Annotated in this window: 53 protein-coding genes and 1 pseudogene (1 of these 54 only partly in view); 25 read left to right on the top strand and 29 right to left on the bottom strand. The window is 75.4% G+C overall.

Features of this window, described 5'->3' with window-relative positions; all coding sequences use genetic code 11:
- A protein-coding gene (locus AC2TEW_RS24400) for a DUF6777 domain-containing protein (protein ID WP_484625480.1) crosses the window boundary here: on the bottom strand, nt 1-1,047 show its 5' portion. The gene continues 252 nt to the left of window position 1, outside the view; the window shows 1,047 of its 1,299 coding nt (coding positions 1-1,047); the start codon lies at nt 1,045-1,047; its stop codon lies off the left edge, out of view.
- 183 nt (nt 1,048-1,230) lie between these two features.
- Here AC2TEW_RS24400 and AC2TEW_RS24395 point away from each other — a divergent pair, with 183 nt between their 5' ends.
- On the top strand, nt 1,231-2,499 hold the full coding sequence (locus AC2TEW_RS24395) for a streptophobe family protein (protein ID WP_484625479.1): 1,269 nt from the start codon (nt 1,231-1,233) through the stop codon (nt 2,497-2,499).
- On the opposite strand, the gene AC2TEW_RS24390 is transcribed toward AC2TEW_RS24395, so the two are convergent.
- The 3 genes from AC2TEW_RS24390 to AC2TEW_RS24380 are packed head-to-tail and all read right to left on the bottom strand — an operon-like array spanning nt 2,496 to nt 6,394.
- Nucleotides 2,496-3,512: a serine/threonine-protein kinase gene (locus tag AC2TEW_RS24390; protein WP_484625478.1), complete on the bottom strand. Its 1,017-nt coding sequence runs from the start codon at nt 3,510-3,512 to the stop codon at nt 2,496-2,498. The two genes, AC2TEW_RS24395 and AC2TEW_RS24390, sit on opposite strands and share 4 nt — an antisense overlap.
- Entirely contained in the window at nt 3,509-4,033 is a 525-nt protein-coding gene (locus AC2TEW_RS24385; protein WP_484625477.1) for a hypothetical protein, read from the bottom strand. The genes AC2TEW_RS24390 and AC2TEW_RS24385 overlap by 4 nt, the downstream gene beginning before the upstream one ends.
- Nucleotides 4,034-4,042: 9 nt before the next feature.
- The gene (locus tag AC2TEW_RS24380; RefSeq protein ID WP_484625476.1) at nt 4,043-6,394 is read right to left on the bottom strand and encodes an FHA domain-containing protein; all 2,352 of its coding nucleotides are present in this window, start codon (nt 6,392-6,394) and stop codon (nt 4,043-4,045) included.
- 145 nt (nt 6,395-6,539) lie between these two features.
- Here AC2TEW_RS24380 and AC2TEW_RS24375 point away from each other — a divergent pair, with 145 nt between their 5' ends.
- From AC2TEW_RS24375 to AC2TEW_RS24365, 3 genes are all read left to right on the top strand, one after another.
- Nucleotides 6,540-6,821, top strand: a complete 282-nt coding sequence (locus tag AC2TEW_RS24375) for a hypothetical protein (RefSeq protein WP_484625475.1) — start codon at nt 6,540-6,542, stop codon at nt 6,819-6,821.
- 372 nt (nt 6,822-7,193) lie between these two features.
- Complete coding sequence (gene dacB, locus AC2TEW_RS24370) at nt 7,194-8,867, top strand: D-alanyl-D-alanine carboxypeptidase/D-alanyl-D-alanine endopeptidase (protein WP_484625474.1); 1,674 nt, start codon at nt 7,194-7,196, stop codon at nt 8,865-8,867.
- Between the two features lie 116 nt (nt 8,868-8,983).
- On the top strand, nt 8,984-9,757 hold the full coding sequence (locus AC2TEW_RS24365) for a CHAP domain-containing protein (RefSeq protein ID WP_484625473.1): 774 nt from the start codon (nt 8,984-8,986) through the stop codon (nt 9,755-9,757).
- 94 nt (nt 9,758-9,851) lie between these two features.
- Here AC2TEW_RS24365 and AC2TEW_RS24360 read toward each other — a convergent pair whose 3' ends face one another.
- Nucleotides 9,852-10,379 (bottom strand): EF-hand domain-containing protein, encoded by a 528-nt coding sequence (locus AC2TEW_RS24360; protein WP_484625472.1) that lies wholly within the window; start codon nt 10,377-10,379, stop codon nt 9,852-9,854.
- A gap of 391 nt (nt 10,380-10,770) precedes the next feature.
- On the opposite strand from AC2TEW_RS24360, the gene AC2TEW_RS24355 reads away from it, so the two are divergent.
- Both AC2TEW_RS24355 and AC2TEW_RS24350 read left to right on the top strand, forming a co-directional pair.
- Nucleotides 10,771-11,049 carry a hypothetical protein gene (locus tag AC2TEW_RS24355; RefSeq protein ID WP_484625471.1) on the top strand — a complete coding sequence of 93 codons (279 nt, stop codon included), beginning with the start codon at nt 10,771-10,773 and terminating at the stop codon, nt 11,047-11,049.
- A gap of 91 nt (nt 11,050-11,140) precedes the next feature.
- On the top strand, nt 11,141-11,527 hold the full coding sequence (locus tag AC2TEW_RS24350) for a hypothetical protein (RefSeq protein WP_484625470.1): 387 nt from the start codon (nt 11,141-11,143) through the stop codon (nt 11,525-11,527).
- 88 nt (nt 11,528-11,615) lie between these two features.
- Here AC2TEW_RS24350 and AC2TEW_RS24345 read toward each other — a convergent pair whose 3' ends face one another.
- From AC2TEW_RS24345 to AC2TEW_RS24320, 6 genes are all read right to left on the bottom strand, one after another.
- Nucleotides 11,616-11,930 carry a hypothetical protein gene (locus AC2TEW_RS24345; protein ID WP_484625469.1) on the bottom strand — a complete coding sequence of 105 codons (315 nt, stop codon included), beginning with the start codon at nt 11,928-11,930 and terminating at the stop codon, nt 11,616-11,618.
- 370 nt (nt 11,931-12,300) lie between these two features.
- A complete protein-coding gene (locus AC2TEW_RS24340; RefSeq protein WP_484625468.1) occupies nt 12,301-13,737 on the bottom strand; it encodes a hypothetical protein in 1,437 nt (478 codons plus the stop codon).
- A gap of 13 nt (nt 13,738-13,750) precedes the next feature.
- Entirely contained in the window at nt 13,751-15,562 is a 1,812-nt protein-coding gene (locus AC2TEW_RS24335) for a serine/threonine-protein kinase (protein WP_484625467.1), read from the bottom strand.
- Nucleotides 15,563-15,735: 173 nt separating this feature from the next.
- The gene (locus AC2TEW_RS24330) at nt 15,736-16,056 is read right to left on the bottom strand and encodes a dsRBD fold-containing protein (protein WP_484625466.1); all 321 of its coding nucleotides are present in this window, start codon (nt 16,054-16,056) and stop codon (nt 15,736-15,738) included.
- Complete coding sequence (locus AC2TEW_RS24325) at nt 16,053-16,223, bottom strand: hypothetical protein (protein WP_158515678.1); 171 nt, start codon at nt 16,221-16,223, stop codon at nt 16,053-16,055. Before AC2TEW_RS24325 ends, AC2TEW_RS24330 begins: the two co-directional genes overlap by 4 nt.
- 152 nt (nt 16,224-16,375) lie before the next feature.
- On the bottom strand, nt 16,376-16,912 hold the full coding sequence (locus AC2TEW_RS24320) for an HD domain-containing protein (protein WP_484625465.1): 537 nt from the start codon (nt 16,910-16,912) through the stop codon (nt 16,376-16,378).
- A gap of 98 nt (nt 16,913-17,010) precedes the next feature.
- On the opposite strand from AC2TEW_RS24320, the gene AC2TEW_RS24315 reads away from it, so the two are divergent.
- Nucleotides 17,011-17,640: a nucleoside/nucleotide kinase family protein gene (locus AC2TEW_RS24315; protein WP_484625464.1), complete on the top strand. Its 630-nt coding sequence runs from the start codon at nt 17,011-17,013 to the stop codon at nt 17,638-17,640.
- A 36-nt stretch (nt 17,641-17,676) separates the two neighbouring features.
- Here the strand turns inward: AC2TEW_RS24315 and AC2TEW_RS24310 are convergent, their stop codons facing one another.
- From AC2TEW_RS24310 to AC2TEW_RS24300, 3 genes are all read right to left on the bottom strand, one after another.
- Nucleotides 17,677-18,462: a DNA-formamidopyrimidine glycosylase family protein gene (locus AC2TEW_RS24310; RefSeq protein WP_484625463.1), complete on the bottom strand. Its 786-nt coding sequence runs from the start codon at nt 18,460-18,462 to the stop codon at nt 17,677-17,679.
- A gap of 26 nt (nt 18,463-18,488) precedes the next feature.
- Nucleotides 18,489-20,033, bottom strand: a complete 1,545-nt coding sequence (locus AC2TEW_RS24305) for a bifunctional phosphatase PAP2/diacylglycerol kinase family protein (protein ID WP_484625462.1) — start codon at nt 20,031-20,033, stop codon at nt 18,489-18,491.
- A gap of 762 nt (nt 20,034-20,795) precedes the next feature.
- A complete protein-coding gene (locus AC2TEW_RS24300; protein ID WP_484625568.1) occupies nt 20,796-22,169 on the bottom strand; it encodes an MFS transporter in 1,374 nt (457 codons plus the stop codon).
- Nucleotides 22,170-22,500: 331 nt separating this feature from the next.
- Between AC2TEW_RS24300 and AC2TEW_RS24295 the strand changes: the two genes are divergently transcribed.
- Both AC2TEW_RS24295 and AC2TEW_RS24290 read left to right on the top strand, forming a co-directional pair.
- Nucleotides 22,501-23,577: an NAD-dependent epimerase/dehydratase family protein gene (locus AC2TEW_RS24295; RefSeq protein ID WP_484625461.1), complete on the top strand. Its 1,077-nt coding sequence runs from the start codon at nt 22,501-22,503 to the stop codon at nt 23,575-23,577.
- A gap of 141 nt (nt 23,578-23,718) precedes the next feature.
- Complete coding sequence (locus AC2TEW_RS24290; RefSeq protein ID WP_484625567.1) at nt 23,719-25,320, top strand: serine/threonine-protein kinase; 1,602 nt, start codon at nt 23,719-23,721, stop codon at nt 25,318-25,320.
- Nucleotides 25,321-25,380: 60 nt separating this feature from the next.
- Here AC2TEW_RS24290 and AC2TEW_RS24285 read toward each other — a convergent pair whose 3' ends face one another.
- From AC2TEW_RS24285 to AC2TEW_RS24275, 3 genes are read right to left on the bottom strand one after another with little or no spacing between them, the layout of a single operon-like run.
- A complete protein-coding gene (locus AC2TEW_RS24285) occupies nt 25,381-26,778 on the bottom strand; it encodes a HAMP domain-containing sensor histidine kinase (RefSeq protein WP_484625460.1) in 1,398 nt (465 codons plus the stop codon).
- Entirely contained in the window at nt 26,775-27,485 is a 711-nt protein-coding gene (locus AC2TEW_RS24280; RefSeq protein WP_484625459.1) for a response regulator transcription factor, read from the bottom strand. The genes AC2TEW_RS24285 and AC2TEW_RS24280 overlap by 4 nt, the downstream gene beginning before the upstream one ends.
- A 53-nt stretch (nt 27,486-27,538) precedes the next feature.
- Complete coding sequence (locus AC2TEW_RS24275) at nt 27,539-27,844, bottom strand: hypothetical protein (RefSeq protein WP_484625458.1); 306 nt, start codon at nt 27,842-27,844, stop codon at nt 27,539-27,541.
- Between AC2TEW_RS24275 and AC2TEW_RS24270 the strand changes: the two genes are divergently transcribed.
- The 7 genes from AC2TEW_RS24270 to AC2TEW_RS24240 all read left to right on the top strand — a co-directional run bounded on the left by AC2TEW_RS24270 (nt 27,831) and on the right by AC2TEW_RS24240 (nt 33,800).
- Nucleotides 27,831-28,121, top strand: a complete 291-nt coding sequence (locus AC2TEW_RS24270; RefSeq protein WP_484625457.1) for a hypothetical protein — start codon at nt 27,831-27,833, stop codon at nt 28,119-28,121. The two genes, AC2TEW_RS24275 and AC2TEW_RS24270, sit on opposite strands and share 14 nt — an antisense overlap.
- Before the next feature lie 353 nt (nt 28,122-28,474).
- Nucleotides 28,475-29,335, top strand: coding sequence for a CAP domain-containing protein (locus AC2TEW_RS24265; RefSeq protein WP_484625456.1), 861 nt, complete (start codon nt 28,475-28,477; stop codon nt 29,333-29,335).
- Nucleotides 29,336-29,392: 57 nt separating this feature from the next.
- Nucleotides 29,393-30,094 carry a thioredoxin family protein gene (locus tag AC2TEW_RS24260; RefSeq protein ID WP_484625455.1) on the top strand — a complete coding sequence of 234 codons (702 nt, stop codon included), beginning with the start codon at nt 29,393-29,395 and terminating at the stop codon, nt 30,092-30,094.
- Nucleotides 30,091-30,669, top strand: a complete 579-nt coding sequence (locus AC2TEW_RS24255; RefSeq protein ID WP_484625454.1) for a hypothetical protein — start codon at nt 30,091-30,093, stop codon at nt 30,667-30,669. Before AC2TEW_RS24260 ends, AC2TEW_RS24255 begins: the two co-directional genes overlap by 4 nt.
- A 76-nt stretch (nt 30,670-30,745) precedes the next feature.
- Nucleotides 30,746-31,318 (top strand): TlpA family protein disulfide reductase, encoded by a 573-nt coding sequence (locus AC2TEW_RS24250; protein ID WP_484625453.1) that lies wholly within the window; start codon nt 30,746-30,748, stop codon nt 31,316-31,318.
- A 35-nt stretch (nt 31,319-31,353) separates the two neighbouring features.
- Nucleotides 31,354-32,127, top strand: a complete 774-nt coding sequence (locus AC2TEW_RS24245; protein ID WP_484625566.1) for a cytochrome c biogenesis CcdA family protein — start codon at nt 31,354-31,356, stop codon at nt 32,125-32,127.
- A 107-nt stretch (nt 32,128-32,234) separates the two neighbouring features.
- Nucleotides 32,235-33,800: a S8 family peptidase gene (locus tag AC2TEW_RS24240; protein ID WP_484625452.1), complete on the top strand. Its 1,566-nt coding sequence runs from the start codon at nt 32,235-32,237 to the stop codon at nt 33,798-33,800.
- Between the two features lie 18 nt (nt 33,801-33,818).
- On the opposite strand, the gene AC2TEW_RS24235 is transcribed toward AC2TEW_RS24240, so the two are convergent.
- Nucleotides 33,819-34,991 (bottom strand): sensor histidine kinase, encoded by a 1,173-nt coding sequence (locus AC2TEW_RS24235; RefSeq protein WP_484625451.1) that lies wholly within the window; start codon nt 34,989-34,991, stop codon nt 33,819-33,821.
- A 6-nt stretch (nt 34,992-34,997) separates the two neighbouring features.
- On the bottom strand, nt 34,998-35,681 hold the full coding sequence (locus tag AC2TEW_RS24230) for a response regulator transcription factor (protein ID WP_484625565.1): 684 nt from the start codon (nt 35,679-35,681) through the stop codon (nt 34,998-35,000).
- Nucleotides 35,682-35,864: 183 nt separating this feature from the next.
- Between AC2TEW_RS24230 and AC2TEW_RS24225 the strand changes: the two are divergent.
- The 4 genes and pseudogenes from AC2TEW_RS24225 to AC2TEW_RS24210 all read left to right on the top strand — a co-directional run.
- Nucleotides 35,865-36,542 (top strand): annotated as a pseudogene (locus AC2TEW_RS24225) (glycosyltransferase family 2 protein); the annotation flags it as partial.
- The gene (locus tag AC2TEW_RS24220) at nt 36,516-37,286 is read left to right on the top strand and encodes a TIGR04282 family arsenosugar biosynthesis glycosyltransferase (protein WP_484625564.1); all 771 of its coding nucleotides are present in this window, start codon (nt 36,516-36,518) and stop codon (nt 37,284-37,286) included. The pseudogene AC2TEW_RS24225 and the gene AC2TEW_RS24220, both read left to right, overlap by 27 nt.
- Complete coding sequence (locus AC2TEW_RS24215) at nt 37,283-37,948, top strand: methyltransferase domain-containing protein (RefSeq protein ID WP_484625450.1); 666 nt, start codon at nt 37,283-37,285, stop codon at nt 37,946-37,948. Before AC2TEW_RS24220 ends, AC2TEW_RS24215 begins: the two co-directional genes overlap by 4 nt.
- A gap of 138 nt (nt 37,949-38,086) precedes the next feature.
- On the top strand, nt 38,087-38,926 hold the full coding sequence (locus AC2TEW_RS24210) for a GNAT family N-acetyltransferase (RefSeq protein ID WP_484625449.1): 840 nt from the start codon (nt 38,087-38,089) through the stop codon (nt 38,924-38,926).
- A 402-nt stretch (nt 38,927-39,328) separates the two neighbouring features.
- On the opposite strand, the gene ligD is transcribed toward AC2TEW_RS24210, so the two are convergent.
- Complete coding sequence (ligD, locus tag AC2TEW_RS24205) at nt 39,329-40,219, bottom strand: non-homologous end-joining DNA ligase (protein ID WP_484625448.1); 891 nt, start codon at nt 40,217-40,219, stop codon at nt 39,329-39,331.
- A 32-nt stretch (nt 40,220-40,251) separates the two neighbouring features.
- On the opposite strand from ligD, the gene ku reads away from it, so the two are divergent.
- Nucleotides 40,252-41,298, top strand: a complete 1,047-nt coding sequence (gene ku, locus AC2TEW_RS24200; protein WP_484625447.1) for a non-homologous end joining protein Ku — start codon at nt 40,252-40,254, stop codon at nt 41,296-41,298.
- Nucleotides 41,299-41,341: 43 nt separating this feature from the next.
- On the opposite strand, the gene AC2TEW_RS24195 is transcribed toward ku, so the two are convergent.
- Nucleotides 41,342-42,352 (bottom strand): SCO2583/SCO2584 N-terminal domain-containing protein, encoded by a 1,011-nt coding sequence (locus tag AC2TEW_RS24195; protein WP_484625446.1) that lies wholly within the window; start codon nt 42,350-42,352, stop codon nt 41,342-41,344.
- A 94-nt stretch (nt 42,353-42,446) separates the two neighbouring features.
- Nucleotides 42,447-43,076, bottom strand: coding sequence for a glyoxalase (locus AC2TEW_RS24190; RefSeq protein ID WP_484625445.1), 630 nt, complete (start codon nt 43,074-43,076; stop codon nt 42,447-42,449).
- A 139-nt stretch (nt 43,077-43,215) separates the two neighbouring features.
- On the opposite strand from AC2TEW_RS24190, the gene AC2TEW_RS24185 reads away from it, so the two are divergent.
- Nucleotides 43,216-44,802 (top strand): alpha/beta hydrolase, encoded by a 1,587-nt coding sequence (locus AC2TEW_RS24185; protein WP_484625444.1) that lies wholly within the window; start codon nt 43,216-43,218, stop codon nt 44,800-44,802.
- 44 nt (nt 44,803-44,846) lie between these two features.
- On the opposite strand, the gene AC2TEW_RS24180 is transcribed toward AC2TEW_RS24185, so the two are convergent.
- Nucleotides 44,847-45,494: an FMN-dependent NADH-azoreductase gene (locus AC2TEW_RS24180; RefSeq protein WP_484625443.1), complete on the bottom strand. Its 648-nt coding sequence runs from the start codon at nt 45,492-45,494 to the stop codon at nt 44,847-44,849.
- A 105-nt stretch (nt 45,495-45,599) separates the two neighbouring features.
- Here AC2TEW_RS24180 and AC2TEW_RS24175 point away from each other — a divergent pair, with 105 nt between their 5' ends.
- On the top strand, nt 45,600-45,962 hold the full coding sequence (locus tag AC2TEW_RS24175; RefSeq protein WP_484625442.1) for a winged helix-turn-helix transcriptional regulator: 363 nt from the start codon (nt 45,600-45,602) through the stop codon (nt 45,960-45,962).
- A 127-nt stretch (nt 45,963-46,089) separates the two neighbouring features.
- On the opposite strand, the gene AC2TEW_RS24170 is transcribed toward AC2TEW_RS24175, so the two are convergent.
- The 6 genes from AC2TEW_RS24170 to AC2TEW_RS24145 form a co-directional block, all read right to left on the bottom strand.
- On the bottom strand, nt 46,090-47,454 hold the full coding sequence (locus AC2TEW_RS24170) for a carotenoid oxygenase family protein (RefSeq protein WP_484625441.1): 1,365 nt from the start codon (nt 47,452-47,454) through the stop codon (nt 46,090-46,092).
- Nucleotides 47,455-47,517: 63 nt separating this feature from the next.
- Nucleotides 47,518-47,958 (bottom strand): SRPBCC family protein, encoded by a 441-nt coding sequence (locus tag AC2TEW_RS24165; RefSeq protein WP_484625440.1) that lies wholly within the window; start codon nt 47,956-47,958, stop codon nt 47,518-47,520.
- Between the two features lie 100 nt (nt 47,959-48,058).
- Nucleotides 48,059-49,567 (bottom strand): MFS transporter, encoded by a 1,509-nt coding sequence (locus AC2TEW_RS24160; protein ID WP_484625439.1) that lies wholly within the window; start codon nt 49,565-49,567, stop codon nt 48,059-48,061.
- Nucleotides 49,568-49,902: 335 nt separating this feature from the next.
- Nucleotides 49,903-51,603 (bottom strand): glycoside hydrolase family 64 protein, encoded by a 1,701-nt coding sequence (locus AC2TEW_RS24155; RefSeq protein WP_484625438.1) that lies wholly within the window; start codon nt 51,601-51,603, stop codon nt 49,903-49,905.
- Between the two features lie 541 nt (nt 51,604-52,144).
- Entirely contained in the window at nt 52,145-52,417 is a 273-nt protein-coding gene (locus AC2TEW_RS24150; RefSeq protein ID WP_484625437.1) for a hypothetical protein, read from the bottom strand.
- 135 nt (nt 52,418-52,552) lie between these two features.
- Nucleotides 52,553-53,485 carry an oxidoreductase gene (locus AC2TEW_RS24145; protein ID WP_484625436.1) on the bottom strand — a complete coding sequence of 311 codons (933 nt, stop codon included), beginning with the start codon at nt 53,483-53,485 and terminating at the stop codon, nt 52,553-52,555.
- A 102-nt stretch (nt 53,486-53,587) separates the two neighbouring features.
- Between AC2TEW_RS24145 and AC2TEW_RS24140 the strand changes: the two genes are divergently transcribed.
- Nucleotides 53,588-54,199 carry a TetR/AcrR family transcriptional regulator gene (locus AC2TEW_RS24140; RefSeq protein ID WP_484625435.1) on the top strand — a complete coding sequence of 204 codons (612 nt, stop codon included), beginning with the start codon at nt 53,588-53,590 and terminating at the stop codon, nt 54,197-54,199.
- 53 nt (nt 54,200-54,252) lie between these two features.
- A partial coding sequence (locus AC2TEW_RS24135) for an IS701 family transposase (RefSeq protein ID WP_484625434.1) occupies nt 54,253-54,807 on the top strand: 555 nt, incomplete at its 3' end.

The raw sequence follows: 54,807 nt of genomic DNA, 5'->3' as shown, positions 1-54,807 counted from the left end.
CGACCCGTGGCCGGAGGCCGGGGCGGAGGCCGAGCCGCTGCCGACCGGCTTGGTGACCGTTGCGCCGTTCGGGTCCACCACCGCCAGGCTGGGGACCGGCGAGGGCGCCGGGCTGACCACCACGACGGCGTCGCTGTGGAAGCTCGGCCAGGGGATGCCGCTGTACTTCACCGACGATCCCTGGTGCTTCGGCGGCAGCAGCGGGTTCCCGCAGGCGCACCGCACCCGGGGTACGCCCTGGGAGTCCACCAGCACGGCGGTACCGGCCTGCAGCACCGCCTGGTAGGGGGTGGCCTGGCCGTTGCTGAAACCGTGGTTGGTGACCCGGGTGTCCTCGCGCAGCACGACGGGGGTCAGCCCGTCCAGGTAGCCGGGGATGTCGGACGGCTGGATGCCCTCGACGGTGGCCCAGGCCGCGGCCTTGTCCGGGTTCTCGTCCAGGTACCGCTGCAGCTGCGGGACGTCGCAGCTGGCCACCGACCTGCTGCCGCCGTACAGGCCCGGGTCGGAGCCGCTGCGGGTGCCGCCGGCCGACGCCGAGGCAGCGGGCGCGGGTGACACCACGGCTGCGGCGGCGACCGAGCCGGTGAACGGGTCGGGGCCGGCGTCGGCGGCCGGGGTGAGGGCCACGTCGACGACGCTGGACGGCTTGTTGGTGAGGACCAGGACCAGCGCGACACAGGCCGCGACGAGCGCGCCCGCCAGCACCAGCACCCCGCGCCGGCCGCGCCACCAGGGGCGTTTCCCGTCGCCGCCGGAGCTCGGGGCCAGCGGCCGCGAGGGTGGGCCGGACGGCGGCACCGGCGGCACCGTCGAGTCGGGGATCTTGCCGATGGGCTCGGTCAGCGGGCCGGAGTCCGGGCCCGGCGGGCGCCCGCCCGGGGTCCGGTCGGATCCGGAGCCGGGCCCCTGGCCGGGCCCGGAGAGCGGGCCGGACGGCGGACCGGCCGGCGGGCCGGAGCCGGGGCCCGAGCCCGGCGAGGACGGGCCCGCACCAGGGTCTGACGGCTGCTCGGGCGGCGGGTCGGGCGGCGGCTGGGAACTCACCGGGTCTCCTCCGGATCACTGCGGGTCGAAGCTGCGGCCCCCCGCCGCCTCATTCTGGGTGCGGCCGCTGCACTCCGCGACTTCCCGGTCACCGGTTCGCCGTTACCCGCGGCAGGCCCGAAGCTGGAGAGGTCCGGCCGGTCCCGGCCGGGGCAGTGGGGGGCAGGCCTGCCAGGAGTCGGCATGCAACGGACTGACCACCGGAGCGCTCCTTCCGTCACCGCCGCCGGCGAGCTGCACCGCTGGCTGGCCGCGCTGGCGACGGTGGTCGCGGCCCTCGCCGTGATGGCCGTGGTGGCCGCACTGGGGCTGTGGCTGGCGGGCGCCAACGACCTGCCGGGCGGCGGCTTCGGGGCGGTGGTGGCCGCGACCGTGCTGATGGCGCTCGGTGTGCCCACCCAGTTGGAGGGCAGTGCGGTGTTCGTCGCCACCGCGCAGGGCGGGATCACGGCGCTGCCGCTGTCGGTCACCCTGGTCGGCGCGCTGACCGCCGGGGCGGTGTTCCTGCGTCCGCTGCGGCTGCACGCCGTGGTCGGCGGCCGGGACCTGGCCGGCCGGGTCCTGCGGACGGCGGCGCTCTGGGTGGTCGCCGTGGTGCTGGTGTCCCTGGGCGCGCAGCACAGCTTCACCGTCTCCACCGGCGAGGACCTGCTGGACGAGATCGGCGGGCTGATCGGCGGCGCACCCGAGGTCGGCTTCAAGGTCGAGCCGGGCGCCGCGGCCGGGCTCGGGCTGGTCTGGCTGCTGGTGGTGCTGGCGCTGGCGCTGGCGGTGTCCCGGCGGACCCCGCTGCCGGCCCGGCTGCTGCGCTTCCATTCGGCCGTGCGGCCCGCGGCGCACGCCGTGCTGACCCTGCTGCTGGCGTACGTGGTGCTGGCCCTGGTGATCGGGGTGCTGGCGGTCTTCGTGCACGGGAGCCCGCGCGAGACGCTGGCGGTGATCGCGCTGGCGCTGCCGAACCTGGCGTGGATCGCGCTCGGTGTCGGCCTCGGCGGCTCCTGGCACGGCCATGTGACGGACACCATCGGGCTGCCGATGCCCGAGCCGCTGGCCGCGGTGCTGCGCTCCAACCAGGACGTCACCCTCGACCTGGGTTCGCTGGCGGAGCAGGACGGCCATGCCTGGCTGCTGCTGCCGCTGGCGGTGGTGGCCGTGCTGCTGACCGGGGTCGGCACGGCGCTGCACACCCGGCCGGGGACGGCGCCGTGGCGGCACGCCCTGCACCTGGCGGTGGCGCTGGCGGTGGCGATGCTGGTGGTCGGGCTGGTCACCCGGATCTCGGCGGCGTTCGGCCTGGCGCTGCTGGGCATGGGCGGCCGGGGCGCCACCGAGCTGTGGCCGAACCTGCTGGTCCTGGTGGCGCTGGGGGTCGGCTGGGGCGCCGCGGGCGGATTCCTCGGCGGCCTGATCGCCCCCCGCCTCCGGCGGCGCCACCCCGTAGGGTCCGGCTAGCGCTCGGGGACGCCGAACACCGGCCAGGCCCAGAGCGGCGGCGCGGGCGCCGGCCGGTCCTGCCCGGCGGAGGGGACGGCCTCGGGCGGGATCAGCTGCGAGACCACGGCGGTGGGGGCCGGGGCCGGGACGGCCGGCTCCTCGGCCGGCCGGGGGGCGCGCGACACGTCGCGCAGGGCCGCGATGAAGGCCAGGCAGCCGTCGTAGCGTTCCTCGGGCGCCTTGGCGAGCGCCCGGCCGAGCACCTCGTCGAGCGCCTTCGGCAGGTCCGGGCGCCGCTCGCTGAGGTGCGGCGGCTCGTCGTGCAGGTGCGCCCAGAGCAGCGCGAGGTCGTCGTCCCGGGTGAACGGCGGCCCGCCGGAGAGCATCTCGTACACGACGCAGCCGAAGCCGTACACGTCGCAGCGGCCGTCCACCGGCTTGCCGGAGATCTGCTCGGGGGCGACGTAGTCGAGGGTGCCGACGAACTGGCCGACGCTGGTCAGGCCGGTCAGCGAGAGGGACTTCTTGGTGAGTCCGAAGTCGGTCAGGTAGGCGTGTTCGGGGTGGTCGTGGTCGGTGCCCTCGGCGACCAGGATGTTGCCGGGTTTGACGTCCCGGTGGACCAGGTCGTGGGCGTGGGCGGCGTCCAGCGCGGACGCGACCTGGCCGCCGATCCGGACGGTCTGCTCGACGTCGAGCGGGCCCTCGCGGTCCAGCAGGGCGCGCAGGTCCCGGCCGCGGACGTAGCGCATCGCGATGTAGAGCAGGCCGTCCGCCTCGCCGGCCTCGTAGACCGGGACGATGTGCGGGTGGTCGATGGCGGCGGCGACCTTGGACTCGTGGGCGAAGCGTTGGCGGAAGACGTCGTTGCGGGCGAGTTCGGGGGCGAGCAGCTTGACCGCGACGATCCGGCCGAGCCGCAGGTCCTCGGCCCGGTAGACGACGGCCATGCCGCCGCGGCCGATCAGTTTCTCCAGCCGGTAGCCGGCCAGCTGGTGGCCGGTGAGGTCGGCCGTGGCGGCGGTGGTCACGGGGTGTCCCCGGGCTCGGCCGGGCCGGTGGCGCCGCCCGGGTCGACGGTGGCGAGGGTCTGCAGCTGGGCGCTGTCGCAGTAGTACCAGCGGCTGTGGTCGAGGTCGAGCAGCCAGGCCTGGGTGCCGTCGAGGACGGCGCCGAGCCGCAGGCCGCGGCTGCGCGCGTGGTAGGTCTCCAGGTCGATCCGGCCGTCGGCGAACTCGTCGACCAGGTGCCGGTACTCGGCGAGGGCGTGTTCCAGGGCGGCCAGCAGCGGGCGCGGGTCCTCGGTGGTGCCGATCGGCTGCCCGGTGCCGGGCGGGCGGTGCGGCAGGGCGACCAGCATCCGGCCGTCCACCCAGGCGGACCAGCCGTTGGAGCAGATGATCCGGGCCCAGTTGCCCTCGGTCCCGGCGAGCCGGACGGGCAGCAGCGCATCGAGCCGGATGCTGGGCCGCGAGGGGTCGGGCGAGGCCCAGGTCTGCAGCCCCTCGGCGGGTGCGACGTGGGTGGGACGGAACTCGTAGGGGCTCCCCATCGCCGCCGCCTATCGCCGCATCACGGCGGGCTCGTGCCGGCGCAGCAGCCGGGCCACGATGACGCCGTAGACCACGGCCAGCGCGGCCAGCGCACCCATGTTGATCAGCCAGGTGGAGGCCTGGTGGGCGAAGAGCGGGTCGGCGGTGATGTCGCCGGGGACGATCGTGTGCAGGTCGACGGTGGAGGCCATCGCGGCCAGCGCCCAGCGCGAGGGGATCAGCCAGGACAGCTGCTGCAGGCCCGGGACGCCGTTCAGCTGGAGCAGCGCGCCGCAGAAGACCACCTGGACGATGGCGACCAGGACCAGCAGCGGCATGGTCACCTCTTCCTTCTTCACCAGCGCCGAGATGACCAGGCCGAGCATCATCGCGGTGAGCGAGAGCAGCGCGACGGCGAGGGTGATCTCCACCAGTGGCGGCATCAGCACGCCGCCTCCGCCGTCGGGTCTGAGCTTGACCCCGACCAGGGCGACCATGGTGAGCACCACGGCCTGCACCACGGTGATGGTGCCGAGCACGATGATCTTCGAGCAGAGGTACGCCGATCTGGACAGGCCGACGGCTCTCTCGCGCTGGTAGATGGTCCGTTCCTTGACCAGTTCGCGGACCGCGTTGGCGGCGCCGGTGAGCACGCCGCCGACGCACAGGATGAGCAGCGCGTTGAGCGCGGTGTCGACGGTGAGGGCGCTGCCGGCCAGGGCGCGGGCCATCGCGCCCATCACGAACGGCAGCGCGATCATCACGGCGAGGAAGGTCCGGTCGGCGGTCAGCGCGCTGGCGTAGCGGCGGACCAGGGTGCCGACCTGGCGGTGCCAGCGCTGGGGCGGTGGCGGCGCCGGGTGGACGGCGGGCGGGGCCTCGGGGCCGGGCTGCTCCTGGCCGCCGGGGCGCTGCATCGCGGAGGCGATGTAGCGGCGGTAGGGGGTGGAGGAGCGGTACTGGCCGGCCCAGTCCCGTTCGGTCTCGTTCTCGAACGCCTCGAAGGCCTCCGGCCACTGGGTGAAGCCGAAGTACTCCAGGCTCTCGCCGGGCGGGCCGTAGTACGCGATCCGGCCGCCGGGGGCGAGCAGCAGCAGCCGGTCGCACAGGTCGAGGCTGAGCACGCTGTGGGTGACCACGACGACCGTGCGGCCGTCGTCGGCGAGACCGCGCAGCATCTGCATCACCGAGCGGTCCATGCCCGGGTCGAGCCCGCTGGTGGGCTCGTCCAGGAAGAGCAGGGAGGGTTTGGTGAGCAGCTCGAGCGCGACGCTGACCCGCTTGCGCTGGCCGCCGGAGAGGCTGGAGATCACCTGGTCGGCGCGTTTGCCGAGGCCGAGTTCGCCGATCACCTCCTCGACCCGGGCCGCCCGTTCGGCGGGCTCGGTGTCGCCGGGGAAGCGCAGTTCGGCGGCGTAGCGCAGGGCCCGGCGGACCGGCAGTTGGGTGTGCAGGATGTCGTCCTGCGGGACCAGGCCGATGCGCCGGCGCAGCTCGGCGTAGTCGCGGTAGAGGTCACGGCCGTCGTAGCGGACGGTGCCGAGGTCGGCTGGGCGCAGCCCGGTGAGGGCGTTGAGCAGGGTGGACTTGCCGGCGCCGCTGGGTCCGGCGACGGCGAGCAGGGTCTTCTGGCCGACCGGGAAGCTGATGCCGTCGATCAGCTTGCGGCCCTCCCCGACGGTGACGGTCAGGCCCTCCACGTCGAGGTCGATGTCACCGGTGTCGACGAACTCCTGGAGTTCGTCGCCGACCAGGCAGAACACCGCGTGGCCGATGCCGATCAGGTCCTGCGCGCCGACGATCTGCTGCTGGACGGGCTGGCCGTTGAGGTACGTGCCGTTGTGGCTGCCGAGGTCGGCGATCTCGTAGCCGCCGTCCGGCCGGGCGCGCAGCTCGGCGTGGTAGCGGGAGACCGAGAGGTCGGCGACGGTCAGGTCGTTGTCGGGGGCGCGGCCGATCCTGATCACCTTGGCGGGCAGCGGCCGGACCGTGGTCGGGGGCCGGTAGGAGCCGGTGATCGAGGTCAGGGCGGACGGGCGGGGGCGGGCGGGGGCCGGCTGGGGCAGCGCCTGGAGGGTGCAGCGCGGGCCGTCGGCGGGGCTGCCGAAGCGCAGCTCGCTGCCGGGTCCGACGTCCAGGTGCTCCACCCGGTGGCCGCCGGTGTAGGTGCCGTTGGTCGATCCGACGTCGTCGAGCATCCAGTGGCCGTCCCCCACGTGCAGGACGGCGTGGTGCCAGGAGACCCGGGGATCACTGAGGACGATCTCGCTCGCTGGGTCGCGGCCGACGTGGTACGTGCGGCCCGGATTCATCACCCGGGTGTCGCCGTCGGCGTCGAGTACCAGCTGCGGCGCGGTGAGCGCGAACTGTCGCTCTGCCATAAGGACGATGCTAGTCCGGGCCCGGGCCACCCGCCCGAGGGGCGCGATGCGGCCGTCCGGGTGACAGGGGGCTCCCGTCGGCGCAGGGTGGGTACCTGTGGGGGCAGGGCGAGGCGGTGCGTCGGCACCGGATGGGAGTGGGCTGGTGAACACCTGGGCGACCTGGACGACGCAGGGGATTCTGGCGGGCCATGGCGGGGTGCGGACGGTCGAGATCGGAGTGATCAAGGGCGATCTCACCGTGCACACCATGTGGATCGAGGGCGAGGCGCGGCTCACCGTGCAGTACAGCGGGGCGCTGGACTGGTTCACCGTGGAGGGCAGTCCGGTCGCGGCGCCGGACGAGGCGACCGCGCGGGAGCTGCACCAGCGGCTGGTGGAGGCCGTGAAGGCGGACAGCGAGGCGGTGGCCCCGCAGGCGGTCTGAGCGGCCGGACGGCTGCGCCGCGGGCGGGGCGTGCGGGCGGGGGCGTGCGCGGGCGGACGGGGGTTCCGGCGGGTGCCGCGTGCAGCGGCGCCCGCCGGACGCCGATACCGGGGCGCTACGGGCGTGTCCGAGGATGGCGGCGCGGCCGTTGCGGCCGTTGCGGCTGTGACGGGCGGGCGTGCGACGTCTGCGCCGCCCGGCGCGTGGTAGCTGGTGAGCGGGTCGGCCGGCCGGGATTTTACTGATGGTTTGTCAGGATATGATCTGTCCGGCACACGCCAAACGGGGGGCAGCGGCCGACCCGTGCCCGGGTTCCCGGCGCACGGCGCGGAGTGTTGCGTTCCCCTCGCCACTCCGGAACCTGGAGCAGTCTTGCCCTCTCAGCTGAAGCGCCGTGCCCTGCCACTGGCCGCGGCCGCCATCGCTGCCTCCCTGCTGGTCGGCTCCGCCGCCGCCGACACCCCGGCCCCGGCCGACCCGACGCTGGTCGCCGACCTGGACGCGATCCTCGCCGACGCCCGCCTCGCGGGCGCCCAGGCGGGCGTGCAGGTCGTGGACACCACCACCGGCCAGGTGGTCTACCAGCACCAGGCGGACGCCCTGCTGACCCCGGCCTCCACCATGAAGACGGTCACCTCGGCCGCTGCGCTCGACCTGCTCGGCGCCGACCACCGGTTCACCACCGAGGTCCGCACCACCGGCAGCAAGCACGGCAGCACCCTGGTCGGGGACCTGGTCCTGCGCGGCGGCGGCGACCCGAGCCTGCTCCCGCAGGACCTGGACGACCTGGCCGCCCGGGTCTCGGCCGCCGGGATCACCACCGTCACCGGCCGGGTGCTGGCCGACGGCAGCCGGTACGACTCCACCCCGCTCGGCCCCGGCTGGGCCTGGGACGACGAGGCGTACTCCTACAGCCCGCAGATCTCGGGCCTGACGGTCGCCACCGACACCGAGTACACGATGGACACCGTCAAGGTCACCGTCACCCCGGGCGCGGCGGCCGGTGACGACGCCACCATCACGCTGTTCCCGGCCGAGGCGCCGGTCAAGCCGGTCGGGAAGATCACCACCGGCGCGGCCGGCAGCGGCAGCAGCGCGGACGTCGAGCGCCGCCGCGGTGTCAACGAGCTGGCCCTGTCCGGCAGCATCGCCGTCGGCTCGGCGCCCGCCTCGTTCCTGACCACCGTGGAGAACCCGGCCGACTACGCCGGGAAGGTGTTCGCGGGCGCGCTCGCCCGCCACGGGGTGCGGGTCGTGCGCCCGGTCGCCGCCGCCACCGGGAGCGAGGCCTCGCAGCCGCTGGCCAGCCACGACTCCAAGCCGATCGGCGAGCTGATCGTCCCGATGCTGAAGATCAGCAACAACGGCCTGGCCGAGCACCTCACCAAGGAGCTCGGCAAGGTCAAGGGCGGCCAGGGCACCTGGGCCGCCGGCATCGCCCAGGTCAAGGGCTTCCTCAAGGCCAACGGCCTGGAGAGCCCGGCCGGCCGCCAGGTCGACGGCTCCGGCCTGTCCCGCTACGACCTGATCACCCCGGCGAAGATGACCGGGCTGCTGAAGGTCGCCCAGGACAAGCCGTGGTTCAAGGCCTGGTACGACGCGATGCCGGTGGCGGGAAACCCGGAGCGGATGGTCGGCGGCACGCTGGCCAACCGGATGCGCGGCACCGCCGCCGCCGACAACGTGCACGCCAAGAGCGGTTCGATGAGCGGCGTGGACAACCTCAGCGGCTACGCCACCGCCCCGGACGGCCGCCGGCTGGCGTTCACCGTCATGCTGAACAACTTCGCCGGGACCAGCCCCCGCCCGGTGATCGACGCCATCGCCGTCCGGCTCGCCGGCGGCCACCCCGCCGCGGCCGGCAGCACGCCGACCGCGGCGCCCAGCAGCGCTCCCGCGAGCGCCCCGGCGAGCACCCCCGGCGTGAAGTCCTTCGGCGCGCCGGCCGCGCGCTCCGCTGCGACCCCCGCTGCGACCGAGGCCCCCGCGAGCGAGGTTCCGGGCGGTACCCGTTGGGAGGACTGCGAGTTGTTCGGCCGCTGCTGAGCAGCGCCGGGTGCGGGCCGGCCGTCCTCCGTCCGGAGTAACGGTCGTCCGCGCACCACTCCCGTGACCGGGCCCTGCCGACCGTCGTTGGCAGGGCCCGGCCGTTTGGAGGAATCATGCCCGGCGCACGCGCGATGATCGACAAGGCCAAGACCTGGATCGGCTACCGGGAAGGGCCCGGAAACCGGAACCGCTTCTCCCAGGAGATGGGGCGGCCCGCCGAGAGCTGGTGTGCGGACTTCGTGGCAGCCGTCGCCAAGGAGACCGGCAACGCCGCCTACTTCCCCAACACCGCTTCCTGCTCCGTCGGACGCGCCTGGTTCAAGAAGCGCGGACGGCTCTCCGTCTACCCCGCGATCGGCGCCCAGGTGTTCTTCGGCGCCCCCGGCAACCCCGACGGGCCCGGCGGCACCCACACCGGCCTGTGCATCGCCTACACCGACACCACCATCACCGTCGTCTCCGGCAACACCAACGACAACGGCTCGGCCAACGGCGACGGCGTCTACCGCCGCACCTACCAGCGCCACTCCGACTACGTCGAGTCCTACGGCTACCCCGCCTACCCCGAGGGCCTGGTCTGCGCCGACCCCGGCTGGCGCGGCCGGGCCGGGATCACCTACTTCGGCCACCAGGCCGACGAGTCCGACCTCCGCAGCTCCCTCCGTGGCGAGGGCGTCACCGGACTGCCCACGCCGCGGGCGGAGGACGAGCCCGCGACGGAAACGCCGGAGGGTGCCCCCGCCCCGGCCGGACCGGCCGCCCGGCCGTCGGCCGACACGGCGCCCGACACCGCGGCGGGCGCGGTCCAGGGTGAGCCGGAGCAGGTGGCCGAGCTGCCGCAGCAGTCCTCGCCGGAGTCCGCCCGGGAGACCCAGCAGGAGGCCTGAACGAACCCGTTCCGGAGCGTCCCCGGCCGGAAGCACTACTCCGCCGCCGGGGACGCTCCATGCAGAGCCCGGGACCGGGGAGCCCCGGGCGCGGCTAGAACCGCCCGAAGGCCCAGTTGCCGGGGGCGGACGGGTCGTCGCTGCGGTAGAACTCCTCGACGCCCTGGACGTATTCGGCCCGGCTGAGGTAACCGTCGCCGTCCTGGTCGAGGCGCTTGAACCCCTGTTCGCTGTCGCCGCGCAGCACCCCGAGCTTCTGGTCCATCCGGATCCACTCCTGGAGGCTGATCCGGCCGTCCCCGTCGGTGTCGGTGACGTCGAAGGCCGCCGCACCGAGCTTGATCGCCTCGGTCATCACCGCGTGCAGGTCGGCCGAGCTGACGAACTCGTCCCGGCTGATGCGCTGGTCGCCGTCGGTGTCCAAGGCCTGCTGCAGTTGCTGCCAGAGCCGCTCGGCGCCTTGGCGCATGGCCTCGCCCTGCGGGGTGCCCTCGGCGCCGGCGGCCTCGGTGATCCGCTCGACGAACTCCGCCACGTCCTTCTGCTCGATGAAGCCGTTGCCGTCCAGATCGAGCAGCTCGAACTGACGGTGGAGCTTGCGCTCCTGGATGCTGCCTGCCATCGGCGTGCGCCTTTCCGAGGGGAGTCGGGAGTCGGCACCCGGCGCGCGGGGGGTACGGGCGCCCGGAAGGAGGGGTGGGAGTGCGTCCGCAGGGCCGGACCTGCCCCTGGAGCGACTGTTGCTTCCCGCCCGGCGCCATCCTTTCGGCCACGAACAATGCGGTCAAGGAACGTCACCGACAGGGCGGAGTAGTCGGATCGGCGGGTGATCCGACCAATCGGATCGGGATACCCGCCCCCGACGAGCCCGACCGGAGCGACACCCTCGACAGGATGGTTCGTATTCGCTCGACCAGGCGTGCACTGGTGGCGCTGAGTAACGGAACCGCGCACGATGGCAACCGTGAGTGATGCCGGGTACCCCTGCCCGGCCACCAGGACCGAGGAGTGTCATGCCGCTCGACCGTCCCCGCCGTGCCCGCCGCCCCCACCGTTCCCGCCGCCCCCGAACTGTCGCCCTGTCAGCCCTGCTGATCGGCGGATTCGGGCTCGCCCTCGGGGTGCACCCCGCAGGTGCGGTCACCGTCGCCCCCGCCGAGGTGGCACAGTGCCGGGCCCTGACCCGGTCCGCCGTGCCCGCGCCGAACGCGGTTCCGGTCCGGCCCGGCCACACCGGCAGCGATCCGCAGCAGCCCGGCCGCCTCGTCTGCCAACTGTCCGGCAGCCACTGACCCCCCGATCCGCCCCCCCCTGTCCCGTCCCGCGTTACCCGTCCCGGCGTTCCCCGGCGGGCGGTTGTCGCACCGCATTAGGCTGCGGTGCGTGAGCGACACGTACGAGCTGACGCTGTCCGTCCGCCTGCCGGGTACCCTGCGCGACGCCGAACTGGCCGAGCTGCGTGACTGCTTGGGGCTCGGTGACGGCTCGGGGCTCGCCGGACCGCTCGAGGCGGACGGGGCGCCCGGTGGGCCACGGCCGTTGCTGGCGGACCGGGGCGCGCTGACGCCGACGGCCGACGGCTGGGCCATGACGGCTCACCGGGACGTGGACACCGGGGAGTTCGGCGCGCTGGGCAGCCTGCTGTGCCGGCTGGCCGAACTCACGGGCATCCCCGGCCCGGTGGTGGTCGGGCAGTTGCGGTCACTGCAGAGCACCCTCGCCGGACCGGTGGTGGTGCGGCGCGGCGCCGTCGAGTGGCCGGGGCCCTGACGGCTACGGCCGGGAGGCCGCGCGGCGCGGTACCGGACCGGGCCACGCGGTGTGGACCTCCTGCGTCTCCAGTGCTCTCCCGGGCCTGCTAGATCGAGAAGCTGCTCCACGGTTCGAACACCGTGATGGTGACGGCCACATCCGTCAGGTCGTCGACGTCGAGGATGAACTCGACACCGCCGGTGTCGGGCTCGGGTCCGTGCGGGACGACGTTCGTCACGCGGATCTCCGGGCCGTGCACGTTCAGCCTGACGTCCGGGTCGAAGAAGCCGTTGCCCAGACTGCACGGGGCGGCGGTGACCAGGATCGGGGATCTGCGGGTGATGTCGAATCCGCTCAGATTCACATTGATCGGGACTCTGCCCTTGAGTTGGCGGAAGAACTGCCGATGTGAGATCGCCATTGATTCCACACTCCTCCTGTGTCCGTAATCGTCCGAGGAGTTCATGGGCCCAACAACCCTGCTTCTCATGGTACATACGCCAGCGGCCGACCCGGGGGCAGGCGGGCGGAAAATTCCCGCGGGAATTGTTGCGCATTCACCGGCCGCGCCGGGTTTGCCACTTCCTGAAGGCCCGCGGAAAACGCGCCTCCAGGACTTTGAATCACCGGCGAAACCGCGTCCGGATCGAATCCGGGCACATTCCGTCACCTTCGGCGGTTCCCCCGATGACGGCGGATCACGCCGACCGCTCCACCACGCACGAACCACGGACCGCCCCGGCCACCCCGCGTGGCGCAGGGTGACAGCGGGGCGGTCCGGGTGCGGGCCGTCAGCGGCAGGTGTAGGTGAAGGAGGCGGCCGAGGTCTGCGATCCCGGTGACAGAACCTCAAGAGTCGCGGTCGCGTCCATGGTGCCCTGCCCGTGGAACGACCACCGCAGCACCACCTCGGTCGAGTGGTGGCCGCTCGGGACTTCCTGCGTGAGCTCGCCGGAGTCCGTGCCGTCGCTGCGCAGCCAGCGGTAGGTGACCTCGCCGCTCCCGCCGTCGGTCTCCAGGGTGCCGGTGATCGCCTGGGTGCCGTCGCAGGTCAGTCCGCTCGCGTCGGCCTGGACCGAGACGGCCTTCACCACCACCGGGTGGCCGTAGCGCTGCCAGGCCAGGTACGCCAGCAGGGCGAGGATCACCAGCAGCGGGAGCAGCAGCCACCGGCGGCGGCGCTTGCGCGGCGGCTCGGCGGCGGGCGGCCGGTTCTCGCCGTGCCAGACGGCGGCGGCCTGCGGCGGCACACCGGGGCCGAAGCGGCGCAGGCCGTCCGGCGGGGTGGCGCCGTCCTGGCCCGGGCCGGGTTCGGCCGGGTCGACGGGCTGCGGCGTGGTGCGCTCGGTGGCGGGGGTCGACCAGACCTCGGGGTCGAGGAAGGTGGCACTGCCCGCCGGGACCGGGGCCGACATCTGCGAGGACTGCGACGGAGTGTGCGGCTGCGGCTGCGACTGGGCCTTGAGCTGGACCGTCCGGTCGGGTGCGGGAGCCTGGGCTCCCGGGGGAGGCTGCGGCAGACGGACGGTGGAGGCGACGCCCTCCTCGTCGAGACGGACCGTCAGCTCCTCTGCGCCCGGCGCCGCCGACTTCGAGGCGAGCCGGACGGTCGACTCCGGATCCGCGACGAACGACTTCGGGGGGAGGCGGACGGTCGACTCCGGGTCCGCGACCAATGACTTCGGGGGAAGCCTGACGGTCGACTCCGGATCCGCCGCCGGGCCTGCGGTCGGCTCCGTGCGCAGCTGCACCGTGGCATCGGGACCGGCCGCCGGGTGACCGGTCGGGCCGGAGGGCGGCATCACCAGCTGGACCGTGGGCTCGGGCCCGCCGGTCGGAGCGGCCGCGGCGGCCGCCGCACCCGGGGCGGGCAGCGCGAGCTGCACCGTGTGCTCCGGCGCGTCGGCGGGGACCACCAGCCGCACGGTGTGGTCCGGGGCGCCGGCAGCCGCCTCCGGCGTCCGGGACGGCTCCGGTACGGCCGGGGCCGCCGGCTGCGCAGGCTCGGCCGACGCGGGCTCGACCGACGCAGGCTCGGCGGGCGCCACGGGCGCGGTCTCCACGGGCTCGGCGGACTCTGCGGGCGCGGGCGCGGCGGGCTCGGCCGGCTTGGTGCGGCGGACCGGGCCCAGGGTGAAGGCCGCCGGGGCGGGCTCGCCGGGGCGCTCGTCGCCCGGACGGCCGGGACGGGCGGTCGGGTCCGGCTCGGCCGGGGGGTGGGTGGTCATGCCGGTCCTGCTCTCAGCGGGGCGGGTTGCAAGTGAAGGAGTAGAGCGTGGCGGGCGCGGCACCCTTGCCCCGCGGGGCGGCCGGCGAGGTGGCGACCCTGGCGGTCAGGCTGGACGCGGTCCCGAAGGACTGGGTCGACGAGAAGGCCACGGTGGTCTTCCCGGCGGGCAGCGGCGTCGACTGGGTGCCGACCACCTTCCCGTTGGCGTCCGTCCAGGTCACGGTGACCGTTCCGGCGCCTGTGCCGTTGGTCGACACGGTGCCCTCGGCCTTCGCCGCGTACAGGCCGCTGCAGGAGGCCTTCATCGTGCTGGAGTACACCTGCAGCGGCGCGAGCGTCACGGTCGGCGTCGCGCTCGTGGGCGGCGGCGGGGTGACCGTGACCGGGGGCGCCGTGGTCGGCTTGGTGACCGACGGCGTCGGCGTGACCTTGGGCGTGGCCGGGCTTCCGGGCGACGGCGGCGCGGCGAGGGTGGCCGACGGGCTCGCCGAGGCCGAGGCGGACGCCGACGCGGAGGTGGACGCCGAGGGCGAGGCCGAGTCGGAGGGCGGGGCGGATGCCGGTGTCACCGGGCCCGGGTCGCCGGTCGGCGTGGCGACACCGAGGGTGGTGGTCGCCCGGGGGGCCGCCACGTCGGTGGTACCGGCCGCGCCCTGGGCGCCGGCCACGGCCACCCCGGCCATCGCGCCCGCGACCAGGACGACGCCGGTCGCGGCGCTGGCCAGCTTGGCGCGGCGCCCGAAGCGGGCGACCCCGGCCGCGTTCGGCCCTGCGGGGCCACCCGGTCCGGGCGGGGCGAGCGTGGTGGAGGCGAACGAGGTCCCGCCGCCCGCCTGCACGCCGCCGAACGGCAGCAGCAGCGGCAGCAGGGCGACCAGCGCGGCGAGCTGCCGGCGGCCGCGCTCCTCCCAGTCCTCGCCGTAGGCGGCGCCGGCCACCTCCTCCAGCTGCTCGACCAGCAGGGCGGCGCCGTCGGGCCGCTCCTGCGGGGTCTTGGCGAGTCCGGCGCGGATCAGCGGGCGCAGCGCCTCGGGTGCCTGCTCGGCGGGGATCTGGGCCTCGGTGTGCTGGACCGCGAGTTCCATCAGGGTGGTGCCCGCGTACGGCTTGGCGCCGGTGAGGCACTCGAAGAAGGTGGCGGTGGCGGCGTACACGTCGGTCGCCGGCGCGGCGGGCTCGCCCGCCCACTGCTCGGGGGCCATGTACGCGGGGGTGCCGGCGATGGCGCCGGTGGCGCCGCTGCGGACGGCGATGCCGAAGTCGACCAGCTTGGAGGAGCCGTCGGCGGCGACCAGCACGTTTGCGGGCTTGTAGTCGCGGTGGATGACGCCCGCGCCGTGCGCGGCGGCCAGGCCGAGCAGCGAGCCCTTGAGGACGGTGAGGGCGGCCTCGGGACCGGTCGCGCCCTCGGCGCGCAGCAGGTCGCGCAGCGAGATGCCGTCGACCAGTTCCATCACGATGGCGGCGCCCTGCGGGCTCTCCACGTACTCGTAGAGCTGGGCGATGTACGGGGAGCGCAGGCCGCCGAGCAGTTCGGCCTCGGCGCGGAAGCCCCGGTGGTCGGCGCTGCTGCCGGAGAGGTACTTGACGGCGACCGGCGTGCCGGTGGCCCGGTGGTGGGCGAGGACGACCCGGCCGGCGGCGCCCGCGCCGAGTTCGCGCAGGTGCTCGTAGTCCGGCAGTTCCCAGTGCTGGTCGGGCCCGGGCTGCGGCTCGGTGCCGTTGTGCGGCTCGGTTCCGCCCTTCGGGGTGGTTCCGTCGGGCCGCTGGGGCTCGTCGTGCTGCGCGTCGGCGGGGCCGGTCGCGCCTGTCGCTTCGTCCACCTGTCCACCCCCGGAGGTCTGGTCCGCATGGGCTTGCGGACACCGAGGGTGACGCAGCCGCGGGCCGGTGGGTTCCGGCCCGCGGGCGATGATAGGTCACGATTCCAGTGCTTCGCGTACTGTTTTTCGATTTGACTGCCCTGGTGCGCTACGGCGGCAAGGATGCTTCGTGGTCACTCTCCGTCGCGGCGGCGGGCCGATTCGGCGGCTTCCGCGGCGACCGAGCCGGCCTGCACCAGGCGGTGGCCGAGCTCGAGCAGGGCGCGCCCGGCGGCGAGTTCGTCGCCGATCACGGGTGCGGCGGGGTCGTGCGGGCTGCGGTGGGCCTCGGCCTCCGCCTCCAGCCGGGTGCTGCCGGACCCGCCTGGGCCGCCGGCGCCGCCGGTGTCCAGGACGGCGTGCGCCCGGGTGTGGTCGCCCGTCTCGGTCACCGTGAGCCGGACCTGCCAGTCGGTGGTGTGGGGCTCCGGGGCCGCGGCGGAGCCGGCCGTCACGACCTGCCGCCTTCCTGCGTCTCCTCCATCGGGTCGCCCTCGGCCGGGGCCATCTCCTGCGCGTGGGCGTTCTGGTAGGAGGTGATGCCTTCCTCCGGGTCGGCGGCGCGGACGTTCTCGGTGTCGCGCTCGGCCTTGTCGTTCATCCTGTCTTGCATGTCGGACATCGCAGGCTCCCTGGTCCGGGTGCGGGGCGCCCTGCGCGGCGGGGCCGCCGCCGTGGCGGTGCCCGCGACCGGCCGGGCGCGTTCCTGCCTCCAGCCTGCTCCTGCCCGTGCGGGCGGGCCAGTGCTGGCCTGGGTCGGACCGGGGGTGCCGGTCAGGCGCGCCCGTCCAGCTCCGCCAGCAGGTCGGGGTTGACGACCGAGACGATCGCGCGGACGTCCTCGGGGGCGGCGGCGGGCCACAGGACGCGGCGGGCGGCCCGGTAGCGTTCGGCGAGCCGTTCCCGGTCGGCGGCGGGCAGCCCGGCGGCGCGGTCGGCCCGGGAGTTGTGGGCGTTGTCGGAGATCTTGAGCAGGGTGGCCGAGTGGTCGGTGACGACCTGCTGGAGCATGGCGTGGTAGGCGACCCCGGCGGTCCGGCTGACCCGGCGCACGGTCTCCACCACGGCGGACGGCACGCCCGCGCGCAGCAGGTCCTCGGCGGTCAGCGGGGTGTCCTCCAGGACGTCGTGCAGCAGCGCGGCCATCTGCAGGCCGGTCCCGAACGCCGCCACCCCCGCGGCCACGGCCCGGACGTGCTCCACGTACGGCACGCCGATCTTGTCGGTCTGGCCGGCGTGCGCCTCGGCCGCCAGCCGTTCGACGCCGGCCAGGTCGAGCGCAGGTACGGGCGCGGGCACAGGTACGGACACGGGCACTCCCCCATCAGGTGAACGGCTGTCAGCCTGGCCGCAATATAACCGGAGCATCCGGATCGATGGCCGGATCCCCGATCGGGCAGGATGGCGGGGTGCAGGTGACACCGATCTCCCCCGAGCGGCTGGCCGGGCTGCTGACCGACCGCATCAACGCGCTGCCCGCCGACGGCCGGTGGGTCCGGGTGGCCGTCGACGGCGCACCGGCCGCGCGGCCCGGTGCGCTGGCGGACGCCTTGGTGGAACCGTTGCGGCTGCTCGGGCGGCCGGTGCTGCGGGTGTCGGCGGCGGACTTCCTGCGGCCCGCCTCGATCCGGCTGGAGTACGGCCACCACGACGCCGACGCCTTCCACGACCTGTGGCTGGACGACCGCGGGCTGCTGCGCGAGGTGCTCGACCCCTTGGAGCCGGGTGGCACCGGCCGGGTGCTGCCCTCGCTCTGGGACGCGGTCAACGACCGGGCCACCAGGGCCGGTTACGTGGAGCTGCCGCCGCGCGGGGTGCTGGTGCTGGACGGTGCGCTGCTGCTGGGGCGCTGGCTGCCGTTCGAGCTGACGGTGCATCTGGCAATGGGCGACGCGGCACTGGCCCGGCACACCCCGGAGTCGGAGCGCTGGACGCTGCCCGCCTTCGCCCGCTACCGCGAGGAGACCGGCCCGGCCGAACTGGCCGACCTCACCGTGCGGGTGGACGACCCGAGGCACCCGGCGCTGGTCGAGCGCTGACCCCGGTGCGCCCGGGCGGGCCCGACCCCGCCGCGGTCACCCCACCGGGCCGCGCTGGCAGTGCGGGCACCAGGTGGCGGGGCGGTCCTGGGCGTGGGTGGCGGTGCGCAGCGGGGTCCCGCAGCGGGAGCAGGGGCGGCGGGCGCGGCCGTACACCCAGTGCTGTCGTCCGGGCCTGGTCTCGCCGGTGGTGATGTGGCCGGGCCGGAGCTTGTTGGCGTCCAGGAGTTGGCGGGCGCGGGCGAGCAGCCGGTCGAGGGCGGGCAGCGAGCCGACCGGGGTCCAGGGGGTGACGCCCGCGAGGAAGCAGAGTTCGTTGGCGTAGACGTTGCCGATGCCGGCCAGGTTGTGCTGGTCCAGCAGGGCTTCGCCGAGCGGCCGTTCGGGCCGGGCGAGGAGGCGGCGGCGGGCCTCGGCGGCGTCCCAGTCGGGGCCGAGCAGGTCGGGGCCGAGGTGCCCGACCGCGCGCTGCTCGTCGGCGGTGCGCAGCAGTTCGACGACGGGCAGCCGGTAGCCGACCGCGGTGTGCCGCTCGGTGCCGAGGACGGCGCGGATCTGGAACGCCGGACCGCCGCTCCAGCGTTCGCCGGTCCGGTAGACCGCCCAGCGGCCGTCCATCCGCAGGTGGGTGTGGAGGGTGAGGCCGCCGTCGATCCGGGTGAGCAGGTGTTTGCCGCGCGGGACCACCTCCAGCACCCGGCGGCCGGTGAGGTCGGCGGTGGCGTGCGCGGGCACCCGCAGGTCGGCGCTGGTCAGCACCTGGCCCGCGAGGACGGCGTGCAGTTCTGCGCAGACGCGGTAGACGGTGTCTCCCTCGGGCATCGGCGCTCAGCTCCCGTGCGGGCTCGTCACGGCACCGCCGGGTGCTCGGGGCGGTAGACGGTCAGCGCCCGCGGCGACTTGTGCAGCAGCAGGCGGTCCGGGGCGGGGACCACCTCGCCGTCGACGGAGAAGTGGCCGACCCCGCGGAGGTCCGTCAGGTCGAGGGCCTTCAGGCGTACTTCGCGGTAGACCCGGGAGGTGCCCAGGGTGCCGAGCAGGAAGGCGCCGACCAGCCGGGTACGGGCGAACGGCGTGCTGCCGTCGACGGCGCGGATGTCGAGCCGGCCGTCCTGGAGGCTGCTGCGGTGGGTGGGGGCGAAGCCGCGCGGCTGGTACGGGCCGTTGCCCGCGAACAGCAGCCACAGCTGCCGGGGCACCCCGGAGACACTGAGGTGCATCGGTTCGGCGGTGCGCAGCACCCGGACCAAGGCGAGACCGAGCGCGGGCCACTTGCCGAGCCGCTTCTCGTGGGCTTCGCGGACGCGGACCAGGTCCGGGTAGACGCCGATGCTGAAGGTGTTGAGGAAGGACCGGTCGGTGTCGTGGTCCCCGTGGTCCCTGTGGTCCCCGTGGTCCCTGTGGTCCCGGTGGTCCCGGTGGTCCCCATGGCCGGCGGTGACCCGGCCGAGGTCGACGCCGGCCGCGCTGCCGGCCTCGACGGCCTCGGCGGTGGAGCGCAGGTCGGGGGTGCCGAGGTCGGCGGCGAAGTGGTTGAGGGTGCCGCCGGGGAAGACCGCGAGCGGCAGCTCCGCGCGGGCGGCGACGGTGGCGGCGAGGTTGACGGTGCCGTCGCCGCCGCAGACCCCGAGGGCGCCGCCGGCGCGGGCGGCGTCGGCGGCGGCGCGGTCCATCAGCGCGGCGAGGTCGTCGTCGGGTCCGGCCACCCGCAGGTCGGCCTCGGGCAGCAGGGCGCGCAGCTGTTCGACGGCGCCGTCCGGGCCGTCGGCGCCCGCGCCGGGGTTGACCACCACGGTCAGACCGTGGCCTCCGGGCAGGGCCGGCGCCTCGACAGCCGGTGGCGCGGCGGCGGCCGGCTCGGTGCCGCGCAGCGGCCACCAGCGCAGGGTGAGGGCGGCGAGACCGGCACCGAGGGCGGCGCCGGCCAGCACGTCACCCGGGTAGTGCACACCGACGTAGACCCGGGAGGCGATCACACCGGCCGCGACGGGCGCCACCAGGAGGCCGAGCAGCGGCGCTTCGAGGGCCACCGCGGTGGCGAAGGCCGCGGCGGAGGCGGAGTGACCGGAGGGGAAGGAGGTGGTGGCGGGCTGGACCAGCAGCCGCCGGGCCGCGGGGACCTGGTCGATGATCGGGCGCGGGCGCCGGGTCAGGCCCTTGGCGACGATGTTGGCGGACGCCGAGGCGAGGGCGAGCGCGCCGACGCCGCGCAGCGCGGCGCGGCGGGCCGTGCGGTCACCGGTGGCGGCGAGGGCGGCGGCGGTGCCCAGCCAGAGCACCCCGTGGTTGGCGGCCCTGGTGAGTCTGGGCAGTACGGGGTGCGCGCCGCGCAGGCGGCTCACTGCTACCCGGTCGAAGAGCCTGCGGTCGAGGTCGCTGATGATCGCTCGCATGGGGCGAGCCTACGGCGCGCGGGCCGCGGCGTCACCGACGCCCCGGCGGCGGGCGGTGTCTGATGCCGGCTCGGGGCGGCGGCGGGGGCAGGCTCGGGTGGTGACTTGGCGGGTCGGCCGCCGGTCGGCGGGACGGCCGGACGGCGGGACGGCGGGGTCGCGTACGGCTGTCGGGTCCGGCCTGCGGCGGGCTTCGGGCCAGGCCGGGCCGGACCCTGGTCGGATCCCGCGCCGACCGTCGGGTCGGTTGCCACACCGGTCGTCAGGCCGGATCCCGGACCACTCGTCGGATCAGCCACCGGACCGCTCGCCGGGCCACCTGTCGGGTCGGTCGTCAGGGCGGATCCGCGCCGGTGCTCGGGCGGGCTTCGGGCAGGTCCTCGGGCCGGGCCCCCGGCTGTCCGCCGACCCGGATCCCGGGTCACTCGTCGGATCAGCCGCAGGACTGCTCGCCGGGCCAGCTCTCGGGTCGGTCGTCAGGCCGGATCCGCGCCGGTGCTCGGGTCGGGCTCCGGGCAGGTCCTCGGGCCGGGCCCCCGGCCGTCCGCCGACCCGGATCCCGGGTCACTCGTCGGGCCAGCCACCGGACCGCTCGCCGGGCCACCTTGCGGGTCGGCCGTCACGCCGGATCCGCGCCGGTGCTCGGGTCGGGCTCCGGGTCGGGCCCCGGGCCGGGCCCCCGGCCGTCCGCCGACCCGGATCCCGGGCCGCTCGTCGGATCAGCCACCGGACCGCTCGCCGGGCCACCTCTCGGGTCGGCCGTCAGGCCGGATCCGCGCCGGTGCTCGGGACCGGACCCCGGCCGGACCCCGGGCCGGGCCCCCGGCCGGCTGTCGGGCCGGGTCCCGGGCGGGGGATGCACAGGTACGCGAGGGTGGCCGCCAGCAGGTAGGCGGTGGCGCCGACGGCCATGCTGGTGCGCAGTCCGGTGGTGAAGTCGGCGGCGGAGGCGAGGAGCGATCCGCCGAGGGCTACGCCGGCGGCGCTGCCGACCTGGCGGGCTGTGTTGAACAGGGCGGAGACCGTACCGGCGTAGCCGGGCGGGGCGGCTGCCATCACGGTGGTGGTGGAGCCGGTGAGGGCGAAGGAGGTGCCGAAGCCGGCCGCCGTCATGGGCGCCACCAGCAGCGGGTAGGCCGGGTCGGGTCCGGCGGCGGCCCAGCCCGCCAGTCCGGCCGCCGCGACCGCCATGCCGGTGATCACCAGCGGGCGGTCGCCGGTGCGGTGGGCGAGCCGCCCGGACAGCGCCGAGGCGAACATGGTGACGGCCACCGCCGGGAAGAGCGCGAGTCCGGTGCGCAGTGCGCTGTAGCCGCGCTGGTGCTGGAAGTACAGGCTGGCGGTGAAGAGCATCCCGTAGTAGGCGAAGTTGAAGAGCAGGCCGATGACCGTCCCGCCGCTCAGCGCGCGTGAGCGCAGCAGTGGCAGCGGGAGCACGGGGGTGGCGGCCAGGTGTTCGCGCAGCACGAAGCAGCCGGCGGCGGCCAGGCACAGGGCGGCGCCGGTCAGTACCAGCGGGTCCGACCAGCCCAGCCGGCCGGCCTCGTTGAGGACCGCGACGAGCAGGGCGACCGCCGCGACGACGGCGGCCTGGGCCGGGGTGTCGAGGCGGCGGTCCGGGTGGCGCGGGGAGGGGGCCACGGCGTGCCGGACCAGGGCGAGGCAGGCCAGGCCGACGGGCAGGTTGATGAAGAACACCCAGCGCCAGCCGAGGGTGGTGACCAGCAGTCCGCCCAGGAGGGGTCCGGCGGAGGCGGCGACCCCGGCGACCGAGCCCCACAGGCCGAAGGCGCGGGAGCGTTCGGCGGCCGAGGGGTAGGCCTGCTGGAGCAGGGCGAGGGAGCCGGGCACGATGAGTGCGGCGCCGAGCCCTTCGAGGAGCCGGGCGGCGACCAGGACGCCGGTGGTCGGTGCCAGTCCGCAGCCGGCCGAGGCGGCGGTGAAGACCGCCACCCCGGTGCAGAAGACGCGGCGGTTGCCCACTCGGTCGCCGAGGGCCCCGCCGGTGAGCAGCAGGCCGGCGAAGACCAGGGTGTAGCCGTCGGTGATCCACTGGATGCCGGTGAGCGAGGCGGACAGCTCGCGGCCGACCGCGGGCACGGCGACGTTGACGATGGTCACGTCCAGGATGACCATGAAGTAGCCCGCGCAGATCGCCAGCAGCGGGACCGACGCCCGGAGCGCGTCTCTGCGGTGCCGGGCGGGCCGGGCCGCCGGGCTCGGACGGGCGTCGGGCACTCGGCTCCTCCCGGCAGGCAGCAGGTATCGGGCATTCCCTCCCGTACCGCACCATACCGCCGCCCTGCGGGCGGCCCGGCTCCACCGCTCCGGCCGGCCCGCCGGACTCCGGGATGCCGTAAGGTGCCGCGGGATGCCGCGGGATGCCGCAGGGCGCCGCGTCTTACGGACATCTGACGGTGTGCCGTGGTGGCCGCCCGGCGGTGGGCGGTCCGGTTAGCGTCGGGGCATGGAGATTCTGCTCACCGGCGGTGCCGGCTTCATCGGGTCCCGGATCGCGGCGCGGCTGACGGCGGCCGGCCACGGTGTCCGGGTGCTGGACGCGCTGCTGCCCGCCGTCCACCCCGGCGGCCGGCCGGCGCTGCCGGACGGTGCGGCCTTCTGGCACGGGGACGTCCGGGACCCCGCGGTGGTCGACAACGCGCTGCGCGGCGTCGACGCCGTCTGCCACCAAGCGGCGATGGTGGGCCTCGGGCTCGACCTGGACGACGCGCCCGAGTACGTGGGCTGCAACGACCTGGGGACGGCGGTGCTGCTGTCGGCGATGGCCCGGGCCGGGGTGCGGGACCTGGTGCTGGCCGGGTCGATGGTGGTGTACGGCGAGGGCGCCTACCGCTGCGCGGTGCACGGGCCGGTGGCGCCGGGGCCGCGCCGGGAGGCGGACCTGGACGGGGGCCGGTTCGAGCCGCCCTGCCCGCGGTGCGGTGCGCCGCTGTCGCCCGGGCTGGTCGGCGAGGACGCCGTGCTGGACCCGCGGAACGTGTACGCGGCCTCGAAGGTCGCCCAGGAACTGCTCGCCTCGGCCTGGGCCCGGGCCTGCGGCGGCCGGGTTCTGACGCTGCGCTACCACAACGTGTACGGCCCGGGGATGCCGCGCGACACCCCGTACGCGGGGGTGGCCTCGCTGTTCCGCTCGGCGCTGGCCCGCGGCGAGGCGCCGCAGGTGTACGAGGACGGCGGGCAGCGGCGGGACTTCGTGCACGTCGACGATGTCGCCGCGGCCAACCTGGCGGCGCTGGCCGCGGTCGCCGGACGTCCGGCGGGCACCGCACGGGCCTACAACGTGGGCAGCGGCTCGGTGCACACGGTGGGCGAGATGGCGGCCGCGCTGGCCGCGGCGTACGGCGGTCCGCCGCCGCGGGTGACCGGCCGCTACCGGCTGGGCGACGTGCGGCACGTGACGGCGGACTCCGGGCGGCTGCGGGCCGAGCTCGGGTGGCGGCCGGCGGTGGAATTCGCGGCGGGGATGGCCGAGTTCGCGAAGGCGCCGCTGCGCGGCGAGCCCGAGCGGGTGCCGGTGCGCTGATGCGGGGACCGGTTCCGGGGGAGGCCGACGCGGAGTCGGTTCTTCCCCGCTCGGCCGTCCGCGCCGACCGGTACGGTCGTCCCTGACCGGGCCGGATCCGGGCCGGCAGGAGGGGCTGGGTTGGGTGGGGTTGGGATGGGCATGGAGGCGCTGGAACCGGAGGATCCGCGGCAGCTCGGCGAGTACCGGCTGCTGCGGCGGCTCGGCGCGGGCGGCATGGGCCGGGTGTACCTCGGCCGGTCGGCGGGCGGGCGGACGGTGGCGGTCAAGGCGGTGCACGGCGAGCTGGCGGCGGACGCCGAGTTCCGCACCCGGTTCCGCCAGGAGGTCGAGGCGGCGCGCCGGGTCGGCGGCCACTGGACGGCCCCGGTGCTGGACGCCGACACCGACGGCCCCCGGCCCTGGGTCGCCACCGGCTACGTGGCGGGGCCGGCGCTGGGCGCGGCGGTCCGCGAGTTCGGGCCGCTGCCGGTCCCCGCGGTCCGCGCCCTCGGTTCGGGGCTGGCCGACGCGCTGGCCGCGGTGCACGGCCTCGGTCTGGTGCACCGGGACGTCAAACCGTCCAACGTGCTGCTGGCGCTGGACGGTCCGCGTCTGATCGACTTCGGCATCGCCCGGGCACTGGACGCGGCGACCGCGCTGACCAGGTCGGGTTTCGTGATCGGCTCACCCGGGTTCATGTCCCCCGAGCAGGCCCAGGGGCAGACCGCGGGGCCGGCCGGTGACGTGTTCTCGCTCGGCGCGGTGCTCGCGTACGCGGCCACCGGGACCGCGCCGTTCGGTGAGGGGATCAGCGCGGCGGTGCTGCTGTACCGGGTGCTGCACGAGGCGCCGGACCTGACCGGGCTCGACGCGGCCCTGCGCGAGGTGGTCGGCGCCTGCCTGGCGAAGGAGCCGGCCGACCGGCCGACGCCGGAGCAGCTGCGGGACCGGCTCGCGGACGGTGCCGTGCCCGGCGCGCGGGCGGGGTGGCTGCCGCCCGCCGTCTCGGAGTCGGTGGCACGGCTGGCGGTCGAGCTGCTCGCGCTGGAGTCCGCGGGCGACCGACCGGCGGCCGAACGCTCCGGGCCCGTCACCGAGCTGGACACCCCCGCGCCGCCGGCGAACCGGTCACCGGCGGACCGGCCGGCGACCGGCCCGGTCGGCCCGGTCGGCCCTGACGGGCCCGGCCGGGGGCGGCTGAGGGTACCGGCGCTGATCGCGGGCGGGGTGCTGATCGCGGCCGCCGCGGCCGGGGCGGCGCTCCGGTACGCGGGGGACGGCGATCCGGGCGGCCGGTCCTCGGCGGACGGGTCGGCGGCGGGAGGGTCTGCCGCGACGTCGCCGTCGCCGTCCGGTTCGCCCTCGCCCTCCCCCTCACCGTCGCCGTCGCCGTCGCCGAGCCCGTCGCACCCGGCCGGGGTGGTGCCGGCCGTGTTCCTGGGGACCTGGCAGGGCGTGGTGACCACCACCGGCGGGCAGAAGGTCACCGCCACCTACCGGATCCAGCTGGTCCAGGGCCAGATCGGTGACACCGTGGGGCGGGCCGCCACCACGACGGCCGGGGGTGTCAGCTGCGGGGCGGCCTCGATCCTGGTGACGGCCTCGGAGCAGAGCCTGGTGGTCGCCGAGTCGCTGACCACCAGCGGTTCGGGGTGCGGCGCGGAGGTGGCCGAGCAGGTGACGTTCGACCTGGAGGCCGACGGGCGGCTGCTGGTGAAGCAGGAGGGGTTCGCCGACAGCCACCTCAGCAGACAGCCGTGACCGCCCGGGCCGTAGCCGCCCGGACGGCGCCGGCCGGGATCGGCCCGGGCGGCGGCGCCGTCAGGACCGGGCGGCGCGTGGGCCCCGGCGGGCCGCGCGGCGGGGGCGGCGGGTGCCGGGGGTGGCCAGGCCCAGGGTGAGGGTGATCCGGGCGCCGCCCAGCGGGCCGCGGTCGATCCGCAGGTCGCCGCCGGTGGCGGCGGCGGCCCGGCGGGCGATGTCCAGGCCGAGCCCGGTGGAACCGGCGCTGGTGCCGCGGGCGAGGGCGCCGTCGGGGTCGAGGATGCCGGGCCCGGCGTCCTCCACGGTGAGCAGCACGCTCTGCGCGGTGCGCGCCACCCGCAGCGCGAACGGCGTGCCGGCGGCGGTGTGCCGGAAGACGTTGCCGACCAGCGAGTCGATCACGGCCGTCAGGTCGTCCTCGGGCAGGTCGACGGGGGTGGGCTCGCAGGTGACCTCGAGTTCGCAGGGCCGGTCCTGGGCCTCGGCCAGGGTGGCCCAGAACCCGGCCCGGCGGCGGAACGCGTCGGCCGCCTGGACCACCGCGGCGGGCGCGGCGGAGGCGGGGCGGGGCGGGCGGCCGGGTCCCGGCGGCGGGTCGAAGGCGCGGCCCATCGGGCCGGTGGCCAGCGGGGTGCGGGCGGCGGCGATGATCGAGTTGAGCTCGTCCTCCAGCTGGGCGACGGCGCTCGCCACGCTCGCGGTGCCCGGGCCCGGTGCCATCCGTTCGGTGGCCAGGTGCAGGGCGGTCAGCGGGGTGCGCAGCCGGTGCGAGAGGTCGGCGACCAGTTCGCGTTCGGTGGCCAGCAGGCCGACCATGCGGTCGGCCATCGCGTTGAAGGCCCGGCCGGCGTCGCGCAGTTCGGGTGGGCCCAGCGGTTCGATGCGGGTCTCGAGGTCGCCGGCGCCCAGGGCGTGCGAGGCCCGGGACAGCGTGCGGGAGGAGCGGACCACCTGGGCGCCGAGCCGGTCGGCGACCAGCACCGAACCGGCGATCAGTCCGACGGCCAGCAGCGACATCACGCCCCAGGAGGCCGCGACGCCGCGGCTGAGGTCGGCGTCGGGGACGAACTCCTCGACCACGGCGGTGCGGTTCTGGGCGAGCACGACCGGCTGGAGGTACAGCCAGCCGCCGGGGACGTCCTGGGCGATGGACTCGCCGTCGCGCGTCGCGCGGCCCAGCAGTTCGGCGGGGGCGTGCGCGGCGCCGATGGTGCTGCCGTCGGGGAGGTGGACGCCGAGGCCGTCACCGGGGTCGAGCCCGGAGACGGCCTGGGTGAGGTCGGCGGCGTCGGTGGTGAGGGCGAGGACGGGGGCCAGCGCGGCGGCCCGCTGCTGGGCGGTGGTGGTGCTCTGTTTGCGGGCCTGGGCGGAGACCAGGACGCCGAGCGGCAGCAGGAAGGAGAGCGCGACCATCGAGGTGACCGCAAGGGCCACCCCGGCGAGCGAGCGTCTCATCGGGGGGTCACCAGTTTGATGCCGACGCCGCGGACGGTCTGCAGGTAGCGGGGGCTGGCCCCGCGTTCGCCGAGCTTGCGGCGCAGCGCCGACAGGTGGACGTCGATGGTCTGGTCGTCGACGTACGGTTCGCGCCAGACCTCGGCCAGGATCTGGCGCTTGGGGACCACCTGGTCGGCGTGCCGGGCCAGGTACGCGAGCAGGTCGAACTCGCGTCTGGTCAGGTGGAGTTCGCCGCCGTCCAGGTGGGCGGAGCGGCCGCGCGGGTCGATCCGCAGGCCGCCGACGGCGACCGGTGCGTCGGCGTCGGCCCAGGGCGCGCCGGGGTGGCCCGCCGGCCGGGCGGCGGTGGAGCGGCGCAGGACCGCGCCGAGCCGGGCGGCGAGCTGGCCGCCGGAGAACGGTTTGACCAGGTAGTCGTCGGCGCCCGCGTCGAGCAGCCGGATGATCTCGGCCTCGTCGTCGCGGGCGGTGGCGACCAGGACCGGGACCTGGGAGATGCCGCGGATCATGCGCAGCGCGTCGGCGCCGTCGAGGTCGGGCAGGCCGAGGTCGAGCACCACCGCGTCCAGGTGGGCCTGGGTGACCTCGCGGAGCGCGCCGAAGCCGTCGGCGGCGCTGCGGACGAGGTGGCCGTGGGAGGCGAGCACCTCGATCAGCGAGGCGCGTATACCGGGTTCGTCTTCCACGACAAGGACGCTGGCCATGGGGGACACCGTAGCGGATCAGGGATGATGGGCCACGTGCCCCGTCTCGTCCGTTATCTCGCGCTCTGGCTGCTCTGCACGGCGTTCACCGTGACCGCGGTCTTCCTGTCCATCGGCTTCGTGATGGACTCCACCGCGAACGTGCCGCCGACGGTGCGCACCGGCTCGGGCGCGATCAGTTCGGCGGCGGCCGGTTCGGGCGGCGGTGCGGCCGAGGCCGCGGCGTCGTCGGCGCCTCCCTCGCCGTCGGCTTCGCCGTCGCCGTCCGGGTCGGCGGGGGCCGGTGCCGGGGCCGGCCGGCCGTCCGCGTCCGCGCCGGTGTCGGCCGCGCGCTCGAAGGCGGCCGTGCCGCCGAGCACGGCGCCGACCGGCCAGGACGGCGGCAAGCAGTCCGACTGCCCCGGCGGGCCCGGGGTGTACACGGTGAAGTCGACCGGCGGGCAGGTGTCGGTGCGGTACGGCGAGAGCGCGGTCTGCCTGATCGCGGCGGTGCCGGCGCCGGGCTTCACCACGCAGACCTCGCAGAGCGACCCGCACACCCTGGTGACCGTGTTCACCAGCGCGGGGCACCGTTCGCAGATCACCTCGACAGTGGTGCCGCGGGCCCAGTCCTCGGTCCGCGAGACCGAGCTCTGACGCGGGCCGGGGGCGGGCCCGGACGGGCGTCCGCGGGCGGGTTCCGGGGGCTTTCCGAAGCGGAGGATGCGGGCTTCCTTAGCCGTTCCTAAAGATCGGTCACAACGGTGTGACAGGGCCCGTGACCTGCCTAAGCTCGCTGTCGCAGGCAAGTTCCGGACCGTCCGTCAGGGCCGTTCCCCGGGGCCGACCGCGTGCTCCGGCCATCCGGCGGGCGCCGGGGCCTGCCCTCCGCAGGCCGTCCCCTCCCGTCACCGGGCCGGCCGCACCGGAGGTTCACCCCCTGCCGCGGCGCGCGTGACGGCGCCGTCCCGCGGCCGGGGACCGCTCTCCGACCCCGAAGGCACTCCCCCATGAGCTCTCCTCAGCACGGCCTGCGCCGCTCCGGCCGCCGCGTCCGGCCCCACCGGGCCCCCCGACCCGCCGGGCGGCTGCCGCGGACCCTCGCGGCAGGTGTTCTGGTGCTGGCCGCGGGCGGTGCGGCGGCGGCCTTCGCCGACCGGTCGGCGCCCGCGCCGGCCGGGGCGGGCGCCGCGGCGGCCGGGGCGCTCGCCACCGCGTTGTCCTCGCCCACCGGCGGGACGGGTCAGGGCGCCGACCCGGCCGCGCTGTCCACCGGGGCCGCCGGGACCGCGAGCGCCTCCGCCGCCGCTCCGGCCGCGGCCGCCCCCTCGCCGTCGGCCGTCCCGGCGTCCCCGGGCTCGCCGGCGCCCGCGGCCCCGGCGGCTGCGGCTGCGGCTCCGGCGGCCGACCGGCCCGGCAAGGGCGCCGATCCGGCGCCCGCGGGCGGCGGTGACGAGGTGCAGCAGGTCCTGGACCTGGTCAACCGGGCGCGCGCCGCCCAGGGCCTGCCCGCGTACACCGTGACGGCCGGGCTGACCGCGAGCGCGGCCGCGCACAACACGGCGATGGCCGGCGGCTGCGGGCTGTCCCACCAGTGCCCGGGCGAGCCCGCGGTCGGCGCCCGGGAGAGTGCCCAGGGCGTCCGCTGGGGCGCCGCCGGCGAGAACATCGGCCAGGGCGGCCCGGTGGACACCTCGACCGCCGCGATCGGCGCGATGGCCACCCGGCTGACCCAGGACATGCTCGACGAGCGGCCGCCGAACGACGGCCACCGCCGCAATCTGCTGAGCCAGAAGTTCACCCACATCGGGATCGCGGTGTACCGCGACGGCTCCGGCACGGTCTGGCTGACCCAGGACTTCTCCGACTGACCCTCCCCTGCTCCTCCCTCCCTCCCTCCCTCCCTCCCTCCCAACGAAGGAACTCCCTTGCGTCGCTCCCCGCTCCTCCTCGCCCTCGCCATCGGTGCGACCGCCGGTCTGACGGCCTGCGGCCCGGCCGACCCCGACCCGGCCGGCTCCGACGCGCCCGCCATCGCGGCGGCCGCCGCGGCGGCGCCCCTGCCGGAGCCCGTCAACATCGTCACCGCGCCGCCGGAGTCCGAGCAGCCCTCGCCGTCCGCCTCCCCGTCGGCGCCGCCGTCGGCGTCCCCCTCGCCGACCGCCGCGGCCAAGTCCGCCAAGCCGAGCGCGGCGCCCGCCGCCAAGAGCGCCCCGGCCGCCGCCGCGGGAGCGGGCAACCCGACCACGTTCGGGTACTCGGCCGACGCCGACTCGCCCGCCGCGGTCGCCGCCGCGCTCAAGCAGGCGAAGGCGGACGGCCGCAACGTCCTGCTCGACTTCGGCGCCACCTGGTGCGGCAACTGCAAGGCGCTCGACAAGGTGCTCGGGGACTCCTCGGTGCAGAGCGCCCTCAACGCCTCGTACCACTTGGTGCAGGTGGACATCGGCGACCACAGCACGGCCAACTTCAACCTGCTCAAGAAGTACGACTCGCAGGGCAGTTACAAGATGCCGGTGCTGATCGTGGTGACCCCGGACGGCCAGGTCCGCACCGACACCAACACCGGCAGCCTGCCGCCGCTGACCGCGGCCGGGTTCACCGGTTTCCTGCGCCAGTGGGCGAAGTGAGGCGCCCTGGGGCGGGCCCGGCCGCCGCAGTCGCGCTGCTCGGCGCGCTGACCGCCACCGGCTGCGGCCCGGGTACGGCGGCCCCGCGGACGACCACGCAGCAGGCGGCGGCTCCGCAGACTGCGGCGCCGACCGCCCGGTTCGACGACAGCGGGGTGACGGTCACCGTCACCGCGCGGGACTGGAACGCCCAGGGCGGCACCCTGGACCTGCTGTTCACCCCCGACGAGAGCGGCTTCCACCTCTACAGCACCGAGTTGCCGTCCGACGGCATCGACGGTGTCGGGCGGCCGACCGCGGTCCGGGTGTCGGGCGTCCTCGGCGCCGTCTCCCCGCTCACGGTGCACGCCGAGCCGCACGCCCTGACCATCGAGGGCGCCGGCCGGCCGGTGCCGGTCTACCCCGACGGCCCGGTCCGGGCCTCGCTGCCGCTGCGCACCACCGGCAGCGGACCGGCGACCGTGTACGTCAGCTATGCGGCGTGCAGCGTGACCGAGGGCTGTCTGATGCCCGTCCTGGACCACCCCGTCGTGCTGGACGTCGGGCCCTCGGGCGTCCGCTCCACCTCCGCCTGACGGACCCGCTGCCCCCATCCCACGACGCGCGGGCCGGCGCCCGACCCGGCGCCGGCCCGCGAGGAAGAACCCCGCCATGCCCAGACCCGCGCTCCGGCTGCGCTCCCTCGCGCTCGCCGCGGCCGTACCCGCCCTCTTCGCCTGCTCCCCCGCCGCCCCCGCCCCCGGGGCGGCCGGGCCCGCCGCCACCACCGTCTACCCGGTGGCGCGGCGGCTGCCCGCGCCCGACCTGGACGGAACCGGCCTGGACGGTGGCCCGCTGCACCTCGCCGACCTGCGCGGTTCGGCCGTGGTGCTGAACATCTGGGGTTCCTGGTGCGGCCCGTGCCGCGCGGAGGCCGACGGCCTGGAGCGGGTCCACCGGGAGACGGCCCCGCAGGGGGTGCGTTTCCTCGGTATCGACACCCGGGACCTGCGCCCCGATCCGGCCCGGGCGTTCGTGCGCGAGCACGGCCTGAGCTACCCCAGTCTGTACGACCCCGACGGCGCGCTGGTCCGCTCCTTCCCGGCCGGGGTGCTCAACTCCCAGTCGCTGCCCGCCACCGTGGTGGTGGACCGGCGGGGCCGGATCGCGGCGCGGGCGCTGGCCCCGCTGACCCCCGCCGAGCTGCACACCCTGCTCGACCCGATCGCGGCGGAGGCCCCGTGAACCCCCTGATCCCCCAGGCCCTGACCGCCTCGGCCCTGGCCCCCTCAACCCGGCTCGCCTTCGACGGCGGCGCCGCGCTGACCGGCGGTTCGCTGCTGCTGGCGCTGCCGGTGGCGCTCGCCGGCGGCCTGGTCTCCTTCTTCTCCCCCTGCGTGCTGCCGCTGGTCCCCGGCTACCTGAGTTACGTGACCGGCTTCTCGGCCGCCGACCTGGCCGATGCCACCGACCGGCGGCGCGGCCGGATGCTGGCCGGGTCGCTGCTGTTCGTCCTCGGGTTCACGGCCGTGTTCGTGTCGGGCGGGGCGCTGTTCGGCTACGTCGGGACCACCCTCCAGGACCACCGCGGGGTGATCGACACCGTGCTCGGCTCGATGACGGTGCTGCTGGGGCTGGCCTTCATGGGTCTGCTGCCCGGGCTGTCGCAGCGGGAGTTCCGTACCCACCGGCGGCCCGCCGTCGGGCTGGCGGGGGCGCCGCTGCTGGGTTTCGTGTTCGGGGTCGGCTGGACGCCGTGCATCGGCCCGACGCTGGCCGCCGTCCAGGCGCTGGCGTGGAACCAGGCCAGTGCCGGGCGCGGGGCGCTGCTGATGGCGGTGTACTGCCTGGGGCTCGGACTGCCGTTCGTGGTGGCCGCGTTGGCGTTCCGCCGGGCGCTGGGCGCGTTCGGGTGGGTGAAACGGCACTACGCCTGGGTGATGCGGCTCGGCGGCGGCCTGCTGGTGGCGGTCGGGCTGCTGCTGGTCACCGGCGTGTGGGACCAGTTGGTCTACCTGCTCCAGCAGTGGGCGGCGGGGTCGGAGTCGTCCTGACCCCGGGCGGCCCGGCGGGGCCTTGCGGCGAATCTGATGATACGTCAGTCTATGGATGGCAAAGCCCTGTTCATCTCGGCTTACATCATCACGAGAGGGCCGCCGCCATGGCACTGCCCCTGCGCCACTCCGCCCACCGTGTGCTCGCCGCCCTGGCCGTCACGGCCGCGCTGGCCCTGGGCGCCGCCCAGCCCGCCACCGCCGCCGCCCCGCCCGAGGGCGTCGTCGCGGGCGCGGACACCCCGAGCGCCGTCCCCGGAAGCTTCCTGGTCATCCTGCGGCCCGCCCCGGCGAAGGCCACGGCGTCCGCGGGTGCGGCGCTCGCCCGCCGCTACGGCGGCACGCTGCGCCGGACCTTCGGCGCCGCACTGAACGGCTACTCGGTGCAGCTGTCCGACCGCCAGGCCCGCCGGCTGGCCGCCGACCCGGCGGTGGCCGAGGTGGTGCAGAACCACCGGGTCACCGCCGACACCACCCGTACCGGGCTGCCCTCCTGGGGCCTGGACCGGATCGACCAGAAGCGCCTGCCGCTCGACGACCGCCTGACCACCGTGGACACGGGCGGCCAGGGCGTCACCGCGTACGTCATCGACACCGGGGTGCTGGTCACCCACGACGAGTTCGGCGGCCGGGCCACCTCCGGCTACGACGCCGTCGACCTGGACGGCGACGCCGACGACGGCAACGGCCACGGCACCCACGTGGCCGCCACCATCGCCGGAAGCAGCTTCGGCGTCGCCCCGAAGGCCGCCGTCGTCGCCGTCCGGGTGCTCGACGACGACGGCTCCGGCACCACCGAGCAGGTGGTCGACGGGATCGACTGGGTCACCAGGAACGCCCACAGGCCGGCCGTCGCCAACCTCAGCCTGGGCAGCGACCCGGACGACGCGCTGGACGCGGCGGTCCGCAACTCCATCGCCTCCGGCATCACCTACGCCGTCGCGGCCGGCAACCAGGGCGTCGACGCCTCCGAGCACTCGCCCGCCCGGGTGCAGACCGCGATCACCGTCGGGGCCACCGACCGGGACGACCAGCGCGCCTGGTACTCCAACTACGGCCCCCTGGTCGACCTGTTCGCCCCCGGCAGCGACATCACCTCGGCCTGGATCGGCTGGGACGAGTCCGAGAACACCATCTCCGGCACCTCGATGGCCACCCCGCACGTGACCGGCGCCGCCGCCCTCCACCTGGCCGGCCACCGCACCGCCACCCCCGCCCAGGTCGCCGCGGCGCTGACCGGCGCGGCCTCGCCCGGCTCGGTGCAGCAGGAGCCCGGCGACGGCACCACGGACCGGCTGCTGTACGTCGGAACCACGCCGATCCCGCCGCTCGGCAAGCGGTTCGACAACACCACCCCGGTCACCGTCGACGACAACACCGTCGAGTCGCCGATCACCGTCACCGGCGTCCCCGGCCGGGCCCCGGCCATGCTGGACGTGCACGTCTCCGTCACCCACTACTGGCCCGCCGACCTGACGGTCGACCTGATCGCCCCCGACGGCCGCAGCTACCGGGTCCTGACGGCCTCCGACGACATCCTCCCGTCGCCGTACCACCTCCTGATCGGCGTCGACGCCTCCGCCTCGCCCGCCAACGGCCTCTGGCGGCTGCGGGTGTACGACCCGGCCGAGTCGTTCGGCGGCCGCCTCGACGGCTGGGCGCTGCAGTTCTGACCCTGCTGCCGGCGCCGGTCAGCCGACCGCGGCCGCCGCCGACGGCAGGGCGATCTCGAAGCAGCAGCCGCCCGAGACGTTGCGGACACTGGCCCGGCCGGCGTGCGCCTCCACGATGCCGCGGACGATCGCCAGGCCGAGGCCGGCGCCGGTGTCGCCCTGGTGCGGTCCGGCGCCCTGGCCCCCGGCCTGCTCCTGCGCGGTCCGGGGGGTACGGGCGCTGCCGCCGCGCCAGCCGGTCTCGAAGACCCTCGGCAGGTCGTGCTCGGGGATACCGCCGCAGCCGTCGGTCACCGACACCAGCACCTCGTCGGCCTCGCGGCGGGCGGCGACCGCCACCACGCCGTCGGCCGGGGTCGAGCGGATCGCGTTGACCAGCAGATTGGCCAGCACCCGGGTGATCTCCCGGCCGTCGACCTCGACCGGCTCGGCGGCCACCAGGGCACCGTCCAGCCGGACCCCGCGCTCGCGGGCCAGCGGGTGGGCGCCCGCGATGGCATCGCCGACCAGGTCGTAGACCGACACCCGGGAGGGCGTGAGGGTGAGCACCCCGGCCTGGATCCGGGACAGCTCGAACAGGTCGTCGACCATCCCGGTGAGCCGCTCCACCTCGGTGCGGATCCGCATCAGGTAGCGGGCCGGGTCCTCGGCGACACCGTCCTCCAGCGCCTCGGCCATCGCCCGCAGGCCCGCCAGCGGGGTGCGCAGGTCGTGCGAGATCCAGGCGATCAGCTCCCGGCGGGAGTGCTCCAGCATCTGCTCGCGCTGCCTGGACGCGGCCAGCCCAGCACTGGTGGCGGCCAGTTCGGCGCTGAGCGCGGCCAGTTCCGAGCCGAGCGGCTCACTGGGTGCGCTGAACCCGGCGTCACTGCCGACCGTGCGGGCCGCCACCGTGAGCGCCCGGCTGCCCGCGACCACCTGCCGGCCCAGGACGGCGGCGGTGACCAGCGAGACGGCCGCCGCCATCAGGGTCACCGTGATCACCACCCCGAGGTCGTGGTGCGAGAGGAACATCGCCTGCGCCACGGCGAGCGTGCCGGCCGTCATGGCGAGGACCGTGACCAGCGCCACGATGAACAGCGAGAGCGCGACCGAGCGGCGGCGCAGCAGGCGCACCACGGGCCAGCCCAGCAGGCCGGCGGAGGCGGCGCCGAGCGCGGCGAACAGGGCGATCAGCAGCAGGTCGTTCACGGTGGTTCAGCCCTTCGCCGGGTCGAAGCGGTAGCCGACGCCCCAGACGGTGCTGATCAGCACCGGGGCGGCGGGGTCGTCCTCGATCTTCTCGCGCAGCCGGCGGACGTGGACGGTGACGGTGGACTGGTCGCCGAACTCCCAGCCCCAGACGCGCTGCATCAGCTCCTCCCGGCCGAACGCCGTGCCGGGGTGCCGGATCAGGAACGCCAGCAGGTCGAACTCGCGCAGGGTGAGGGAGAGTTCGCGGCCGGCCCGGTGGGCGCGGCGAGCCTGCTGGTCGAGTGTGAGGTCGCCCGCGGTCAGCGGCCCCCCGGGCGGGGCGGTGAGTCCGGCGCGGCGCAGCACGGACTGGATCCGCAGGACCAGCTCGCGGGGGCTGAAGGGCTTGGTGACGTAGTCGTCGGCGCCGAGTTCCAGGCCGAGGATGCGGTCGGCCTCGTCGCCCTTGGCGGTGAGCATCACCACCGGCAGGTCGGCGCCGGTCTCGGTGGCGCGCAGCCGGCGGCAGACCTCCAGGCCGTCCAGGCCGGGCAGCATGAGGTCGAGGACGACCAGGTCGGGCCGGTGTTCGGCGGCGGCGGCGAGCGCCTGGTGGCCGTCGGCGGCCCGGTCGACCCGGTAGCCCGCGCGGTGCAGGTAGCCGGTGACGACCTCGGCGACGGTGGGGTCGTCGTCGACCACGAGGATGCGGCCGGTGGAGGGTGTCTGGATCACGTCTCCGAGGATAGGGAGGCGGGGCGGGCGGCCCCGACCGGCGGGGTGCCCCGTACGACTTCCGTAAGGTACCGATGCGGCAATTGTCCCGATTCCCCGGGGTAACTTCGGCGCGTGACGAGTCTCTCCCTGTCCCGGTCCCCCGTTCCCCGTCCCATCGATGCGGCGCCCGTCGATGCGGCGCCCGTCGACGTGGTGCTGCCCTGCCTGGACGAGGCGGCGGCGCTCCCCTGGGTGCTCGACCGGATCCCGTCCGGCTGGCGCGCGATCGTGGTGGACAACGGCTCCTCGGACGGCTCCGCCGAACTGGCCCGCTCGCTCGGTGCCACCGTGGTGGCCGAGCCGCGCCGGGGTTTCGGCGCGGCCTGCCACGCCGGGCTGCTGGCCGCCACCGCCGAGCTGGTCTGCTTCATGGACTGCGACGGCTCCCTCGATCCGCGCCAACTCCCCCTGGTGACCGGCCCGGTGCTGGACGGCAGCGCCGACCTGGTGCTCGGCCGGCGCCGCCCGACCGCCCGCGGCGCGTGGCCGCTGCACGCCCGGATCGCCAACGCCGAACTGGCCAGGCGCCTGCGGGCCCGGACCGGCGCCGCCCTGCACGACCTGGGGCCGATGCGGGCCGCGCGCCGGGAACGGCTGCTGGCGCTCGGCCTCGGCGACCGTCGTTCCGGCTACCCGCTGGAGATGGTGCTGGCCGCCTCCGCGGCCGGGATGCGGATCGCCGAGCGGCCGGTGGACTACCGGCCCCGGGCCGGCCGCTCGAAGGTCACCGGGACGGTGCGCGGCACCCGGCAGGCCGTCCACGACATGCGGGCGGTGCTGGCCGCCCCGCCGCCGACCCTGCTGGTGATCGCCAAGGAGCCGGTCCCCGGCCGGGTGAAGACCCGGCTGACGCCCGCCTGTTCGCCGGTCCAGGCCGCCGCCCTCGCCGAGGCCGCGCTCGTGGACACCCTGACGACGCTCTCGGCGGTACCGGCCGGCCGGCGGCTGCTGGTCCTGGACGGTACTCCGGGCCGCTGGCTGCCGCCCGGCTGGGAGGTGGTCCCGCAGGTGCCGGGCGGGCTGGACGTCCGGCTCGCCGCGGCCTTCGCCGAGGCCGACCCGGGCGCACCCGCCCTGCTGGTCGGCATGGACACCCCGCAGCTCACCGCCGCCGCCCTGGCCGAACCGCTCTCCCCCGCGCAGCGCGCCGGGACCGACGCCTGGTACGGCCCGGCCACGGACGGCGGGTTCTGGGCGCTGGGCCTGGCCCGTCCGGACGCGGCGCTGGCCCGCCGGCTGCTGGTCGGGGTCGAGATGTCGACCGGACGCACCGGCGCCGAGCTGCTGGCCCGGCTGGCGGCGGAGGGGCTGGTGGTGCGCGGCCTCGGCGAGCTGACGGACGTGGACACGGTCGAGGACGCCCGGCGCGTGGCCGGGCTGGCACCCGGCGGCCGGTTCGCAGCCCGCTGGGCCCAGGTCACCGCATCGCAGGCCGCCGGGGCGCAGGCCGCTACGGCGGAGATCACCGCGGCGCAGGTCACAACGGCGAAGGTCACCGCCGGGCAGAGCGGCCCGGCGACGGCGGTCCGCCGATGACCACGGCCACCCTGCCCTGGACCGACGACCCGTTCGCCGAGGCGATGCGCACCGGCCGGGGGCCGCTGTGGCTGCGGCGCTCCGACGGCACCCGCCAGGTGCTGGAGGTGGACCGCTGGATCGGGCCCGCGGCCGGCGCCGACCACGGTCTGCTGCTGCGCTGCCTGGACTCCGGCCGGCCGGTCCTGGACATCGGCTGCGGGCCCGGCCGGCTGGTCGCGGAGCTGCTGGCACTCGGCGTCCCGGCGCTCGGGGTGGACGTCACCCGCGACGCGGTCTCCCGCACCCTCGGCATCGGCGGGCTCGCGCTGTGCCGCTCGGTGTTCGAGCGGCTGCCCGGGGAGGGCCGTTGGGGCACCGCCCTGCTGGCCGACGGCAACCTCGGCATCGGCGGCGACCCCGACGCGCTGCTGCGGCGGGCCGCCCTGCTGCTCGCGCCCGGCGGCCACCTGCTGGTGGAGGTCGAGCCGGGTCCGCTCGACGAGCGGCTGACCGTCCGGGTCGAGGGCCCGGGCGGACGGCTCGGCCCGCCGTTCGCCTGGGCCCGGCTGGGCGCCGACGCCACCGCGCGCCGGGCGGCGCCCGCCGGGCTGACCGAGATCGAGCGCTGGTCCTCGCACGGCCGGGCCTTCCTCGCCCTGCGCCGTGACGGGGTTCGGTGAGGGGCCGCGCTGACGGGCCGCGGTGACGGGCCCTTGGCGGGGGGCCGCCGTCCGACCGCCGTCCGACCGCCCGTGACCGGTCGTGATCATGCGGCCGAAACCGGTGGCGCGCACGGCGTCCGGTTGCTTTGATGCGCTGTGCACTTCTCGGATACCGACACCAGGTCCCTGCTCGACCGGATCGAGCGCTACTACGACGCCGTGCCCCGTTCCTCCGCCCGGGCGGAGGACTTCGGGCCGCTGACCCTCTTCGTCCCGACCGCGGGCAGCTGGCCGTTCTACGGGCGGCCGGCGCTGGGCCGGCCGGGCCCGGCGGCGACCGCCGACGATGTCCGGCGGGTACGGGAACGGCAGCGCGAACTGGGCCTGCCGGAGACCTTCGAGTGGGTCGACGAGAACGCGCCGGGGCTCCGCGCCGCGGTGGAGGACGCCGGGCTGACCGTGCACGCCCACCCGCTGATGGCCCTCGACCCCGACGCGCCCACCCCGCCGTCGGACCCGTCGGTCCGGCTGCTCACCGCCGACGCCCCCGAGCTGGCGTCCGCGCTGGCCGTGCCGAGGGTGGCGTTCGCCGAGCCGGGCACCGCGGTCGGCACCGCGGGCGCGGCCGAACTGGCGGCGCTCACCGCGGTGGTGGAACGCGACGGCACCGTGGACCGGGTGGCGGCCCGGATCCGGGCCGGGCTGACGGTGACCGCCGCCGCGCTGGCGGCCGACGGCTCCGCGCGCTGCTCGGGCATGCACCAGCCGGTGGACGGCGTCACCGAGGTGGTCGGCGTCGGCACCCTGCCGGACGCCCGCCGCCAAGGCCTCGCCCTCGCGGTCACGGCCTGTCTGGTGGCAGACGCCCGGGCCCGCGGGGCCGGCACGGTGTTCCTTTCCGCAGGTGACGAGGACGTGGCCCGGGTCTACGCCCGGGCAGGCTTCCGCCGGATCGCCACCGCACTGATCGCCGAGCCGGCCGAGCAGCCCGGCTGACCGACAACCCGGCAGCTCGACCGACTGAACGCGCCATCGTGGCAGGGGCGGCTCGACCACGGCCACGGTGGCGGTTTCGCGTTCCGGGACGGCTCCGCCGAGGTGCTCCACGGGTGGTGCCCGGCTCCGGCGGGGTGCCGACGGCGCGGTACCGGCTCTCGCACCCGGATGCAGCTGCTGCGGTCGAACAGCGCGGTGTGCCCGTACCCGGCTGTCGGTGAGCAGCCGGGCCTTGTCCGGTGCCTCGGCCATCGCCTGCGCATCCCGGTCCGCGGAGCGGATCGCCGGGCCGTAGTGGATGCCGGTCACCAGGACGGTGCTCGCCGTGGGGTTGTTCCACGGCCCGGGGGTACCGGCGCGCGGCGGCCGGACGGCGCGCGGTACCGCCGCCCGGGCCGTCGGTCAGGTGGGCAGCGGGCCCGCGTCGGTCAGCAGCGGCGCCAGCAGGTCGCCGTCGGCGGCGTGGCGTTCCAGCACCTGGTCGGGGCTGAACGACAGCTCCTCGGCCCGGGTGCACGCCTCGATCTCCGCCCAGCTCACGGGCGCGGAGACACCCGGGACGGCGGTGGCCCGCAGGGTGTACGGCGCGGCGGTGGTCTTGGCCGTCGCGTTCTGCGACCAGTCGACGAAGACCTTCCCGCGGCGCAGCGCCTTGGTCATCCGGGACACCACCAGGCCGGGGTGGTCGGCGGCGAGCCGTTCGGCCAAGGCCTTGGCGTAGCCGCTGACCGCCTTGGCCGGCGCCGGGGTCAGGGCCGCGTACAGGTGCAGTCCCTTGCTGCCGGAGGTCTTGGGGTGGGCGTGCAGGCCGTCGGCGGCGAGGTGGTCGCGGATCAGCAGGGCGACCCGGCAGCAGTGGGTCAGGTCGGCGCCGGGGCCGGGGTCGAGGTCGATCACCAGCCGGTCGTGGTGGGTGGGGCCGGTGTCGGCGGTCCACTGGGGGACGTGCAGTTCCAGGGCGTAGCCGTTGGCGACGGTCATCAGGGTGGCCAGGTCGTCGACGGCGACCCGGTCCTTGGGGCCCTCGTGGGTGGGGACGGTGAGGGTGTGCACCCATCCGGGCAGGCCGGGCGGCGGGTTCTTGGCGAAGAAGCCCTCCTCGCCGATGCCGGCCGGGAAGCGCAGGAAGGTCGCGGGGCGGCGCAGCAGGTGCGGCAGCATCGCGGGGGCGATCTGGGCGTAGTAGTAGAGCGCCTCGCCCTTGGTCCACCCGGTGGCCGGCCACAGCACCTTGTCGAGGTGGGACAGGACCAGGCGGCGGCCCTCGACTTCCGTGACCTGGCGCTCCGGCATAACGTGGTAAATCCCCGCGAAAGGGATGGGCTATGCCACAGGTCACCTGGAAGGGCGTCATCACGTTCGGGCTGGTCAGCGTGCCCGTGCAGCTGTACGCCGCGACCGAGGAACACAGCGGGCCGACCCTTCACCAGGTGCATGCGAAGGACGGCTCGCGGATCCGGTTGAAGCGTTTCTGCGAGGCGGAGGGCGTCGAGGTCCCGTACAGCGAGGTGGTCAAGGGCTTCGAGTCCCCGGACGGGCGCCAGGCGGTGCTGGAGGACGCGGACCTGGCCGAGCTGCCGCTGCCCAGCAAGAAGATCATCGACGTCCTGGCCTTCGTCCCGGCGGACTCCATCGACCCGCTGATGCTGAACAAGGCGTACTACGTGTCGACGGCGGACAAGGCGCCGGCCAAGCCGTACGTCCTGCTGCGCGACGCCTTGGTGGAGTCCGGTCAGATCGCGGTGACCAAGGTGACCATGCGGACCAGGGAGTCGCTGGCGGTGCTGCGGGTGCACGGCGACGCGCTGGTCCTGCAGACCTGCCTGTGGCCGGACGAGGTGCGCTCGGCCGAGGGGATCGCGCCGGACGAGAGCGTGACCGTGCGTCCGCAGGAGTTGAAGATGGCCCGGTCGCTGATGGACACCCTGTCGGAGGACTTCGACCTGTCGGCGCTGCACGACGAGTACCAGCAGGCCCTGGAGCAGGTCATCGAGGCCAAGCTGGCCGGGGTCGAGGCCCCGCACGGCGAGCAGGAGCCGGCCGAAGGGGCGGGCGCGGACGTGATCGACCTGATGTCCGTGCTGCGCAGCAGTGTGAAGGCGGCCAAGGAGGGCCACGGCAAGGCGGCCGCGGCCGGCGGCGGGGCGGCGAAGGGCGACGAGGGCGCCGGGGACGGCCGCGACGACGGGGAGGCCGAGGAGGCGTCGGAGGCGCCCGCGAAGAAGACCGCCCGGAAGCCGGCGAAGAGCGCAGCGGCCCGCGGCGGCGCCAAGAAGACCGCGGCCGGGGCGGCCGCCTCCGGGACGTCCGCGAAGAAGACCGCGGCCAAGAAGACCGCCGCGAAGCGGTCGGCGCCCCGCCGGGCCTCCTGACCGGGCCGCCGGGCCGGGCCGCCCGGTCAGGAGGCCCGGCGGCTCAGGTGGTGTGTGCGGCCGGCTGGTTGTCCGCGCTGAGGACGTCGCTCGCGGAGGCCGATCCCGACACCCGTCGGAGGGCGCCGATACCGGGGTCCGCGATGGACACGGTGATCGTGAAGGGGGGCGGGCCGGTGATGGTGAGGTGGGAGTCGGTCGGGGAGGTGAGCCGTCGCACGACGGCGAGGCCGTCGACGCCCGGGCACAGGGCCTCGGCCGGGAGTGTGAGCTGCGCGGTCCCGCCGGTGGCCGGATCGATCCGCAGGCTGCCGGACGGGGTGCGCCGGACCGTGTCGTCGACGGAGACGGGCAGGTTGTAGGCGCCGCCGACCAGGCCGTCGGGGCCCTCGATCTCGACCGCGACGCCCTGCGCGCCCAGCGGCGCGGCCAGGTCCAGCGGCGCCGGGCCGCCGGGGCCGAGCAGCAGCTCGATGGTGAAGCGGCCGGGGTCGTCCGCCGACTCCTTCCCGAAACCGTAGGAGCCGAGGGCCAGTTGGGGGCCCGGGCGGTCGGTGGCCCCGGCCGGCTGCGGGAAGTGGTGGTAGCCCTTGGCGCCGCACCTGCTGCCGTCGGAGGTCCCGCCACCGGGCAGCGCGACGTCCCGGGTCGGCCGGCCCGGGGTGACCGCGCCCGGGGTGACCGCGCCCGGGCGGGCGGCCGGCGCCGTCCGCCCGGGCCAGGCGGAGAGGGCGAGGAGGACGGCGGCCACGGCGACGGCCACGGCGACCGCGGAGCGCCAGCGGCCGAGGCGGCGGAGGCGGCGGAGGCGGCCGAAGCGGCCCCGGCGCGCGGCGGCCGGTCCCTCCGACCCGGGCGACCAACGGCGTCCGCCGGGATCCACCGGTTCCTCGGTCCGCCACCGGGCGGACAGCATCCGGGTCCGCGCGGAGGGTTCCTTGACGGCGGCGGCCCGGACGAACCGCTCGTCCAGGACGAGCCCGTCGAAAGGGTCCCCGCTGCTCGGGTCGGGCCCGTCGTGGGGGCCCGGGTGAGGATCATCGGCTATCGGCACCGGGCCATTATGGCGAGCCGGACCGACGCCGGGACCGGCCGGGTGGCGGCCCGCGGCGGGCCGCGGCGGGCCCTCCGGACGGTGCGGGCGGCGGTCAGTGGACCGGGACCGGCGACGCGGCCTCCCAGGCGAACCCGTCCGGGTCGTCGAGCGTTCCGGCGTCACCGCTGATCGCGAGCCGGTGCGAGCCGCTCCCGTCGACCGGGACCCCGAGCTCCTTGGCCAGGGCGCGGCGTCCGTACAGCGCGAGCTTGACCGCGCCGGACGGGCCGGCGAACTCGACGTACTTCTTGCCGAAGCTCCGCGCCACGGTGAGGCCGTGGTCGACGTAGAACTGCCGGCTCGCGGCCACGTCCGCCGTTCCCAGCAGCAGCACGGCCTCGTCGATCCGTCCGGTCGCGGGGCCGGTGTCCTTCTTCGCCGAGGTCGCGACCTTCCAGATCGTGCCGTCGGGGGCCCGGACGACGCCGCCGTAGCCCCAGAACGACTTCGCGGCGGGCTTCAGCGCGGTGGCGCCGGCCTCGACCGCGGCGTCGACGAGGCCGTCGACGTCGGCGGGGCGGGGGACCGTGAGGGCGAGAGCGAACCCGCGGAAGCCGGTGGTCGGCGTGTCCGCCGCCCGCAGCCGGAGCCGCAGCGCGGCGCCCGGTCCGAAGGCGGCGTAGAAGCGTTCGGCGGCCGCGAGGTCGGCCACCTCGAGGGTGAGGGAGTGAATGGAAGCCATGACGGTCACGCTAGTTGGCGTCCCGGCGCGGGTGCTTCTCCATTCCTGACCGGTCCGGCCGGGGTGGGGCGGGCCCCACCCCGGCTCCTGCGGCGGGCCCCAGTGACAGCACCGCCGACCCCGCGTCATCGTGGGCGACATGACGACACCACCACGTCCCACGGGCGGGCGCGGGCCCGTCCGCGCGGTCCGGTCCGGCAGGTCGCCCGGCCGGCCCCCGTCGGCCCGTACCCGGCGCCTCGCCGTCACGTCGGCGCTGGTCACCGCCGTCCTGGCGATGACCACCGTGACCGCCGCCGCGGATGCCGGGCCGGGCGCCGGCCGGCCGGCGCCGCCGCTGAGCTGGGCGGCGTGCCCCTTCCCCGGTTCGCCGGCGGAGCTCGAGTGCGCCTCGATCCAGGTACCGGTGGACTACGCGCACCCCCGCGGTGCGAAGGCCACGGTCACGGTGGACCGCCTCCGGGCGGCCGGCGCGCACCCCGTCGGCAGCCTGTTCTTCGACCCCGGCGGTCCCGGCGGCTCCGGCACCGGGGCGGTGTACGCGGAGTCCCTCGGGATGCACCTGTTCTCGGCCGCGACCCGGGAGAACTTCGACCTGATCGGCCTGGACCCGCGCGGCGTCGGACTCAGCAGCGCGGTCCGCTGCGACCCGGAGCCGCTCAACCGTCAGGTCTCGCTGTTCCCCACCGACCAGGCCGGTTTCGAGCGCCTGGTCGCCCGCAACCGGGACCTCGGCGAGAGCTGCCGCCGCCTCACCGGCCCCTTGCTGGACCACCTCGACACCGTCAGCGCCGCCCGCGACCTCGAGGCCCTGCGGCAGGCGCTCGGCCAGGGGAAGCTGAACTACCTCGGCCTGTCGTACGGTTCCCAGCTCGGCGCGACGTACGCCGGCCTGTTCCCGGACCGGATCCGGACCCTGGCGCTGGACGGCGCACTCGACCACTCGCTGTCCCTGACCTCGCTGCTGACGGACGAGTCCCGCGCGTACGAGGACTCCTTCGACCGGTTCGCGAACTGGTGCGCCCGGGACGACTCCTGTGCCCTGCACGGCACCGACGTGGGGCAGGTGTTCGACGGCCTGGTGGCTGCCGCCGACCGTACGCCGATCCCGGCGCCGGGGTGTGCCGGGGCGGGCGGCTGCCGGCCGTCGGTGACCGGTGAGGACCTCCGGCTCGGCCTGCAGGGCCTGCTGCTGTTCCCGGCCCGCCGCGGTGACCTCGCGCTCGCGCTGCGGCAGGCGCAGGACGGCGACGCCTCGGCCTTCTCCCAGCCGGTCGCCACCGGACCGGCCGACGACGAGGCCAACGGCAGCGCGATCGCGATCGAGTGCCAGGACTGGCCGACCCCGGTCCGGACCCTGGACGACCTGCGGCGGTTGCAGCGGCTCGGGCGGACGGTCGCGCCCCGGTTCGGCGGCGCGTCCCAGTCCTGGACCATCCTGGCCGGGTGCGTCGGCTGGCCGGCGCCGGTGAGCAACCCGCCGGGGCCGTACGGTGTCCGGCAGGCGCCGCCGATCCTGATCACCAACGCCACCCACGACCCCTCGACGGCGTACCCGTGGGCGGTCCGGATGCACCGCGGCCTGCCCTCCAGCGCGCTGGTGACCCGGGAGGGCGACGGCCACACCAGCTACCTGGCCCAGGGCGCCAGCCGTACCAGGGACGCCATCGACGCCTACCTGGCCACCGGCCGGGTGCCACCGCCGGGCACCGTCTACCAGGACTGAGGGCAGGCCCCGGGGGCCGGGCCGACCGGCCCCCGGGCGGGGGCTCAGGCGGCGAGGCGGGCGCTGACGGCCTTGGCCTTGGCCGCGGCCTCCTCGTGCGCCTGGGCCTTGGAGGCGTCGGCGGTCTCGATGAAGTCGGCGAGCGCCGGGTTGACCCGGGCGAGGGTGAACTCCGGCACCACGAAGTCGACCTCCAGGCCGAGCATGCCGGTGAGCACCTTCTCCAGGTAGGTGGTGACGAACTCGAAGCTCTCGCGCGGGCTGCCCGGGCCGTACGAGCCGCCGCGGGCGGAGACCACGGTGACCGGGGTGCCGGCCGCGGAGGGCCGCTCGCCGGCGGTGCGGCCCATCAGGATGACCTGGTCCAGCCACGCCTTGAGGCTGGAGGGGATCGTGAAGTTGTACATCGGGGTGCCGATGACGACCGCGTCGGCCTGCTCCAGCTCGGCCATCAGGCGCTCGCGCAGCTCGTACGCGGCCTGCTGCTCGGGGCTGCGGTGCTCGGCGGGGACGAAGCCCGCGGTGATGCCGGCGGCGTCCAGGTGCGGGACGTTCTCGGCCGCGAGGTCGCGGTAGACGACCGTGCCGCCGGGGTTCTGGGCCAGCCACTCGGCGCGGAAGGTCGCGGAGACCTCGCGGGAGACGGAGCCCTCGGTCAGTGCGGACGAGTCGATGTGCAGCAGCGTGGGCATAGCATGCCTCCCTTTCGGTAGTAACTGCAGCTTGATGCGCAGCTGTCATTACAGTAGCAGCTTACTTTTAATAAGCCACTAGCGGAGGGGCAGTAGTCTGGTGGCATGGCGCAGGAAGCAGCAGCACAGACCCACACGGCCTGTACCGGGGTGGACCTCGGCATCACCCGTGTCTTCGCCCTGCTCGGCAAACGCTGGACGGGCCTGGTGGTGGCCGTCCTCGGCGACGGACCCGCCCACTTCGCCGAGCTGCGCCGCGCCATCCCGGGCATCAGCGAGCGCATGCTCTCCGACCGCCTCGCCGAGCTCGCCGAGGCCGGTCTGGTGCTGCGCGAGGTCGACGAGGGGCCCCCGCTGCGGGTCCGCTACCAGCTCACCGAGTCCGGCTGCGCGCTCGGCCCCGCCATGACCGAACTGCGCACCTGGGCCGAGCGGCACCTGCCCGCCACCCCGCCCGGCACCTGCTGACCCCGCCACCCCCGGTCCCGGCAGACGCCGGTACCGGTACCGGCATCCCGCCGCCCGCAGGAAACGCGAAGTCCCCGGGGCGGCGGGATGCCGCGCCCGGGGACGGGTGTCGGGGGACGGGGGTGGGTCAGCTGTCGCTGCCGTCCAGGGCCGAGTCGGGGATCCACGAGCCGTGGATGCCGGCGGTGACGCGGCGCGGCAGGTGGACGGTGGCGACCCGGTCGAGGCCGGAGGCGTTCAGGACCAGCAGCTGGGAGGCGTCCTGCTTGAGGTCGGAGACGACCGTGAGCAGGTAGCCGTCGTCCTCGTTGACGGCGCCGGCCGCCGGGACGAACACCGCCTCGCTGGGCAGCCGGGCGTCGCCGATCTGGTGGATGCGGCGGGCGCCGGTGGTGCGGTCGTACTTGACCACGCCGTAGCCGCCGAAGCCCTCCTGGTCCGGGAAGGAGACCGCGTACTGGTAGCGGTTCTCGGCGCCCAGGTAGTCCTCGTTGAGGGTCGGGAACTCCACCGCGAGGTCGTCGATGATCTGCTCGTCGACGGTCCCGGCCGCCGGGTCGATCACCCAGCGCCGGGTGTAGGAACGGGTGTTGGGCTCGGTGCCGCGACCGGGCGCGCCGACCCACCAGTTCCAGGACAGCCGGAAGCCCTCCGCGTCCACGGTGGGGCCCTCCAGCACGATCCGGCCCTGGCCGTCCTCGAAGGCGTTGGACGCGTGCAGCATGTTGCCGGGCTCGATGGAGAACCAGCGGATCTTCTCCGCGCCGCCCTTACCCCGCGGCATCACGCCGATCCGGGACGGCTGGCGGTCGCTCCAGCCGTACGGGATGCCGGAGTGCTCGTTCGGGTCGAAGGTGACGCTGCCCTCGATGAAGACCACATGGCGCCGGGTGATGGCGAAGTCGTGCTTCAGGGAGGCGGTCGCGCCCGGGATGTCGGCGCTGTACAGCAACTCCCCCTTGGCGTCGGCGACGTGGTAGGTCAGGAACGGCGGGAACGGCGAGGAGCCGAAGAAGTGCAGCTCCCCCGTCACCGGGTCGGCCTTGGGGTGCGCGGTCATGGCGGTCCGCAGCTTGCCGTCGAAGTCGTAGGCGCCGACGGTCTCCAGGTCCCGGGTGAGCTCGAACGGCAGGTTGGCCTCGCAGAGTGCGAGCAGTCGGCCGCCGTGCTCGATGACGTGGGTGCCGGCGGTGCTGGCGGTGAGGTCGGGGCCGTGCTCGGTCATGTACGGTGCGCCCTCGAGGGCCGGGGTGTGCACCCAGCGGTTGCGGTACCACTCGGCGCGGCCGTCACGCAGCCGGATGCCGTGGACCATGCCGCTGCCCTTGAACCAGTGGGTGGGGGTGACACCGGGCTTCGGGTTGTGGCCGTTGCGGATCAGGCGGCCGGTCAGCTCCGGCGGCAGGGTGCCCTCGACGGTGAGCGCGGTGGCGGTGATCTCGTCGGCGACGGGGGTGTAGTGGCCGGTCAGGTACGGCTTGCTGCTGGTCATGTTCGGTTCCTGTGGTCGTAGAGGTTGATCGGGCAGGTCTGGGCGCAGCGGTGGTCCGCAGCCTCAGACCGTCTGCTCGGCGCGGGACTTGAGGCTGTCGAGCCAGTTCTCCAGGGAGGCCTGCAGGGCGGTGCCCAGCTCCTCGACCGCGGCCTCGACGGGGGCGCCGCTCCAGGACTCCTCGGTGTGGACGGCAACCCGGTCGCCGCTCTGCTCGAAGGTCCAGGTGTGGATGCCGACGATGCCCTCGACGGTCCCGCCCCAGACGATCCGCTGTCCGGGCACCAGTTCGCGGATGGTGGAGGTGATGCTCAGCCCGTGGGTGCGCCAGGTGAAGCTGGTGCCGACCGCCACCGGGCCGTCGAGCTTGGCCTGGTCGATGTCGACGTTCCAGACCGGCCAGTTGTCGATGTCGGTGTGCAGCGACCAGACGGTGTCGAGCGGGGCGTCGATCAGCGTGTCCAGCCGGACGACGACGGGGGCGGCGGTGTCGATGGTGTGCATGAGTGTTCCTCGGGGGTTGGTGCGGGTGATGGGGGTCGTGACAGATGGAGGTGAGGGTCGGGGATGACGGTCGGGGGGGTGGCAGTCGGGGGGTGACGGATCAGCGGGCGGTCGTGGGCTCGGCGGGTCGGCTCCGCGGGGCCGGTGCCGCAGGCGCGGTCCGCTCTCCCCCGCCGGTGGGGCGGGCGCGGCGGGTGAGCACCAGGGCGAGCAGTGCGGTGACCACCAGGACCGCGGCCGAGACCGCGAACGCGGCGCGGTAGCCGGCGGTGAGTGCCGCCAGGTGCGACCGGCCGGCCGGTGCGTGGGCGGTGACGGACCCGGCCAGGGTGGCCAGGGCGGCGAGGCCGATCGCGCCGCCGACCTGGCGGGTGGTGTTCACCAGTCCGCCGGCCAGGCCCGCGTCCTGGGCCGGGACCCCGTCCACGGCGAGCGCGGTGAGCTGGACGAACGCGGTGCTCAGGCCCAGGCCGATCAGGATGCTCGGGCCGAGGATGTCGGCCAGGTAGCTCCCGTCGACGGAGATCCGGGACAGCCACAGCAGCCCGGCGGCCTCGGTGAGCAGGGCCGCGGTGACGGTGGCGGTGGCGCCGATCCGCCGGGAGATCCGCGGTGAGAGTGCCGCGCCGAGCATGTTGGCCCCGGCGAGCGGCAGTTGGCCGGCCCCGGTGGCCAGCGCGCTGGCCCCGAGGACCTGCTGCTGATAGAGCGGCAGGAAGAAGAACAGCGCGATCCACACCGAACCCAGCAGTGCCATCAGCAGGTTGCCCGCCGCGACCCGGCCGGTGGCGAACAGCCTCGGCGGTATCAGCGCGTCCGCGCGGCGCCGCTCGACCGCGGCGAAGGCCACCAGCAGGACGGCGGCGGCGCCCAGGGCGCCGAGCACCGCCGGGTCCGTCCACCCCGCGGAACGCGCGGTGGTCAGCCCCCAGACCAGGCAGGTCAGCGCGAGGGTCACCGTGACGGTGCCCGCCAGGTCGAAGCCGCCCTCGCGGCGGCCGGCCGGCTTCGGGACGAGGACCGCCACCGCCGCCAGCACCAGCGCCGAGCCGAGCGCGACCGCGTGGAAGATCCAGGGCCAGCCCCACGCCTGGGTGAGCACACCGCCCAGCAGGACGCCGCCCGCCCCGCCCGCGCCGGAGACCGCGCCCCAGACGCCGAGCGCCTTTCCGCGCCCGGGGCCGGTCGGGAACTGCTCCATCGCCAAGGCCAGGGCCGCCGGGGCGATGGCCGCGGCGCCGAGGCCCTGGACGGCCCGGGCGGTGATCATCACGGCCGCTGAGGAGGCCAGTCCGGCGGCCGCCGACGCCACCGCGAACAGGCCGAGGCCGGCGATCAGGACCCGGCGGCGCCCGAGCAGGTCGGCCGCCCGGCCGCCCGCCAGGAGCAGCGCGCCGAACGCCAGGCCGTAGGCGTTGACCACCCAGGTGGTGCCGGTGTCGGACAGGCCGACCCCGGCGCGGATCTGCGGCAGTGCCACGTTCACGATCGAGGTGGCGAGCATGACGGTGAACTGGGCCGCGGCGAGTGACGCGAGCACGGCCCCCGGTCCGGGGCCGGAGCCTGGGCCGGGGGCCGCCCGGTCGGCCGGTGTGCGCTGGAGGTTCATGACGCACAGCCTCGGGCCGACCGCTGTTCACATTCCAGGTCCGGCGGGGCCGGTGACTGTCCACTCCTGTCCGCACCTGTCCAATCCTGCCCACCGCGGGCCGCCCGGCCCGGCTGCCCCGCGATGGACAGGAGTGGACCCGCGTACGGGCCCTGCGCCGGGCCGACGGCACCGCCCGTTCCGCAGCCGGTTCCGCCGCCCGGAGCGGCTGCAAGCCGTCCCCTGGTGCGCGACGGGCGGCGGGTCGCGGGTGGCCGGCCCGGACCCGGACTCCGGCCGCCGTCCCGATGACGGACCTCACCACCGGCACGGCACCGGGCCGCGCCGGCGGCCCGTCAGGCGAAGGTGAACCAGTTGAGGTTGACGAAGTCGGCGGGCTGACCGCTGTCGAAGGTCAGGTAGACGTCGTGGACCCCGGTCGTCCGGGCGATGTCGGCCGGAACGGTGCGCCAGCTCTGCCAGCCGCCGGTGGCGGCGACGGCGAAGCCGCCGACCGGTGTGGCGGTGGGGCTGCCGAGGCGGACCTGGACGAGCCCGCTGATCCCGGCGGCGGCGCCGGAGGCGACCCGGGCGCTGAAGCGGGTGGCGCCGGCCGTACCGAAGTCGACGGCCGCGTACTTCAGCCAGACGCCGTTCGCCAGCCACCCCATGTCGCTGCCGCCGCCCGTGTCGGCGCAGGCTTCGGCCCGGCCGCCCGACTGGGCGGCGAACGCCTCGGCCTGGATGGTGGTGAACGCGCCGGTCCCGCCGCCGGGCGGGACGGTGGCGGTGGCCGTCGGGGTGGGCGAGCCCCCGGGCCCGGGGTCGCCGGTACCGCCGACGGTGATGGTGAACCGCGTCGGGCTGCCGGACTGCACCTTGCCCTCGAAGTCCACGCCCGCCGGGTGGACGTCGTCGTACGGGAAGGCGTAGCCGAGCCCGTCGGGGGTGGTGGTGTGCAGGATCCGGGCGTAGTGGTTGGTGCGGGCGCGGGTGTAGAAGGCGGCGGGGTTCTCGCCGTCCGGCTGATGGGGGTTGTCCAGCAGGGTGGTCCGGTTGAAGGCGGCGGCCAGCCGTGCGCTCAGGTTGCCCATGAGGTCGTTGCCGGTGGTGAACGGCGCGTCGCTGCAGGAGAAGATCGCCCGAGTGGAGGGCCTGGCGAAGCTCCCGGCCCCGGGGAAGGTCAGCGTGTCGCCGTTCACCCGGCCGGTGACGGCGCCCCAGGTGAACTGGGTGTCGATCCGCAGGTCCTTGGTGCGGTAGGCGTTCCACACCTGGTCGACGTAGTCGTCGAAGTACCCCGCGAACAGCGAGCTGTTGCCCCGGATCGCCAGGTTGGGGCTGAGGATCCGCAGATCGGTGCCGTCCTTCTGGACGATCAGCCGGCTCCAGTCGCTGCCGTCGGCGGCGGACTGGGCGCGCAGCGCACCGGCCACCCGGGCCAACCCGTCCGCCGGGAGGCCGCGGACCGTCTGGGTGCCCTGGGCGGTCTCCAGCCGGAACGAGATGGGCAGGCCAACCATGTCGACGAAGGTGATGTTGGCGTACAACTGGTCGGCGTTGTAGGTGAACTCGCAGAAGTCGTGCCGGACGCCGGCGTTGGGGTCGGTGGGGTTGCTGACGGAGGGCAGGGCGAGGCCGCCGCCGCGGTTCATCAGGAAGGTGAGCCTGGCTCCGACCGAGAAGTAGATCCGTCCGCTGTCCAGCCGGGGCAGGGTGATCTGGCGGGCGCCGGCGCCGGGGGCCTTGAGCGGGATGGCGCAGTCGACGCCCAGCGGCGTCTGGTCGCTGGCGGGGGACGGCGGGTGGTACAGGGTCGAGCCGTCCGCCTGGATGAAGGCCCAGGTGCCGCCCGCCGCGGGGTCACGGCCCAGGACGTAGGCGTACACCGTCGGGTTCCCCGTGGTGTTGACCAGGTCCAGCGGGAGCGTGGCCGCTGTGGAGGCGACGGCGCTCGACTCGACCCACCTGGTCACGGCGGCGACGGACAGGGCCGCGCCCGCGGTGGCGGCGAGGAGCTTTCGGCGGGAGAGCGGTCGGTGGTGGCGCGGAGTCATCGAGGAACTTCCCTTCGGCGTGGGGGCCTGTGTTCGACGGTGTGCGGCGCAGCCCGTGGGGCCGGGTTCGCGACGGGCGCCACCGGAGGTGGTCCGCCCGTCCCGAGAGCGCTCTCAGCGAGCCCACATGCTATGCACCGGCCGACTCGCCGACAAGGTTCACGGCACCCACACAACCGCTCTGACCTGCAACGATCTCCGCAGGTCCGCTGCCTTAAGGCCGCTTTAGGGTTCCCTTGACCCTCGCCGAAGGCCCGGCGCGGCCGGAAACAGCCGGTCAACCGGCCTCACGGGCCGCGCCGGACCGGGGCGCGCCGCAGCGCGGGCCGCCGCCCGGCCGGAGGGAGGCCGAGGGCCTGGCTGGCGGATCTTGTCGGATCAGCGTGCGACTCCCCCAGTCTTCGGCCGGGAGGCACCCCAGGCGCCCGTCCGGGCGTGCGCCCGAGTCGACCTCGTACTGGACGTCCTTGGGCGATCCGGGCGCGTGTCCAGGCGGGATGATCCGTCGTCGCGCGCCCGGCAGGATCCGCCAAGCGGGGCCCTAGGGCCGCGGGCCGCCGCCCGGGCGGATCGCGGCCGACAGGTCCTCCGCGGACCGCAGCGGGCAGAGCACGCCGTTGAGAAGGGCGGCGGAGATGGTGACCTGGTCCGACCACTCGATGACCAGCCGGTCCGCGCCACGCACGTAGCAGTTCCTGCCCCACACCCTGCCCGGCCGGTCGATCTCCGGAAAGTCGGCCGGTCGCGGGGAGAGGATCCGGGACCAACCCGCCCGCTCGATCTCCACGTCCCAGAAGCCCGGGCCAGCTATCATGACGACCTCCTTCAAGGTGCACGATACCTGCACGTCACGGGCGTATCCGGAGTCCTCCCGTCCACGGCCCCCGGCGGCCCCTCCGCCCCGGGTCCGGCGCACCCCACGAGCCCCCCGCCGACCCGCCGACGCCCGTCAGCCGGCCGCTCCCCCCGACGCGCCGAGGTCGGGGCCGAGGGCGGGGAAGCGCACCCCGGTGAGCTCCTCCGAGCGGTCCCACAGCCGGCGGGCCCTGCGGTCGTCGACGGCGTACGCGCTCGGCTGCGCCGGAGCCGGGTACCCTCGCAGCTCGCCCCGGCCGTCCGGGCCGGTGTAGCTGCCGCCGGGCAGCGGCTGGGTGACCGCGTACAGGGACGGCAGTGCGCCCTGCTCGTCCGACTGCGCGACCACGCGGTTGGCGACGGCCATCACCAGGCGCTGCACGGCGCCCGCCGAGCGGCTCTGCAGGTTGGTGGCGGCGTAGCCGGGGTGGGCGGCGTGGGCGGTGACCGGGGATCCGGCTGCGGTGAGGCGGTGCTGGAGCTCCCGGGTGAACAGCAGGTTGGCGAGCTTGGACTGCTGGTAGGCGCGCCACGGGCGGTAGGAATGCTCGGAGTTGAGGTCGTCGAAGTCGATGTCCACCCCCGGTCGGCGGTGCGCGTTGGAGGCGACCGTGACGACCCGCCCGGTGATCTGCGGCAGCAGCAGGTTGGTGAGGGCGAAGGGGCCGAGGTGGTTGGTCCCGAGCTGCATCTCGAACCCGTCGGCGGTGCGCGCCTCGGGGATGGCCATCACGCCGGCGTTGTTGACCAGGACGTCGAGCGGGCCGTCCCAGCCGTCGGCGAACCCGCGGACGGAGGAGAGGTCGGCCAGGTCCAGGCGCCGCACCTCGGTGCTGCCCTCGATGTCCGCCGCCAGCGCCTCGCCCCGGCGGGTGTCCCTGACGGCCAGCACCACGTGGGCGCCGGCTCCGGCCAGGTGGCGGGCGGTGACGGCCCCGAGGCCGCTGGTGGCTCCGGTGACGACGATCGTGCGGCCGGCCTGCGAGGGCAGGTCCGCGGCGGTCCAGTTCCTGTGCGGTGTGCTCATACCGCCAGGCTGCCACCGCACCCCAGATGTTGTCAATGACTACATCGACCCGGCCCGCACCGCCCGGACCGCGGCCGACCAGCGGTTTGTTAGCATCCCGGCATGCCGGAACGGAGCTACCACCATGGCAATCTGAGGACCGTGCTCCTGGACGAGGCGGAGCGCGCGCTCATCGAGACCGGAGTCCAGGACCTGTCGCTGCGCGCCCTCGCCCGGGATGCCGGGGTCAGCCACGGCGCCCCCCGCCGGCACTTCCCCGACCGCGCGGCCCTGCTCGAGGCGCTCGCCGTCCGCGGGTTCGAGAACCTCGCCGCGCGGCTGGCGGAGGCCCTCGAGGGCGCCCAGGCCAACTTCGAGGCCCAGCTGCGGGCCATCGCCCACGCCTACGTGGCGTTCGCGGTCGGCCGGATGCCGCTGGTCGAGCTGATGTTCGCGAGCAAGCACCGCGAGGGCACGGATGCCACGCTGGCGGCGGCCCACGCCGCGTACGCGGTGCCGTTCGCCGCGATCTCGGCCGCCCGGAGCCGCGGCGAACTCCTCGGCACCGACGAACAGGCGGCGGGGCGGCTGGCCTTCGCCACCCTGCACGGCCTGGCCGTCCTGCTGAACACCGGCATGATCGCGGACACCGACGTCGCCGCCACCGTGGACACGGCGGTGGACGGCCTGCTCAGCGGCCTCGCCGCCCACCCCGGCCGGACCGTCGGCGCCTAGTACTGCAACGGTGCTTACCGTGACGGTTGTCGGGTTCGCTCGTTGGACCGTTCATGGGTGGGGACATATCCGAGATCGATGCTCGTCGCTGGTCGGACGGGCTGGCCGGGCTGCATGAGCGGTTTGCCCGCCGGTTCGCGCGGAGTGAGTCTCGGGAGTCGGCGCTGGCCTACATGCGGGGCCTGTTGGCGCCGCTGGAGCGAAAGAACGGCTGGACGGTGGCCGAGGAGGCCGGCCATGGCGGCCCCGACCGGATCCAACGGCTGCTGAACCGGATCGACTGGGACGCCGACGCGGTGCTCGACGACGTGCGCGAGTACGTCATCGAGCACCTGGCCGACCCGGGCGGCGTCCTGATCGTCGACGACACCGGCTTCCTGAAGAAGGGCGTACGGTCGGCCGGCGTCCGGCGGCAATACTCGGGCACCGCCGGCCGCACCGAGAACTGCCAGGTCGGCGTGTTCCTCGCCTACTCCGGCAAGCGGGGCCGGACCTTGATCGACCGGGCCCTCTACCTGCCGAAGTCCTGGACGGACGACCGCGAGCGCTGCCGGGCCGCGGGAATCGGCGACGACGTCGAGTTCGCCACCAAGGTCCAGCTCGCGAGG

The organism is Kitasatospora sp. NEAU-CNBT7 (genome assembly GCF_057220535.1).
Note: the sequence above shows the minus strand (reverse complement) of the source record. Positions and strands in the feature narration are given on the sequence as shown.

Excerpts from the sequence above, each read along its gene's own strand:
- AC2TEW_RS24250 (WP_484625453.1), top strand. The coding sequence starts at position 30,746 with ATGCCCAGACCCGCGCTCCGGCTGCGCTCCCTCGCGCTCGCCGCGGCC.
- AC2TEW_RS24280 (WP_484625459.1), bottom strand. The coding sequence starts at position 27,485 with ATGGCCAGCGTCCTTGTCGTGGAAGACGAACCCGGTATACGCGCCTCG.
- AC2TEW_RS24365 (WP_484625473.1), top strand. The coding sequence starts at position 8,984 with ATGCCCGGCGCACGCGCGATGATCGACAAGGCCAAGACCTGGATCGGC.
- AC2TEW_RS24265 (WP_484625456.1), top strand. The coding sequence starts at position 28,475 with ATGAGCTCTCCTCAGCACGGCCTGCGCCGCTCCGGCCGCCGCGTCCGG.
- AC2TEW_RS24220 (WP_484625564.1), top strand. The coding sequence starts at position 36,516 with ATGCGGGCGGTGCTGGCCGCCCCGCCGCCGACCCTGCTGGTGATCGCC.
- AC2TEW_RS24395 (WP_484625479.1), top strand. The coding sequence starts at position 1,231 with ATGCAACGGACTGACCACCGGAGCGCTCCTTCCGTCACCGCCGCCGGC.
- AC2TEW_RS24145 (WP_484625436.1), bottom strand. The coding sequence starts at position 53,485 with ATGAGCACACCGCACAGGAACTGGACCGCCGCGGACCTGCCCTCGCAG.
- AC2TEW_RS24340 (WP_484625468.1), bottom strand. The coding sequence starts at position 13,737 with ATGACCACCCACCCCCCGGCCGAGCCGGACCCGACCGCCCGTCCCGGC.
- ku (WP_484625447.1), top strand. The coding sequence starts at position 40,252 with ATGCCACAGGTCACCTGGAAGGGCGTCATCACGTTCGGGCTGGTCAGC.
- AC2TEW_RS24160 (WP_484625439.1), bottom strand. The coding sequence starts at position 49,567 with ATGAACCTCCAGCGCACACCGGCCGACCGGGCGGCCCCCGGCCCAGGC.
- AC2TEW_RS24140 (WP_484625435.1), top strand. The coding sequence starts at position 53,588 with ATGCCGGAACGGAGCTACCACCATGGCAATCTGAGGACCGTGCTCCTG.
- AC2TEW_RS24325 (WP_158515678.1), bottom strand. The coding sequence starts at position 16,223 with ATGTCCGACATGCAAGACAGGATGAACGACAAGGCCGAGCGCGACACC.
- AC2TEW_RS24165 (WP_484625440.1), bottom strand. The coding sequence starts at position 47,958 with ATGCACACCATCGACACCGCCGCCCCCGTCGTCGTCCGGCTGGACACG.
- AC2TEW_RS24290 (WP_484625567.1), top strand. The coding sequence starts at position 23,719 with ATGGAGGCGCTGGAACCGGAGGATCCGCGGCAGCTCGGCGAGTACCGG.
- AC2TEW_RS24305 (WP_484625462.1), bottom strand. The coding sequence starts at position 20,033 with ATGCGAGCGATCATCAGCGACCTCGACCGCAGGCTCTTCGACCGGGTA.
- AC2TEW_RS24215 (WP_484625450.1), top strand. The coding sequence starts at position 37,283 with ATGACCACGGCCACCCTGCCCTGGACCGACGACCCGTTCGCCGAGGCG.
- AC2TEW_RS24385 (WP_484625477.1), bottom strand. The coding sequence starts at position 4,033 with ATGGGGAGCCCCTACGAGTTCCGTCCCACCCACGTCGCACCCGCCGAG.
- AC2TEW_RS24185 (WP_484625444.1), top strand. The coding sequence starts at position 43,216 with ATGACGACACCACCACGTCCCACGGGCGGGCGCGGGCCCGTCCGCGCG.
- AC2TEW_RS24155 (WP_484625438.1), bottom strand. The coding sequence starts at position 51,603 with ATGACTCCGCGCCACCACCGACCGCTCTCCCGCCGAAAGCTCCTCGCC.
- AC2TEW_RS24380 (WP_484625476.1), bottom strand. The coding sequence starts at position 6,394 with ATGGCAGAGCGACAGTTCGCGCTCACCGCGCCGCAGCTGGTACTCGAC.
- ligD (WP_484625448.1), bottom strand. The coding sequence starts at position 40,219 with ATGCCGGAGCGCCAGGTCACGGAAGTCGAGGGCCGCCGCCTGGTCCTG.
- AC2TEW_RS24180 (WP_484625443.1), bottom strand. The coding sequence starts at position 45,494 with ATGCCCACGCTGCTGCACATCGACTCGTCCGCACTGACCGAGGGCTCC.
- AC2TEW_RS24360 (WP_484625472.1), bottom strand. The coding sequence starts at position 10,379 with ATGGCAGGCAGCATCCAGGAGCGCAAGCTCCACCGTCAGTTCGAGCTG.
- AC2TEW_RS24345 (WP_484625469.1), bottom strand. The coding sequence starts at position 11,930 with ATGGCGATCTCACATCGGCAGTTCTTCCGCCAACTCAAGGGCAGAGTC.
- AC2TEW_RS24300 (WP_484625568.1), bottom strand. The coding sequence starts at position 22,169 with ATGGTCATCCTGGACGTGACCATCGTCAACGTCGCCGTGCCCGCGGTC.
- AC2TEW_RS24170 (WP_484625441.1), bottom strand. The coding sequence starts at position 47,454 with ATGACCAGCAGCAAGCCGTACCTGACCGGCCACTACACCCCCGTCGCC.
- AC2TEW_RS24355 (WP_484625471.1), top strand. The coding sequence starts at position 10,771 with ATGCCGCTCGACCGTCCCCGCCGTGCCCGCCGCCCCCACCGTTCCCGC.
- AC2TEW_RS24150 (WP_484625437.1), bottom strand. The coding sequence starts at position 52,417 with ATGATAGCTGGCCCGGGCTTCTGGGACGTGGAGATCGAGCGGGCGGGT.
- AC2TEW_RS24190 (WP_484625445.1), bottom strand. The coding sequence starts at position 43,076 with ATGGCTTCCATTCACTCCCTCACCCTCGAGGTGGCCGACCTCGCGGCC.
- AC2TEW_RS24310 (WP_484625463.1), bottom strand. The coding sequence starts at position 18,462 with ATGCCCGAGGGAGACACCGTCTACCGCGTCTGCGCAGAACTGCACGCC.
- AC2TEW_RS24175 (WP_484625442.1), top strand. The coding sequence starts at position 45,600 with ATGGCGCAGGAAGCAGCAGCACAGACCCACACGGCCTGTACCGGGGTG.
- AC2TEW_RS24240 (WP_484625452.1), top strand. The coding sequence starts at position 32,235 with ATGGCACTGCCCCTGCGCCACTCCGCCCACCGTGTGCTCGCCGCCCTG.
- AC2TEW_RS24285 (WP_484625460.1), bottom strand. The coding sequence starts at position 26,778 with ATGAGACGCTCGCTCGCCGGGGTGGCCCTTGCGGTCACCTCGATGGTC.
- AC2TEW_RS24295 (WP_484625461.1), top strand. The coding sequence starts at position 22,501 with ATGGAGATTCTGCTCACCGGCGGTGCCGGCTTCATCGGGTCCCGGATC.